This window comes from Clostridium sp. UBA5712, assembly GCF_002419845.1.
Taxonomy (GTDB): domain Bacteria; phylum Bacillota; class Clostridia; order Clostridiales; family Clostridiaceae; genus Clostridium_J; species Clostridium_J sulfidigenes.
In genome coordinates, this window is the sequence record NZ_DIGW01000007.1 from 244212 (window position 1) to 301675 (window position 57464).

The window sequence follows — 57464 nt, forward strand, 5'->3', positions numbered from 1 at the left end:
AAAAGAAGAAGAAAATATATTTTTTTCAGATGTAAGTTATAAAATAAGTAATATTTATTTTATTAAGTTAAATTCTTTATATCAAAATATATTAACTGAAGTACGTGAAAAATATGAAAAGTTATATAATATCATTATGAAATTTACTAAACTAGCTTATATTTTTTCATCGCTAGGTTCTACAATAAATAATTTAGCCAAAATAGCACTTATATTTATAGGTGGAGTAAGAATTATAAGTGATAATTTAACTATTGGAGAATTTACAATAATGAGCAGTTATTTTGCTATTTTTATTGGAGCAATAAATTACTTTTTAGAATTAGGAAAAACCTATCAAAGTGCTTTAATATGTCTTAATAGAATAGGAGAAGTTAGTACTTTAGAAAAGGAAATCAATGGAAGCAAACTAATAGGACACATTGATGAAATAGAGTTAAAAAATGTTTCTTTTAGCTATAATGGTAATGGAAATATTTTTAAGCCCATCAGTTATTTATTTGAAAAAGGAAATATATACTGTATTGTTGGAGAAAATGGAAGTGGAAAAAGTACTTTAATTAATGTCATATTAAATATATATAATAATTATCAGGGCGAAGTATTTATAAATAATAAAAGTATAAAAAATATAGATATGCTTTGTGCCAGAAGAGATTTATTTTCAGTTGCAGAACAAAATCCTGCTTTATTTGAAAGTAATTTGGAGGCAAACTTGAAATATTCAATAGATAATTGTGACCTTGAGCTTTTAAATTATTATGTAGAAGCGTTCAAATTATATAATGGAGAGTCTAGATCAAATTTGAGCGAAAAAAAAGTAAATAAAAAGAATGACACCATATCTGGTGGAGAAAAACAAAAAGTTTCATTAATTAGAGCACTTTTAAAAGATTCGCATTGTCTCATATTAGATGAACCATCAACATATTTAGATGAAGATGGAATGAATGCGTTAAAAAAGATTTTATATGAAGTTAAAGATAATAAGATAGTAATTATAGTTACACACGATGATAAGATAAGAGAAATCGCAGATTATGTTTTTTCTGTTAATAAGTAATATTTTTGAGATTTTTAGATATTAAACCATGACTACAAGTCTAATACTCCCATATTTTTTAAAATGAGAATAAAGAGTTGCTACGTCCGTGGTTAAGTATTTCACTAAGGGACAACAACCTATTAGTATGGAAATATTGATACTGAAAATTCTGTTAGTGAGTATCAAAAATACTGATATTAAGAACTCTGTTAGTAGATATCAATAATACTGATACTAAGATGTATATTAGCATGTATCACAATAGGATACTAAGAAATCTGTTTATGGTAATATAAATTTTTCACTTGCATTTAATTCAATAGAGTATTAAAATGATGTACTACGTAGAACATATTAAGTAATGTGTAGTACATCTTTTTATTATAGAAAAGTTTACTATAAAAGGATCTAAAGACAACAATAGATCAGTAATACTGGTTGTAGTTTTACTACAATAATACATAACAATAAGTTTAAAGGCAATAACGGAGTAATTAATATTTGGAATTGGAGGTTAATAATAAAAATTAAAGATGGAAGATAAGTATAAACCATTAACAGAATCAACCTATTATGTAATGATAGCATTTCTTTATGAAAAACATGGATATGCTATAAAAATGTTTTTAGAAGATAAAACTCATGGTAGAATTAGTTTAGGACCTGGTACTCTATATGGAATTATAAATAAACTGAATGAAAAGAATTATTTAACGCCTATAGAAGATGATGAGAATGACAAAAGAAACTCTTACGAGTTAACAGATGAGGGAAAAGAAGTACTTAAGAATGAATATGAAAGAATAAAAGAAATCTATACCTTTGGAGAAAGATTTATTGATAAGAAGTTATAAATTTAAAGGGAGGTAAAAAAGTGATTAAAAAATTTAGGCTTTTTTTAGACCCAATTGAAGGTCAGGAAAGGTGGTTAAACAATATTGCAAAACAAGGATACAAACTAAAAAGTGTATCTCAAAGGGGATGTTTATATACATTTTCAAAGGAAAAAGATAACCACTATATTTACACAGTGGAATTAGTTTCCAATCACAGTAATGAGTATATTGACAATTATATAAAAGAACTAAATGATTTTGGAATTAAATGTTTTATAAAGGGAAGTAACCTTGGACAGTATTCTTTTGGAAAGTTTAAACTTAGACCATTTATTAAAGAAAGTAAATCTAGAGTTGCAACTTCTAAAAATATAAATAGGGAATTATTAATTTTGGAAAAACCAAAGGAAAAGGATGAAGATAAATTTGAAATATATACAGATGTAGAGGATATTAATCAATATTACTCTAATATGGTTTCCTTATTTAGATATTTTACATTAATTCCATCATTATTTTTACTTTTAGTTTTATATGATCTTCTATGGAAAGGAAACTATAATACTTTAGAATTAAAGATAATTATTGCAATTGTTTTATTTATATTCACAGTTTTTTGTGGATATAAAAGTTTATATTATAAGAAAAAAGTCCAAAAGTAGAAACCTAATCAGTAAATAGATAAATAGATAAATAATTAAATGAAATAACAAGTAAAATATACAGAAAAAGTAAGGTTGGTATTGAAGGTGTACAAAAACAATGATATAATAATTATATTATAATACGAGTGACGTATTACAATATAATTATCAGACAGGAGGTATAGTTAAAATTTTAAGAATATTTGTTTTATTTTTAGGAGGTATATTTTGAAAAAGTTAGTATTATGTTTTTTTATCATTGCATTAACATTTATGTCATTGGTAGCTTGTAATAACTATAGTACAGAGAATTCAAGTTATAAGATTAATAGTGGAGACATAAGTAAAGATAATAATGGGATAAAAGGTTCTTATAAAGAATACAACGGATATTATGAATATAGTGTAAATTTTGAAACGGAAGAAGTGAAATTTCATATTGATTCAGAAACTTTAAATGGTGACATAAATATTAAATTGATAGACAAAGAAAAAAATGAAGTTTTTTCAGTAGAAAAACCAGATGATTTTAAAAAAGATGTGGAGATTAACAAAGATGAAAAATATACTATTGTCATAGAAGGAAAAAATCATGAAGGTGATTTTAATATTAAATGGGAATAGATTAATTAAAATAAATACTTAAAAGGGAGTAAAACTCCATTCCTTTTTTTGTAACGGGGTCTGACCCCGTTACTTTTTTTGGAATAATCCTTGAAACCCGCATGAACACAACAAATAGTTAACTAGTTAACTATTTATATAGTTTTATAGGTAAATAGGTAACTATAGAAATAGTCATATAGTTACCTATACAAATATTTCTATATTTACATATGATTTCATTGATATATTCATACAATTTTATATTTACATTCACTATATTAACTTCAATGAAATTATAAATGAAAATTTTTATTATATAAATAAAGGATTTTCATCCTAAAAAAAGAATAATAGATATTACATTTAAGAATAGAAAACTTGTATTCTATATGGGAAATAAGTTATATATTATATTTCTACGATTGTAAGGGAGAAATGGATTATGAAGAAAGTTTTGACAGTGGTATTAATAGCAATTTTATATTTATCCTATTTCGGAGCAACCGTTGTAAAATCGAATTTTTTTGGGAACATTTTATCTCCCATTGTAACTTTTATAGCAGCTTATTATGTTTTTAAAGGTTTTTATATGGAGGAGAAAAATAAGACATTAAAAACTTCAGGACTATTTTTGGCTCTAAGTATTTTAAACTGGGCTGTTTGTGATGTTATGTGGGCAGTGGAAGCTATAATTCTGAAAATTAATCCAGAACAAGTTAGTGCTATAGTAAGTGGGTATTTATTAACTAATGTACTGTTACTATGTTCCTTAATTATAGGTGGATATCATCAATTTAAAAAATGGAATGCAACCCAGGTTTTAATAGATACTGTTGCAATAACAATCTGTACTATGACTTTAGTTTGGGTTATATTTTTTAATACTGATATGCAAAATGCAATACTTATGAAAAGTGATTGGATTTTTATGATTTGTGTATTTGTAGACTTTTTAATATTTATATGGGTTGCTAGTTGGTTCTTGTCTATAAGAAAAGGGAAAATACCTTTATATTTAAGGGTTACAGCTGGTTCATATATACTTTATATAGTTTTTGATATTATTTATTATTATGAATATTTTTACAGCCTATATGAGCCGAATTCATTATTAGATGCTGCATATGTAATTGCTTTTGGAGTGGCAGCTATAGGGTCAATTATTAAAATTAAAACTCAACATAAGATAGAACGTACTGAATTCATGAATAGTGGTAGAAATAAAAAGGGGCTTTTATTATTAACTGCTCCAATAATTTTAATCCTATTTAAAGGAGTGCAGTTAGAATATTTATTATTAATGCTTATAGTTATTACCTTTTACTATATACATTCAAATCATGTTCAAACCAATATACTTAAAGAAGAATTATTAAAAAATGAAAAGCAATTAAACTTAAGGTTGGAAAGCAAGGTTCAGGAAAGAACAAAAGAGTTAAATGATTTGATAAATAAAGATGTAGTTACAGGATTACATAGTAGGAGATATTTTCTTCAGCAGATAGATAATAATATTAATAATCTGAAGAAAGATGAAAATATTATTCTTTTTTACATTGATTTAAATAAATATAAAATGCTAAAAACCATGTTTGGTAATTATATTGGGGAAGAAGTATTAGTGGAAATAGGAAAGAGACTTAAAGAGTATGTTTACAGAGAAGAAGATATTTTAGCTTCCTTTGGTGAAGATGTTTTTGTTTTTGCTAAGGAAGGTTCATATACCTATGAAGATGGATTAGAAATGGCTAAAAATCTTATACATGCCTGTAGCGACATATTTACCATTGAAGAGTATGATATACGAGTTACTTTAAATGTAGGAATATCTATATATCCCCTTGATGCAAAAAATAGAGATGAAATGATTAAACATGCAGATATAGCTATGCTACAAGCTAGGCTATTAGGATTTAATAGGGCAATGGTCTTTACCCAAAAACTAGGAGAATTAGCATTTGCTAAAAATGAAATTGAAATTATGCTTAAAAAAGCTGACTTTAATGAAGAATTTCAATTGTATTATCAACCACAAGTCTCCATTGAAGATGAAACAATTATAGGCTTTGAGGCACTTATGCGATGGCAAAGAAATGATGGAAAATTCATTTCTCCTGGTGAATTTATTCCCATTGCAGAGGAAACAGGATTTATAATTCCCATAGGATATTGGGTTATGGAAACTGCCATGGCACAGCTATCCCAGTGGAAGAAAAAAACTAATAAACACCTTAGAATGGCAATTAATGTTTCTGTAAGACAGTTAAAGGATAATAGTTTCATTATAAAATTAAAAGAAACCATGGAAAGATATCATATTGCACCTGAAGAAGTAGAAATTGAAATTACAGAGACTTTAGAATTGGAAGAAGATATAAAAGTTAAAGATACATTGTTAAAGATTAATGCAATGGGTATTTCAATAGCTGTTGATGACTTTGGCACTGGATATTCTTCTTTATATTATTTAAAGCAGTTACCAGTAGATAGGATAAAAATAGCCAAACCTTTAGTAGACCTAATAGATAAAGATAACTATGATTATGCAATCGTTAAGGCTGTAATTACCGTTGCTAAAGCAATAAGGGTTCCTGTAATAGCTGAAGGGGTTGAAAGAAAGGAACAATTGGAATGTCTAAGAAAATTACAATGTGATGAGATTCAGGGATATTACTTTGCAAAGCCAATGCCAGCAGAAGAAATATATATAAATTGGTTATAAAATTGAATTACAATTTATTACTTTGGCAATGATACTACAGGGTGATATTATGGATAAATCAATGGTTCAGATATGCTTGGCAGGGATTTTTGGATGTACTATATATTTTTTATATAGCTACATGGGAATTTTACCAGCTGTAGTTTTTATAGTAATTTATATACTTTTACTTAAAAAAGATTTTAAGAAACCCCTAGCTTTTATAGTTATGGGGTTTTCTATGTTGTTTTTTATAAACTGCATTATATATTTTTATTCCATGGACCTAGGGGAAAATATTAAGTGCAGAATTGTAGAGGAAGGGAAGGATTACTATATTGGTAGTCTTCAAAATAGAAGAATTAAAATTTTTCCTAAGAACAAGGATATTCAATTGGGAAGGCAGTACATATTAAAAGGAGAATTTCATAGGAAGGTAGATTATAGTAAAGGCATTGTAGGAGAGTATAACCTGATAGCTTCAAAGCCTTTAAAGGAAGATTTAATATATAAGGGATACTTGATAAAAAGTCATCTTTATAATAAGCTTTTAGCTGTTACAGATGAAGAAGGAGCTGCTATTATACTGGCAGTAAGTGGTGGCGATGATAGCTATATTGATTACGATAAAAGAGAAGAGTTTAATGCTTTAGGTATATCCCATATAATAAGTGTATCAGGACTTCATGTATCACTAATTTATGGAGTACTTCAAAGTATAATTGGATATAAACTAGCTTTAATAGTTCTTTTCTTTTATGTTATATTTACTGGAGGAAAAAGCTCTACCTTTAGAGCCTTTATAATGATATTTTTACTAGTATTAGGCCCTAAGGTGAAAAAGACCTATGAAGGTATATCAGCCTTAGCCTTTGCAGCATTTTTACTTCTGTTAATAAAACCTTACTACATATTAGATATAGGTTATGTACTTAGCTTTTTAGCCGTATTAGGAATCTTCACTTTAAATAATAAAATTAAAAGGAAATTTTATAAGCTCCCCAATTTTATAGCCGCCTCCCTTAGTTTAACCTTTAGCTCTATGATTTTTACTACACCCTATATAATAATGAGATTTAATGCTGTGAGTTTAGGTGGACTAATTTCTAATCTATTTCTGATTCCCTTTTACACCTTTCTATTAGTTTTAGGTAATCTTCTGCTTCTATTTATTAAGGTTCCAACGGTGTTTAATCTTTTGTCTCTCATTACTAACTCAGTGTTGCTTATAATTGATACCATGGAGGCTTTCTTAGTTAATCTTTTGCCATTACCCTTAGAATTTACTTACATAGAAGGGGTTATGATTCTCATATTATACATAAGTTATATCCTTATAAGAAGAGGGGTGAAATCTTTAAGATACTTACCTATATTACTATTTCTTTTAACTATAAAGCAGCAATATATAATTTACCCAGAAATAAATTTTATAGGGGGGAAAAAGGCTGATATTGTAGAAATAAACTATGGTACCAGAAAAGTAATGGTATGTAATCAAAAGGTGAAGTTGAAATATGTCTATGAAAATTATAAGGGGTTAGATAGAATCTATGATGAATCTGAAGAAGAGCTAACCTTAAAACTATCAAAGCATTGCATTATAGATGTAGAAGATAAGGATGGAGTTATCTATTTACAAATAAATCATAGGGGTAAAATTAGCAATATAATTATAGATAAGGAATATGAAAAAGAAGCCACTCAATGCTGTTATAAAAGCAATTTTTCATCAACAAGTCCAAACTGTGATATAATAAGGATTAACAGAAAAAGAGAAGGAATTATTCTAGGACATTATTATGAAAACTATAAACTCATAGGTGGAGAATTATATCATAATTATGTTCACTAGAATAAGTATTATGCTGAAATAAGTATTATACTGAATTAAAGAGTGGAGGAATTTTTCTTGATAACCTTAGAACAACTTGAAAAACACATAAAAGAAAATAAACTAAAAAATTGTTATATACTTTGTGGTTCTGATGAAGGACTTATAAAGACAGCTATAAAAAAAATAAGAAGTTTAAAGATAGATGAAAGTTTTGCTGATTTTAACTATACAAGAATTTCTGGAGATAAATTAGATGTAGATGCTTTAATAAATAATTGCGAAACTATACCCTTTATGAGCGAATATAGAATGGTAGAAATCTTTAGAGCTAACTTTTTAAGAGATAAGGGAGAAGATATAGATAGCCTTAGAAACTATCTTAAGGATATTCCTCCCTATACCTTTTTAATTATGTACTATGTATTTGAAGATGATAGAGAAAAACTTAGTAATAAGGTTAAGAAGCTTCAAAATGTATGTGAGGTTGTAAAAGTTGACAAACTAAAGGGCATGGGCCTTCAAAGTAAAGTAAAAGCCATCTTTGAAGAGAAGGGAAAGTCCATAGGGAAAAGTGAAGTTGGATACTTTTGCTCCATCATAGAAAATAACATGAACATAGTAGATAACGAGATAGAGAAGCTTATTTTATACACTGAAGGAAGGGCGATAACTAGAGAAGATATAATAAAGATGTGTCCCTATGAAAAGGAGAATGATATATTTAATTTAGTATCCTATCTTTCAGAAAGAAATATAAAGGCAGCCATAGATACTTTAAATCAATTGATATATAGGGGTGAAAAAACACCTAAAATATTATCTATGATAGAGCGTCAATTTAAGCTTTTATTTGCCATAAGAATAAAGGTTGGAAAAGGGATTAGAAAAGAAGACATAGTAAAGGAATATAACCTAAATCCCTATATTGCAGATAAGATGATAGTTCAAAGCAAAAAGTTTTCTCAGGAAGCTCTAAAGAAGAATATAGAAAATTGCATTGAAACGGAAAGTGAAATAAAAAGTAAATCTGTAGATCAAAAGAATGCCATTGAAATGCTTATGGTAAAGACCATGATGAATAAATAAAAAGTTTTAAACTAAATATATGCAAAAAAATAAATAACCGGTGAATACACCGGTTTATTTATTAAGCAGATAATCCATTTAACTTAGCTGCTAATCTAGATTTTTTCTTAGCTGCTTTATTCTTATGTATTATGCCTTTAGAAGCAGCCATATCAAGGGCTTTAACTACAGTTTTAAAGCTTTCTTGAGCAGCAGCAACGTCATTGCTAGCTAGAACAGCTTCAAATTTCTTTATAGTTGTCTTTAAAGAAGACTTTATCATAGTGTTTCTCATAGTCTTAGCTTGAGTAACTTTGATTCTTTTTTTAGCTGACTTAATGTTTGCCATTATTAATTCACCCCCTTGTATTTTTATCAATCTCTCAGCGGCAGCTTTGGGGAAGTCTGCTTACGAGTTTCATATAACAAAAGCTATTATAACATTAAATTTTGCGTACTTCAAGTAGAATTTACCTTTAACATATTAGTATATGAAAGAAACTTTGGGAAAAGATAAATATACATACTAATGTATATAGGAATAATATGAAAAATACCATAAATGAGGTGTGATAATTATGATGAAGAAAAACAAGTCTAAGGATAAAGAAGAAGTAGTTTACAGTGTAAGGACAGATTTAGCTTTAGAAGCTAAAGAGATTTATAGTGAAAATAATCCTGGAAAATTGTCAGGAGTAAAATCGGAGGAATACATAGATAATAACGTTAGAGTTACTGCAGTAAAAATATTAGATGAAGAAGGAGCTAAAAACATAGGAAAACCTATTGGTGAATATATAACCTTAGAATTTCCAGAATTCGTATACTATGATGGTGAGAGAATAATAGATGTAAGTGAAGTTATGGCTAAAGAGTTATCAAAGCTGATTAATCTAAATGAAGATATGGTAGCTTTAGTGGTAGGGTTAGGTAACTGGAATATCACCGCTGATGCCGTAGGACCAAAGGTAGTGTCAAAGATAATGATAAGTAGACACTTAAAAGAATATGTTCCAGATAGCATTGATGAGGGGGTAAGACCAGTGTGTGCTATATCCCCTGGTGTCTTAGGACTTACAGGTATGGAAACCAGCGAAATTATAAAGGGTATAGTAGATAAGGTAAAACCTAGTGTAATAATTTGTATAGATGCTCTTGCTTCTAGGAAGACACAGAGGGTAAATAGAACTATACAGCTAGGTAATACAGGTATATCTCCAGGAGCAGGAGTTGGAAATAGAAGATTAGAGCTCAGTGAAAAGACCCTAGGAGTCCCTGTAATAGCCATAGGAGTGCCTACAGTGGTAGATGCAGGAACTATAGCTAATGATACCATAGACTTAGTTTTAGAAAGCTTAATCAAGTCTTCAACTAAGGGTGGTGCCTTTTATAGCATGCTTAAGGAAGTTGACAGAGATGAAAGACAAACATTGATTAGAGAGGTTTTAGACCCAGAATTAGGGGGCATGGTAGTAACTCCTAAAGATATTGATAAAGTAATAGATAGTGTATCTAAAATAATTGCCAATGGCATAAACATAGCCCTTCAACCAGCTTTAACCTTAGATGATATAAATACCTATTTAAACTAAAGTAATAAAATTTATTCCCTCCTCATATAAATTATTAGAGTAATTAATTATACCTATGTATAACTCAAACAGGGGGGGATACGGTGAATAACAAAAGTAAGACAGATGCTGGAAAGTATTGTTCTAGAGCTATCCTTGCTATAATAGCAGTAGTCATGGTAATATCTATAGGTTTATCTAGGTCTACCCAAGCCTTAGATGATGATAACTTAGAAAGTATCAATAGAACTAACTTTTTTATGAAGCTCATAGGGCAAAGTGTCAGTACTTTAAAGCCAGCAGTAAATAAGGATGATACAAAATTTGTAGGTAATTTTACCTTGAATCCTTTGGATATAGTTAGAAAGGAAATAAGCTTTTTAGACGAAGAAAATTTAAGGGATAAAACTGCTCTTGAGAATGTGAAGGAACATGCTAAGGTAGTACAGAAAATTACAATAAATCCTTTCGAACTAAAAGATACAGACATAAATAAATTTCAAGAAGGGGTAGACGTAGTTGGTGATCCTAAAGATAATTCTAAAAAGAAGATATTGATATATCATACTCATACTAATGAAGCTTATGCAGAAGGAAACGGTGGATTATCTACCACCGTAGCAGGAGTTGGGGATGTTCTTACTTCTGAACTAGAGAAATTAGGCTTTACAGTTGTCCATGATAAAACAATACATGATAAGGCTGATTATAATAGAGCTTATCATGCGTCTAGAGAAACCATAAGTAAAAACATAAGTAGTTATGGAGAGTTTGATTTAATAATAGATCTTCATAGAGATGGTGGTCCTAGAAAAGAAGATGTTACTGGAAACATAAAGGGAGATGATGTTGCAAAGCTTACTTTAGTAACAACCATGCAGGACCCTAAATATCCTAAGCATATAGAAAATGTTAAATCCATATTTGCTATAGCAAATAAGCTTTATCCTGGGTTGTATAGAGAGAGGGGCATTATAGCCTATGACCATGGAGGTATTTTATTTTATAACCAAGATTTAAGTGATAATGCTATACTCATGGAGGTTGGAGCAGATACCAACAAATTACAAGAAGCTAAAAACTCAATGAAATATATGAGTATAGTTTTTGCACAATATTTAAATTCTAAGTAAGGCATCTGAAAATAAATAAATAGACGAGCATTCTGACTTATTTATTTTTTGAAGATGCCTAAGAAAGAATAAAAATATAAGAAAAAGTACATCATTAAATGTGAGGTACTTTTTTTATTTTGAGCACCTATAGGTAAAGGAGAATAGATAAGATGAATAGTAAGACACTAAGGACAGGATTATGCAAGTTTTTAATAATAATTTCAGTAGGATTTATGATATACGGAATTTTAGTGGTAAATATGAATTTACCTCAGGTGGTGAGACAAAGCTCTAGTTTTTATGTAAGCTCTAATGACAGGGATTCGAAGGTTAATATAAAAATAGGGGAATTTAATATAATCCTTAATGGTCAGCCTTTTAGGAATTTTATTAAAGGCACTAAGGTTATAGGAGATACTATTAAGGAACTAGCATTGCCATCTAATGAAACTTAAAAGTTAACATTATAAAGTATATTGACAAGGAACCTTTATTTTATGGTATAATTTACTTTGGTTTATTATCTAACTAAGTATAGTTGATAATTAGATTAGAAACAGTGACTTTAATAAAGAGTTAATATAAATTTACGGGGGTATTTGAGTAGATGCAAACTAACAGACAAAAACACATAAGAAATTTTTCTATAGTAGCACATATAGATCACGGCAAGTCTACTTTAGCAGATAGATTACTTGAAAAAACAGGTACTTTAACAGCTAGGGAAATGGAAGCCCAAGTACTAGATAACATGGAATTAGAAAGAGAAAGAGGAATTACAATCAAGGCTCAAGCAGCAAGACTTATACATAGAACAGAAGAGGGCGAAGAGTATATTTTAAATCTAATAGATACTCCAGGCCACGTAGACTTTAACTATGAGGTTTCTAGAAGTTTAGCAGCTTGTGAAGGAGCTGTATTAGTTGTGGATGCAACTCAAGGTATACAAGCACAGACCCTTGCAAACTGTTACTTAGCCTTAGATCATGACCTTGAAATTGCTCCAGTTATAAACAAAATAGATCTTCAAAGTGCAAGACCTGATGAGGTTAAGCAAGAAATTGAAGATGTTATTGGAATTCCAGCAGATGATGCACCATTAATATCTGCTAAAACAGGATTAAATATAGAGGATGTAATTAAAACGGTTATAGCTAAAGTACCAGCACCAGAAGGGGATGAAGAAGCTCCTCTTAAGGCCTTAATCTTTGACTCTTACTATGACTCATATAAAGGTGTAGTAACCTACATCAGAGTATTTGATGGGGTAGTAAAGCCAGGAACTAAAATCAAATTAATGAATACTAATAAAGTGTACGATGTAACTGAGGTAGGAGTATTTACTCCAGGTCCATTAAAGGTAGATGAACTTAGAGCTGGAGATGTTGGATACTTAAGTGCAGCTATTAGAAATGTAAAAGATGCTAGAGCTGGAGATACCATCACAGAAGCAGGAAGACCAGCAGCTAATCCGTTAGAAGGATATAGACCAGCTATACCTATGGTATTTAGTGGAATATACCCTGTAGATGGAGCTAAGTATGAAACCTTAAAGGAAGCTCTTGAAAAGCTACAGCTTAACGATGCAGCCCTATCCTTTGAACCAGAGACATCTATAGCTCTAGGTTTTGGATTTAGATGTGGATTTTTAGGATTACTTCACATGGAGATAATTCAAGAGAGAATAGAGAGAGAGTTTAATCTAGATATAATTACCACTGCACCTTCCGTTGTTTACAAGGTAGCTAAAACTGATGGGGAAATTATAGAGATTACAAACCCTACTAACCTACCAGAGCCAAGTGAAATATCTTATATGGAAGAACCAGAAGTTAAGGCTTCAATAATATCACCTTCAGATTATGTAGGAGCAATCATGGAGTTATGCCAGGAGAAGAGAGGAACCTTCATAGATATGCAATATATCGAAGAAACTAGAGTTGTAATTAACTATGATATTCCACTTAATGAAATAGTCTATGATTTCTTTGATGCTTTAAAATCTAGAACTAGAGGATATGCATCCTTTGACTATGAACTTAAAGGATATAAGAGAACTCAACTTGTTAAGCTTGACATACTTCTTAATGGAGATGTAGTGGATGCACTATCTATGATAGTTCCAGCAGATAGAGCTTACCACAGAGGAAGATCCATGGTAGAAAAGCTTAAGGAGATTATTCCAAGACAAATGTTTGAGATTCCAATTCAAGCAGCCATAGGAGCTAAAATAATAGCTAGAGAAACTGTAAAAGCTATGAGAAAAGACGTACTTGCTAAGTGTTACGGTGGAGATATCTCAAGAAAGAAAAAACTTCTTGAGAAACAAAAAGAAGGTAAGAAGCGAATGAGACAAGTAGGAAGCGTTGAAGTTCCACAAGAAGCATTCATGGCAGTACTTAAAGTTGACTAGTTAGTAGTACTTATAATTAATTTATTAATGTCATGAAAATTCTTCGCAATGACAATAGGTAATCGGCGTAGAAACAATCATAAATTTCTTAATCAAATTTAGTTTCCTAGCGATTAACCTTGTCATGGAGAAGAATTTTCAGAAGTTAATAAAGTGGATATTAAAGGAGAAGAAAAATGGATACAGTAGGATTAAATACAGTGGGATTATATATTCATATACCATTTTGTAAGATGAAATGTCATTACTGTGATTTTCCTTCCTATAGTGGTAAAGAAAGTTTAATGATGGATTATGCTAAGGCATTGAGTGAGGAAATTAAAGTTTCTTGCCAGGATAAAATTATAAGCACCATATTTATAGGTGGGGGAACTCCCACCTATTTGTGCATTGAAGGGTGGAAAATTATAGAAAAAGCCCTTAGGGGATTAAACAGGATAGAGGAAGGTTTTGAGTTTACTATAGAGGGAAATCCTAAGACTTTTAATGAGGAACAACTAAAAATTTTTAAAGCTATGGGAGTAAATAGAATTTCTATGGGACTTCAAGCTGTGCAACAGTGTCACCTTACTTCACTAGGAAGAATCCATTCCCTTGAGGATTTTAAACATAGCTATGAAATGTTAAGGAATTTTGGTTTCAATAATATAAATGTAGATTTAATGTTTGGACTTCCAGATCAAAGTTTAGCTCAGTGGAAGGAAACTTTAAGTCAGGTTGTAGAGTTAAAGCCAGAGCATATTTCTTGCTACAGCTTAATCATAGAAGAAGGAACTAAGTTTTATAATCTTTATGAAAAGAATAAATTGATTTTACCTGATGAAGATGTAGAAAGAGACATGTATTCTGAAGCAATTAATTTTTTAGAGATAAAAGGATATCACCAGTATGAGATTTCCAATTTTGCAAAGGATGGATTAGAGTGCAGGCATAATAAAATATATTGGAATTTAGAAAATTATATTGGTTGTGGCTCATCTTCCCATTCCTATGTTAATGGCATTAGGTATAGAAATGAAGAAAAAATAGAAACCTATATAATGTCTATGGAAAATAAAAGATCTGCAGTGGTAGAGAGTAATGAAAATTCCTTAAAGGATGATATAGAAGAGTTCATGTTCTTAGGATTAAGAAAAATAGAAGGTATAAGTATAGAAGAATTTAAGAGAAGGTTTAACATCTCCATTTTTGAAAAATATAAAGAAGTTATATATAAGTATGTAAAGTTGAATTTATTAAATTTAAAGGGGGATAGATTATACCTTACTAAAAGAGGTATAGAACTGAGTAATCAAGTGATGTCAGATTTAATTTTGTAAATAATTTATGAATCATATTGACATTGAATTTTATAAATGATATATATTAAATATAGTCATTAGCACTCGTGAGTAGTGAGTGCTAACAAAGAGGTGATAACATGGATATGGATGAAAGAAAGATTAAAATCTTACAGGCTATAATAAATGATTATATAACTTACGGAGAACCTGTAGGTTCAAGAACCATATCTAAAAAATACGATTTAGGAATAAGCTCAGCTACTATTAGAAATGAAATGGCTGATCTTGAAGAAATGGGATTTTTAGAACAACTCCATTCATCCTCTGGAAGACGACCTTCTGATAAGGGTTATAGACTTTATGTAGATAGACTTATGACCCCTAGCAGACTTACAGAAGAAGAGCATGAAACTATAAGACATGACCTGATAAAGGACACATCTATAAGTGAAATAGATAGTATAATTAAGGGTGCTATAGATGTACTTTCTAATATTACTAGACTAACTTCTGTAGTAAAAGTTGCTTCTGTTAAAAAGTCAAGTATTAAGTATATAAAGTTATTAGCAATAGAAAAGCACATAATTTTATCTACAATAATAACAGACAATGGTAATATAAAAAATAATACTATTAGAGTAACAAATCCAGTAGATGACAATAAGCTAGTAAAAGTGAATAATGCTCTTAATAGACTACTTGTAGGGATTAGCATAGAACAAATTACTCTAGATTTCCTTGTTAATTTAAAAAATGAATTAGTTGGTTACGAAGAGATATTTGACTGTATAATTCCTGTTCTTCATGAAACGCTAGTGTTGGGAGATTATGGTGAAATTTATACTAAGGGTGCTACAAATATATTTAACTATCCTGAATATAATAACATCGATAAGGCAAAGGCATTTTTAGGGTTAGTAAATAATGAAGAAAACCTAAATGAAATTCTTAGCAAAGGAAACAAGGAATCTTTATTTATTAGTATAGGAGAAGAAAACTTTGTGGAATGCGCTAAAGAGTGCAGTATAATCACTGCTAGCTATAGTTGTAATGGCCGTATTATGGGTACCATAGGAGTTATAGGACCTACAAGAATCCATTATGATAAAGTTATAGCTGTTCTTGATACTGTGGTTAATGAGATAAACGACAAGATCTCTAGCATATATGATCCAGATTAACTATGGGTTTATATATATTCAAAATTCAAAGTAAATGAGATAAGCATTTAGATTGGAGGAAAGAGCATTGGAAAATAATATGGAAGAAAACCAAGAGCTAGATAAAAAAGATATGGAAGATAATGCGGATGAAATTTTAGAAAATGACCCTTCTGAAAAAGAACAAAATGAAGAGGAAGGCACTTCCGGTGAAGAAACCTCAGAGGTTAAAGAGGAAGATGATAAGGAAGATGAGATGAAAAAATTCAGAAATCGCAAAGAAGAAATTAAAGAGCTTAAAGAAGAAAATGATTCTTTGAAAGATAAATTATTAAGAACTGTAGCTGAATATGATAACTTTAGAAAAAGAACTTCTAAGGAAAAGGAAAATATATATACAGAGGCTTGTGCTGATGTATTAAAGGAAATACTACCTGTATTAGACAATTTAGAAAGAGCTGTTGCAGTAGATGGTAGTGCAGAAGATCTTAAAAAAGGTATTGAATTAACTATAAATCAGTTTACAGCTTCTTTTGAAAAGCTAGGCGTTGAAGAAATCTCATCTGATGGAGAATTTGACCCTAACTTCCATGATGCAGTAATGCATATAGAAGATGAAAACTTAGGAAAAAATCAAGTAGCTGAAGTATTCCTAAAGGGATATAAAAAAGGCGATAAAGTATTAAGACATAGTATGGTTAAAGTAGCAAATTAATCTATGATTTATAAAGATTTTAATCTTTAATTAAAAATAAATGTATATAGTAAATTAGAAGAAAATAAGTGTATTAATTTATAGGAGGAAATTACAATGGCAAAAATTATAGGAATTGATTTAGGAACAACAAACTCTTGTGTATCAGTTATGGAAGGTGGAGATCCAGTTATAATACCAAACGCAGAAGGTGCTAGAACTACTCCATCAGTAGTATCTTTCTTACAAGATGGCGAAAGACTTGTTGGTCAAGTAGCAAAAAGACAATCAATAACAAACCCAGATAAAACTATAATCTCAATTAAAAGAGAAATGGGAACAAATCATAAAGTAAATATAGATGGAAAAGAATATACTCCACAAGAAATATCTGCAATGGTACTTCAAAAATTAAAAGCAGATGCTGAAGCATACCTTGGAGAAACAGTTACAGAAGCGGTTATCACAGTTCCAGCATACTTCAATGATAGCCAAAGACAAGCAACTAAAGACGCAGGAAGAATTGCAGGTCTTGATGTTAAGAGAATTATAAACGAGCCAACAGCTGCATCTCTTGCTTATGGTCTTGACAAAATGGATACAAACCAAAAGATATTTGTATATGACCTTGGTGGTGGTACTTTCGACGTATCTATCTTAGAACTTGGAGATGGAGTTTTCGAAGTTAAATCTACAAATGGAGATACTCGTCTTGGTGGAGATGACTTTGACCAAAAGGTTATGGATTATATAGCTGAAGATTTTAAAGCTTCTAATGGAATTGATTTAAGAAATGATAAAATGGCACTTCAAAGATTAAAAGAAGCTGCTGAAAAAGCAAAAATAGAATTATCATCTTCTACTCAAACAAACATCAATCTTCCATTTATCACAGCTGATGCTACAGGTCCAAAACATATAGATATGAACCTAACAAGAGCTAAATTCAATGAATTAACTCATGATTTAGTACAAAGAACTATTGAGCCAATGAGAAAAGCTCTTCAAGATGCTGATCTTTCAATAGGAGAAATTGACAAGGTTGTATTAGTTGGTGGATCTACAAGAATCCCAGCTGTTGTAGAAGCAGTTAAAAACTTTACAGGAAAAGAACCATCAAAAGGAGTTAACCCAGATGAATGTGTTGCAGCAGGTGCAGCTATTCAAGGTGGAGTTTTAACAGGAGATGTTAAAGATGTATTACTTCTTGACGTTTCACCATTAACATTAGGAATTGAAACTTTAGGAGGAGTTGCTACTCCATTAATCGAAAGAAATACAACAATTCCAACTAAGAAGAGCCAAGTATTCTCAACTGCAGCAGACGGTCAAACATCTGTTGAGATTCACGTAGTTCAAGGTGAAAGACAAATGGCAGCTGACAACAAAACTTTAGGAAGATTCACTCTTTCTGGAATTGCAGCAGCTCCAAGAGGAATTCCTCAAATCGAAGTAACTTTTGATATAGATGCTAACGGTATAGTTAAAGTTTCTGCTAAAGACAAAGGAACTGGAAAAGAAGCTAATATAACTATCACAGCTTCAACTAACTTAAGTGATGATGAAATCCAAAATGCAGTAAATGAAGCAGAAAGATTTGCAGAAGAAGATAAGAAGAGAAAAGAAGCTATAGAAGTTAAAAACACTGCAGATCAAATGGTTTACCAAACAGAAAAAACTTTAACTGACCTAGGAGATAAAGTTTCTGCTGATGATAAAGCTAAGGTAGAACAAAGAATCCAAGTATTAAAATCAGTTAAAGACGGAGAAGATATAGAAGCTATTAAAAAAGCTACAGAAGAGTTAACACAAGAATTCTACGCTGTATCTTCAAAGGTATACCAAGCTGAAGGCGGACAGCCAGGAGCAGAAGGTTTCGATCCAAACAACATGGGTGGAGCAGCAGGAGAAGGAGCAGGAGCTCAAGATGCACCACATGATGACAATGTTGTAGATGCAGATTTTAAAGTAGATGGAGAATAATATTCATTAAATCAGTTAAGGGATGATGAAACACTCATCCCTTAAAACTGATTTTAATGTTAAATTTTAATGTGAAAATTTAATGTTCCCATTAATACATGGTTGCAATTATACATAATATATCTTAATATATTATTCGAAGTAAAATAGGTGGTGAGTTTTAAATATGGCTAATAAAGATTATTATGAAGTACTCGGCTTAGATAAAAGTGCCAGTGATGATGAGATAAAAAAAGCTTTTAAAAAGGCTGCTTTAAAGTATCATCCAGATAGAAATCAAGGAAATGCTGAAGCAGAAGAAAAGTTTAAAGAAATAAATGAAGCATATCAAGTTTTATCAGATCCAGAGAAGAAACAGAGATATGATCAATTTGGTACTGCAGACTTTAACGGAGCCCAAGGTTTTGATGGATTTGATTTCGGTGGAGGCTTTGGCGGCTTTGGAGATATTTTTAGCGATATCTTTGGTGGAGGATTTTCCTCTTCATCTAATAAAAATGCTCCAAGAAAGGGTGCAGATTTAGAATTTAATTTAAATTTAACCTTTGAAGAGGCTGTATTTGGCTGTGAGAAGGAAATTAAAGTTACTAGAAGAGAAAAATGTGAAACTTGTGGAGGCACAGGAGCAAAAAAAGGTACTACTCCTAAAACTTGCTCTAAGTGTAGTGGTAGAGGGAAGATAAATGTTCAAAGAAGAACTCCATTAGGAGTTATTTCTACAACTACAACTTGTGATGCTTGTGGAGGTAAAGGTACTATAATAGAGGAAGCATGCTCAACTTGTAGAGGAACTGGTAAAGAAAGAAAAACTAGAAATTTAACAGTGAATGTTCCAGCAGGTGTTGATACAGGAAATGTAATGCCACTAAGAGGACAAGGTGAAGCAGGAGAAAATGGAGGGCCAGCAGGAGATCTTTATATAAATATAAGAGTTACATCTCATAATATATTTAAACGTAAAGGCTTTGATATCCATATGGAAACTCATATATCCTTTGCAAAGGCTGCTCTTGGTACAGACATAAAGGTTCCAACAGTGGATGGAGATGTTACTTATAAGGTTCCAGCAGGAACTCAACCTGGAACTGTATTTAGATTAAAAGCTAAAGGGGTTCCTAGAGTTAACTCTGTAGGTAGAGGAGATCACTATGTTAAGGTAATAGTAGATGTACCAAAATCTCTTAATGAGAAACAAACAGAAGCTCTGAGAATGTTTATGGAGGCTAGTGGAGAAGCTCCAGAAACTACTGTGGAAAAGAAAAAACACAAAAAAGGAATATTTGGAAAGTAATAAAGAGAATTAATATAATCTACAAATATTTTAAATATAGCTAAAGTCTTGTAATAGTTAATATAGGACTTTAGCTATTTTTAGTGCTTATATATTCTATCACTGTAATTTTCAACAGAGCCAATTTATATTAAAATCTTAAATTTCAGTATATTAATAGTAAAATTAATCATTAGCAAAATAGAGATAACAATATGAATATTTTTAAAATTTAATAATTGACTTTTTTAGACAAAATATTTATAATATTACTGTAGAATTTAATGATATTTTAGGGTTTATTGCGCTTTTATTACTAGTGGTGTAGAAGTTAAGTTTTTTAGCACATGTAAACCTTTTATTCATGTCTGAATTATGTTAATTTCTACAAAATCATAAGATATAACTTTAATAAAAAGGTTGGAGGCAATAACATGAAAATTGAAAAACAAAAGATCTATGACATTACCATTGATACCTTCTATGACATCATTGGTAGTATACTTTATGCTGCTGGTATTTATACCTTTGCATTATCAGCTAACTTTGCTCCTGGTGGAATTTCAGGTTTATCAATAATTATAAACTTTTTTACTAAAATACCAATAGGTATATGTAGTTTATTACTTAACATACCAATAATAATAATTAGTTATAAAGTACTTGGAAAATGGTTTTTAGTTAAATCTCTAAAAACCATGGTAATTTCAGCCTTCTTTATGGATGTAGTGTTTCCACTTATCCCAATATATTCAGGAAATCCTATACTGGCAGCTGTGTTTGCAGGAGTATTATCTGGAGCTGGACTAGCACTCATATATATAAGAAATTCATCTACTGGAGGAACAGACTTTTTAATTCTTTCTGTAAGAAAAAAAGCACCTCACCTATCTATTGGGCAGATTACAATTGCTATTGATGGTTGTGTTATCCTTCTAGGTGGATTAGTATTTGGAACTATTGATGCTGTATTATTAGGAATTATTATGACTATAGCTACATCAACAATAATAGATAAGATTATGTCTGGTTTTGAAGCAGGAAAAATGGCAATGGTAATAACTAATCATGGAAAGGAAATTGCAGATGTCATTGGAAAGGAAGTTGGACGAGGAGTAACTATAATGAATGTTACTGGTGCTTTTTCAGGAGAGAGTCGTCAAATGTTAATGTGTGCTTGCAGTAAATCTCAGGTATATAATTTGCGTAGAATTGTAAGTACCATAGACCCAACAGCTATGACTATGATTTCTTCCTTTGATGAAGCCTTTGGTCTTGGATTTAAAGATAACCTAATTGACTAAGCATCTATAGAACAGTAGAATATTAGGGGTCGATAAAAATTATAGAGCCAAATAAAACTCTTTCTTGCAATAGAAAAGATTCACTATTGCCAAGGAAGAGTTATTTTGTTATTTTGTAATATGTGATATATAATTACACAATAAAGATTATTTAGTGTATAATACCATAGACATCTTTTAAAATGATGGCAATAATATTAATTAAAACCTATTAACTATTGTTCATATAACTTAAGTATAATTTAATGTATAGATATGGAGGAAGTAGAAATGGATCAGGATTGGATTGAAGTAACGGTACTTACCAGCAGTGAGGCTACAGAAGCAGTGGCTGGTTTTCTTTATAACTGTGATGTAGAAGGAGTTTCCATAGAAGATGTGGCAGATGTGGAATTTAAGAAGGAAAACCTGGGCTTTGCAGATTTTATAAATGAGTCAGTTTTAACTATTGAAGAAGGAGCTATGGTTAAAGGGTACTTTAAGGATAGTGAAAACTTTATGAATACACTAAACTACATAAAGGAAAGTGTAGATAAGTTAGGTGAATTTGGCTTTGATAAAGGTGAAGGCATAGTAACTTATCATAAGGTAAATGAAGATGATTGGGCAAATAATTGGAAGCAGTACTATAAACCAGCTAAGGTTGGGGAGCACATTGTAGTAAAGCCTACCTGGGAAGATTATGAAGAAAAACCTGGAGAGGTTGTAGTAGAGCTAGACCCAGGAATGGCCTTTGGAACAGGAACCCACGAAACTACAAGAATGTGCATAAAAGCTCTAGAGAAAAAAGTTAAGGGAGATACCACTGTATTTGACATAGGTACTGGTTCAGGAATATTATCTATAGCTGCAGCTAAATTAGGAGCAAAACATGTAGTAGGAGTAGATTTAGACCCAGTAGCTGTAGAATCTGCAAAGAAAAATCTAGAGTTCAACAAAGTAAATAACATCGAAATTCTTTATGGAGATTTAATGGAAGTAGTAGAAGGTAAAGCTAATATAGTAGTAGCTAATATCTTAGCTGATATAATCATGTTTTTAAGTGAAGGTGTCAGAGCCTTTATAGAAGATGAGGGATACTTCATAGCTTCTGGTATCTTAAACACTCAAAGAGATAAAGTTGCTGACAAGTTAAAGACCCTAAACTTTATAATTGAAGAAGTCATGGAAGATGGAGAATGGATTTGTATTATTGCTAAAAAGTAAAATTGTGTGATGGGAGTATATTTAAAATGCATAAATTTTTTGTGGAAGATAATAGCATAAATGAATCTCTGTGCATCATTGAAGGCGATGATGTTAAGCATATATATAAGGTGCTTAGACTTAAAGAAGGGGATAAAGTAAATATCAATAACTGCAAGGGTGTTGAATATATAGGAGAAATTTTAGAGGTAAATAAAAAAGAAGTAAGAGTAAACCTAATTGAAAAGGTTGCTTTAAATAATGAAAGTCCTTTAAGAGTTCAGCTTTTTCAAGGATTACCAAAGGCAGCTAAAATGGATTTAATAGCTCAAAAGTGTACTGAGCTAGGAGTCAGTGAAATCACCCCTATAATTACAGAGAGAGTTGTAGTTAAGGGCAATGAGTCCTCAGAATTTAAAAAGGTAGATAGATGGAACAGAATTGCATTAGAAGCTTGCAAACAAAGCAAAAGAAGTATAATTCCAACTATAAACCAACCTATAGATTTTAATAACCTAAAGGAAGAGATAAAGAACTTTGATTTAGTCATAGTACCCTATGAAAATCAAGAAAATCAAGGAATAAAATATGTAAAAAACCAAGTATCAGATAAAAATATAGAAACAGCAGCCATTATCATAGGACCTGAGGGTGGCTTTGAAGAGGATGAAATTCAGGCATTAAAGGATGCTGGAGCATTTATAGTAACCTTAGGGCCTAGAATACTAAGAACGGAGACTGCTGGCTTTGTAGCTCTTAGCTTAATTATGTATGAGCTTGGTGACTTAGGAGGAAATTAAAATGAAAGTAGCACTATATACACTAGGATGTAGGGTTAACTCTTATGAATCAGAAGCCATGGCAGAAAAATTCATAAAAGAGGGATATGAAGTTGTAAGTTTTGATGAATTTTCAGATGTGTATGTTATAAATACCTGTACAGTAACTAACATGGGAGATAAAAAGTCAAGACAGATGATAGGAAGAGCAAGACGTCATAATCCAGAGGCTATAATAGCAGTAGTTGGATGCTATTCACAAATAGCTTCCGATGAAATAGCACAAATTGAAGGTGTAGATGTAGTCTTGGGAAGTAGAAATAAAGGAGACATTGTTTACTGGGTTAATAGAGCAAGAGAAGAAAGTAAGCAAGTAGTAGAAGTTAAAGATGTACTTAAAAACAATAAATTTGAACAGCTAGCTATCAATGAATATCAGGATAAAACTAGAGCCTTTTTAAAGATACAGGATGGATGTAATAGATTTTGTTCATACTGCCTAATTCCCTTTGCTAGAGGGGGAGTTTGTAGTAAAGAGCCTGAGGAAATATTAAAGGAAGTAAAAGAACTAAGTAAAAATGGGTTTAAAGAAATAATTTTATCTGGAGTTCACACTGCTTCCTATGGAGTAGATTTAGAAGGTAATTGGGATTTAGTTAAAATCCTAGAAGAGATAAATAAAATAGAAGGAATAGAGAGAATTAGAATAGGCTCTATAGATCCAACCTTCTTCACTGAAGGGGTAATAGAGAAAATCTGTAACCTAGAAAAGATGTGTCCACATTTTCACCTATCCCTTCAAAGTGGCTGTGATGCAACAATTAGAAGAATGAATAGAAAATATACAGCACAGGAATATAAGGATGTAGTAGAAAATCTTAGAAAGTATATGAAGGACGTGTCTATAACTACGGATATAATTGTAGGTTTTCCAGGGGAGTCTAATGTTGAATTTGAAGCTACCTATGAATTTTTAAAAGGTATAAAACTAAGTAAAATGCATATCTTTAAGTATAGTAAAAGAACAGGAACTAAGGCAGCGGAAATGCCTTTCCAAGTAGATGGTCTTATAAAGGAAGAAAGAAGTAAAAAGTTAATAGAACTAAATAATGCTTTAGAAGTAGAATTCATGGAGAAATTCATAGGAAGAGAAATGAGAGTACTTTATGAGGAAGCTATAAGTGGAAAAGAAAACACTTATGTAGGCTATACAGAGAACTATATAAAAGTAATAACAGAAAGTGATGAAAACCTAGAGGGTAAAATAGTGCCTACAAAACTAGCAGCTGTAAAACAAGAAAATATGATAGGAATCATAGAATAATACAAAATATAGATACACTAACATGGATTTTTAGAGTATAATATAAGATATGAGAAATCATATTATACATTATAGGAAACTATAAATGTAGGTTTTTACTACTGAGAATGGAGGTGAAAAAATGTCAGATTGTTTATTTTGTAAAATTGCAAAGGGTGAGATTCCTTCAAATAAGGTCTATGAAGATGATAAGATATTAGCATTTCATGACATAAGTCCTGAAGCACCTGTGCATATTCTTATAATCCCAAAGGAGCACATAAGCTGCGTTAATGATATAAATCATGAGAATAGTAGCATTATAGCTCATATTTTCGCCACCATACCAGAACTGGTAAAAAAACTAGGAATAGATAAAAGTGGATATAGAGTTGTAACTAACACTTTAGACCATGGAGGTCAGACTGTTCCACATTTACATTTTCATTTGTTAGGTGGAAGAAATTTAAAATGGCCACCAGGCTAAAAATAAGGACTAAAAATATGTAAATAAAACTAATGAAAATCTTGACATAAGTTAATGTGAATTGTATAATTGAAAATGTGCTATTTAGGCCTCGCATTGGCTACTTTTAATTAAAATTAAATTGAGCTAGCGGAGGGAGGGATATAAATGTCAGAGATAAAAGTTGGAGAAAACGAATCATTAGAGAATGCATTAAGAAGATTTAAAAAGAAATGTGCAAGATCAGGTGTGCTTTCAGAAGTTAGAAAGAGAGAACATTACGAAAAACCAAGCGTAAAGAGAAAGAAAAAATCAGAAGCTGCTAGAAAAAGAAAATTTAAGTAGAATTTGAAAGAAGGTTTATTAATGTCATCCATTAAGGAAACATTACAGGACGACTGGAAAAATGCTATTAAACAAAGAGATAAGTTTAAAGCAAATGTAATAAGCATGGCTAAAGCTGCTGTTTTAATGGTTGAAAAATCAGGGGCAGGAGAAGTAGATGATAGTAAAGTCATCGAAATTTTAGCAAAGGAAGTTAAACAAAGAAGAGATTCTTTGGTTGAGTTTGATAAAGGAAATAGACAAGATTTGGTTGATCAAACAAAAGCTGAAATCGAAATCTTATTACAATACCTTCCTCAGCAGTTAACGGAAGAAGAAATCCGAAAAATTGTTCTGGAGTCAGCCGAAAAACTTGGTACTAGTAGCATTAAAGATATGGGAAAACTTATGGCAGATGTTAGACCTAAGGTAAATGGTCGAGCAGATGGCAAAGTAGTTAGTCAAATAGTAAAAGAATATTTGAATAAATAAAGAACTCAGTTTACTGAGTTCTTTTTATTTTAAGTAATTTATCATGAAAAGAAATCATAAAATTTAAAAGAGAAACTTTGTAAGTAAAAATTATGATTTAGAGGTGATGAAGTTGAGTGATAAATTAGTGAGGGTAAAGGAAAAGGTCATTTATGGATTAGACTTACCAGTAGATGTAGCCCTTAGTTTACCTAAAATAATAGTGATAGCAAGAAAAGAGGTAACGGTAGAGAATCATAAAGGGATAATAAAATTTAGTGACAGTGAATTAGTTATAAATACAAGTATTGGACCTTTGAAAATTCTAGGTAAGGATTTTGAAATTATATTTGTAGGAGGTACCACCATAACTTTAAGTGGATATTTTAGCTCTATGGTGTATGAAAACTATGAAGAAGATTAATAATTTTAATAAAAGCTATATAACTGTTCAAGTAGATTCCCTTGAAGGAGAAAAAATTCTCAATTATCTTTGGAATAAAAATGTTAGTGTAAAAAATATAAAAAGAAATAATGCCTTTTCTATTACACTAGAAATATCAGTATCAGATTATCTTCATTTAAAAGAAGCTGTTAAAAAAGTAAAGGGAAAAGTAAAGATTTTGCATCGTAAAGGGATAAACTTTTTTTATCTTAGATTAAGTGCTAGAAAACTTTTAATTGCAGGTATTGCTGCATTTTTCTTTATTTTATACTATTTGAGTAGCTTTATTTGGAGTGTGGATATAAATACAGATAAATATCTAGCTCCCCTTGAAGTTAGAAATATACTGAAAAGCTATGGAATAATGGTTGGAAGTAAAAAGGGTTCAATAGATGTTCTAAAAGTTGAAGAAAAGTTAGTTGCTGATATAGATGAAATAATGTGGGTTAAAGTTAGAATTGAAGGCTCTATGCTCACTGTAGATATAGTGGAGAGGCAAGAACCACCAAAGATAAAAGAAAAGGAGTACACAGGAGATTTAGTAGCTAAAAAAAGTGGAGTTATAAATAGAATATATACTAGTGCTGGAACTCCTGTGAAACAACTTGGCACAGTAGTTGACAAAGGTGAGTTAATTGTAAAAGGTCAAGAAGGAAAAGAAGGCATGGAGTTCTCTGTAAAGGCTGAAGGAAAAATATATGCTACTACTTTTTACGAAGAATTTACAAAAGTACCTATATCTATTACCTCAAAAAGAAGAACGGGAAATAAGCAGGTACGATATGGAGTAAATGTAAACAATAATAAAATTTATATTAAGAAATCATTAAATAACTATACAACTTATGATAAAATAGAAGAAAACTGGGGCATCTTTATAAAAGAGACTTATTATGAAACAGAAGAGGTGGAAGAAGCTACTTACACTGACACTGTAATAAAGGAACTACAAAACAAAATTACATTAAATTTAGATAGAGGAGTTAAAATACTAGATATAACTCCAGAAGTTAAAAAGCAAGAGAAGGAATATGAAATTAGAGTATTAGTTACTGTAGAAGAAGATATAGCAGAAAGCCAAGTTGTAGTTACAGAAACAGAAAGAGAAAAGGAAGATGAATCCCCTGAGACTTAAAAAGAGGTGTAAATATGGGACATAAAAAAAGATTATCAAGGATAAGATTTCCAAGAATAAAACCCTATATTACTTTTATAATTACAACTTTAATAGTTTATTTGATTTTAAGCACTGTAGTAGTAAGTAAAAAATATAACCTTCAAGTAGGTGAAATAGCTAAATTTGATATTAAAGCACCAAGAGATGTGGAAGATAAGGTAGCAACTCAAAAGAGTATTGAAGAAGAGCTAAAACACGTACAAGAAACCTATACCTATGATGCTAATATAAGAAAGGGTGCTTTAGATAATATAAATAAACTTTTTGAATTAGTTAAAAAGATAAATTCTGAAAATCCTCCTTATAATCCTTCCAGTGAAGATGATAATGAAAAAATTAAGTCAGAACAGGAAAAAATCAATGGGATAAAGCTGAAAAAGTTAAAAGAGGAAAGTGTTATAAAAAATCTTTCTACTGAAAACTATGGATTACTTTTATCCTTAAATGAGACTGGATTAAATAGCCTAAATGAAGAGATAGTAGATTGTATGAATAATTTATATGATACTACCCCTATATACGAGAATAAACCTCAGGATATAGTTTCAGCACAAGGATATATAACTGCCTTCTTTAATAATACTAGCTATGCTAAAAATGTTAAGGATCTAGCCATGGCCATAGGTTATTCGCAAACTAAGGCTACCTATTTTGTAGATCATGAAAAGACAGAAGAAGCGAGACAAAACATAACTAAAAATGTAACACCTGTAATCTATAAAAAGGATCAAACTATAATAGCAGAAGGTCAACCTATTACTGAATCACAAATTGAGCTTCTAAATGACTTAGGCCTCTTAGGTAATGATAAATCTACGGGCATTTATATGAACCTAGTTTTACTTCTAGTTGTTGCAGGAGTATTAGGATTACAGTGGAGATATATAAAAGAAAAGCGCAGAGACATATATGAAGATAATAGTAAGGTTATCCTGATAAACCTACTGACAGTACTAACTGTAGTATTAGCTAGGATATCTATTCTCATATCTCCTTATGTTATACCCTTTGCTTGTATTTCAATTTTATTATCTGTACTAATTGATAGTAAAACATCTGTAACCATAGGAATATTAAATGTAATATTTATATCCTTTATTGTTAAATTTTCAGTAGATTTAACTCTTATAGCTATGGTCAATGCAGTAATAGTTCCAATGGTATTAAAAAGGGTTCAGCAAAGAAATGACATATTGTATTCTTCCTTGCTCATTGGAGCTATAAATGTAGTATTTACTGGTGCCATGGGATATTTCCTAAGCACTAATGTGACTAGTATAATCAATAAGGCTATGCTTACAGGAATATCTGCTATAGTATCAGGAATATTAGCCATAGGAATACTGCCAGTTTTAGAAAATATATTTGATGTATTAACTAATATTAAACTTCTAGAGTTAGCTAACCCTAATCATCCCTTAATGAGGAGATTGCTTTTAGAAGCACCAGGCACTTATCACCACTGTGTGTTAGTTGCAAACTTAGCAGAGATGGCTGCTGAAAGTGTGGGAGCCAATCCAATACTAGCTAGGGTAGCCTCCTATTATCATGATGTTGGAAAGCTAGAAAGGCCCTATTATTTTAAGGAAAATCAAATAGGTATAGTAAATCCTCATGATGATATGTCACCAGCTATGAGCTCTGCCATAATACTATCCCATGTGGAAGATGGGGTTAAATTAGCAGAAAAATATAACTTACCTGAAGGCATCACTGATGTTGTGAGAGAGCATCATGGAGATTCTCTCGCTAAGTATTTTTATATAACTATGAGAAATAAAAGTGAGAATCCCGATGAGGTAAATGAGGCAGATTATAGATATGGTGGACCACCACCAAGATCAAAGGAATCTACCATTATAATGTTAGCAGATGGGGTTGAAGCCTCTGTAAGGTCCATTAATAAGCCTAACAAAAAGAAGATAGAAGAAATGGTAAATAACATAATTAAGAGTAGAATTGATGAAAATCAGTTTGTCAACTCTGACCTAACCTTTAAAGATTTAGAGAAAATAAGAGAGAGTTTTCTAAAGGTTCTATCTGGAATTTACCATGAAAGAATTGAGTATCCTAAAGACAAGATTAATTTAACAAAAGAAAACAATGAAAAAAAACTTGAAGAAGATAAAGAAGTTGTATCAACTAAGGAAGAACAGTTTAAGTTAAAAGAGCCAGAAGCAGTTATACAAACTAAAGAAGTTGAAAAAGAAAAGCAGATATAGGATAAATAGGAGATAAAATATGATTTATATGGACGATAGGCAAAGTCTTATTTCCGTTGAAAAAGACTTAGAAGAAAATATTAAAGAAATTATAGATTATGCTTTAAAAGAGGAACAGGTTCTGATTCCCTATGAAGTAAGTCTAATTTTTGTAGATAATGAGGCCATAAGAGAAATAAACTCAGATACAAGAGGAATAGATAGGGCTACAGATGTACTATCCTTTCCCATGCTAGACTATGATGAGAAAAAAGTATTCAAGGAGTGCTATTTAGAACATGAATTTTCAATTATTGATTTAAATGAAGGAAATTTAGTCCTTGGAGATATTGTGTTATCCTTAGAGAGAGCAAAGGAGCAGAGTGAAGAGTTTGGACACTCATTTATAAGAGAAGTGTGCTACTTAGTAACTCACTCCATTCTTCACTTGCTTGGATATGATCACATGGAAGATGATGATAAGGTAATAATGAGAGCTAGAGAAGAAGAAATTCTAAGTAAGTTTAACATTGAAAGATAATAGATTATATATAGGTTATATCAGCTTTAATTAAGGTGGGGTTATTATGAAGGTAAAGAAGCTAGTGGATAGTTTTAACTATGCTATAGAGGGAATAATTTATTCAATACGAACTCAAAGAAATATGAGAATACATATGATAATAGCTATGTTAATACTAACAGCTTGTTTTTTCTTTGACATGACAAAGATGGAACTTTTGGTAATTGCAATTACAATAACAATGGTTGTGGTTGCAGAGATGATAAATACAGCAGTGGAATGTGCCATAGATGCCACCACCAACTTTTATCATCCCCTAGCAAAGATTGCGAAAAATGTAGCTGCAGGAGCAGTATTAGTCACTGCAATAAATGCGGTTTTAGTAGCCTATATAATTTTTGGTGATAAAGTTCTACCTTTTTCTATAATTATTCTTTTGAAAATTAAAAATTCTGACCCTCACATGATATTTTTAATGTTAGTAATAGTTAGTATTGCCACTGTAGTAGTAAAGGCTGTATATGATGAAGGTACACCTTTAAGAGGCGGAATGCCAAGTGGTCATAGTTCCATAGCCTTTGCTGTGGCAACCACCATTACACTATTAACCACAGAGCCACTAATAATGATATTGGCATTTTTATTAGCCTTCATAGTAGCCCAAAGCAGAGTAGATTCTAACGTACACTCCATCCTTGAAGTAGTCCTTGGAGGAGCCTTTGGATCACTACTGACCTTACTGTTATATCAGCTTATTGGGTAATTACTAAATGAATGAAGCTAAATAAAATATAAGCAATAAAAATAATGTGATAAAATTCGTATTCTATGGTAAACTAATATAACTAAGAAACTAAAAAAATGTGTGATTATTATAAACCATGGATAGATTTGAGTAATTAGGTTGGAGGAAGATAAAATGGATATAAAGGAATTGGTAAGACTTGCTATAGAGGCTAGAGAAAAAGCTTATGTGCCATATTCTAAGTTTAAAGTTGGAGCAGCAATTGAAATGGAAGATGGCAGTGTATTTACAGGCTGTAACATAGAAAATGCTTCTTATGGCGCTACTAACTGTGCTGAAAGAACGGCTATATTTAAGGCTGTATCTGAAGGACATACTATAATGAAAAAAATTGCCATAGTAGGAGATATGTTAGCATTTACAGCTCCATGTGGAATATGTAGACAGGTTATTGCTGAGTTTGCAGCTAAAGATATAGAAATAGTATTAATTAAAAATCAAGATGAGTATATAGTAAAAACTTTAGAAGAAATACTACCAGGAGCTTTTACTAAAGAGGACTTACTTAAATAAGGAGAGATATATGTTTAAATCAGGATTTATAACTATAATAGGAAGACCAAATGTGGGTAAATCAACCCTTTTAAATTATTTAATGGGAGAGAAATTATCTATAGTATCAAGTAGACCACAAACTACAAGAAACAATATACAAACAATACTTACAAGGGATAACTTTCAAATAGTATTTGTAGACACACCAGGTATGCATAAACCTAAACATAAGTTAGGTGAGTACATGGTGAAGATAGCTAAAGATTCCATGCAGGATGTGGATGTGGTGCTATTTTTAACAACACCAGAAGGGGAGATAAACAAGGCAGACCTTCATATTTTAGAACAACTAAAGCAGTGCAATACTAAAGTGTTTTTAGTAGTAAATAAAATAGATGAAAACCCTGCTGATAGAGTAGCTAAAACTCTAGAAGAATACACTAAAGTTTTAGATTTTAAAGAAATAATACCTATTTCAGCTATTAACGGAAAGAACACCGAAAAATTATTAGAATTAGTAGTTGATCAGTTACCAGAGGGACCAATGTATTACCCAGAAGACATGATAACAGATCAGCAAGAAAGATTTATAGTAATGGAGACTATAAGAGAAAAAGCCCTAAGACTTTTATCTCAAGAAGTACCTCATGGTATTGCTGTAGAAATTTTAACCATGAAGAAGAATGAAAATGGAAGTTATCTTATTGAGGCAAATATGCTATGTGAGAAGAACTCCCACAAGGGTATAATAATTGGTAAAAATGGAGCTATGATGAAGAAAATATCTACCTATGCAAGACAAGATATTGAAAAGTTCCTAGGCTGTAAAGTAAACCTAAAGATTTGGGTTAAGGTTAAATCAGAGTGGAGAGATAGTGCATTTGTACTCAAGGAACTTGGTTATAAGTAGAATTGCAGGTGTTATTCATTGAATACTATCAAGACTAGAGGGATAGTTTTAAAAACCCAAGAATACAAAGAAAATGATAAATTACTATGGATATTTACAGAGGAGTTTGGAAAGGTAACTGTCATTGCAAAGGGAGCTAGAAAAAGTAAAAATAAAAATTTTTCAAATACCCTACCTTTCTCCTTTGGTGAGTATGTACTATATAAAGGAAGAACTTTATATACCTTAAATGAAGGGAGAATTATAGATTCCTTTCAAGATATATTAAATGACTATGATACCTTAATATATGGTTCTTATTTTAATGAACTCATAGATATTGCCATAGAAGAAGGTGAGAGTCATCCCATATTTATAGATTTAGTGAAATGCTTTTATCTTATGAGAAACAAGGCTATAGACTTAGATCTTTTAGCAAGAGCCTTTGAAGTTAAGGTTTTAAAGGCTACAGGCTATGGTATATCGTTAGAAAACTGTGCCCTATGTGGAAATAAGATAAATACCACAGACTATATTTCTTTTCAGTTCTATGGTGGAATTTGTAACCAATGTGAAAAACAATATGGTACGAAAGTATCTGCTGCCACATATAATGGATTAAAGTTTCTAAGTAAAGTGGAGCTGGAGAAGGTAGGAAGACTTAATTTAGATATAAATACAAAGGAACAAATAGGAAAAATCCTAGAAACCTTTATAAGTCTAAATTATAGAAAAAAACCTAATAGCCTGTCCTTACTTAAAAAGTTTTAGTATATAAGTGATATAATATACTTAAGTATTAAATATTGCTAGGGAGGAAATATTTATGGATGAAGCTACATTAAAAAAGATAAATATATTAAAAGAAAGAGCTAATCTATCTGAAGAAGAAGCTAAGGAATTATTAGAAAGATTCAATGGGGACTTAATCGAAGCATTAATTCATTGTGAAAGAGAAAAACAAAAGGATAATAGAAATTTCAATGAGAAAATTTCTCAAAGTGAATTTGTAACCTATATAAAAGAGCTGATAAAGGCTGGTAATGTTTCTAGAATTATCATTAGAAAGGATGATTCTATCCTAGTGAATATTCCTGTAAATGCAGGAATTGTGGTGGGTATAGCATTATTATTGCAACCAGTTTTAATAGTTTTAGGAGCTGCAACTGCAGTATTTATTGATCTAGAAATAGATATAATTAAAGAAGATGGAACTGTAGAAGTAGTTAATAAAATTGTAAAGAGCACCATGGAAACAACTGCAAAGAAAGCTACAGAAGTAACCCATGATCTAAAAGAGATCTTCTCTGAAACCTCAGGAAAGATTAAAGAAAAAATTTCTGAAGCAAAGAATAATATGAAAAGATAACATAAATTTTATATATTTGGATATTAATTAAAGATGAGCATATACTCATCTTTTTTTATTTAGAATAAAATTTACCCAAGAATTAACGAAATATTTTAAAAATTTTTAGAGAAAGTTGCAAATTAAATAAATCTCTTATACAATATAATAGAAAATAACTTAAAAATAACACTTACTCACCCCAATGTGTGATATAATTAAAATTATAGAATTTGGAGTGAATAATAGAATTTTGAAAGGTGGCGAATTGTCATTAAACTCTCGCTTAGACAGGAACAAATAATAGAATTAGTTAAAGAAAATGAACCAATAACCAGTGAAGCTATCGCAAAAGAGTTAGGGCTTACGCGATCCGCCATAAGACCAGATTTATCTATATTGACTATGACCGGTATACTTCAAGCAAGACCTAAAGTTGGATATGTGTGTGTTAAAAATTCAAATAAAGGACCTAAAAACAGTGAAATTAGAAATATAAAGGTTAAGGATGTAATGTCTGAACCTGTTTTAGTAAAGGAAGACACACCAGTTTATGAGGCCATTCTAACACTTTTTTTAAATGACACAGGAACTTTATTCATTGAAAATGAAGGAGCACTATTAGGAGCTGTATCTAGAAAAGACTTTATAAAGATGGCTATGGGAACAGCTGATATGCATAGAGTACCCGTTGGAATTATCATGACTAGAATGCCGAATATTGTTAGTGTATCAGAGGAAGATTCAGCCTTTGATGCTGCAAAAAAAATAATTGAGCATCAGGTAGATTCCTTACCTGTTGTAAGGCTAGAACTTTTAAGGGGAAAAGAAGTTCCGAAAATTGTAGGAAAAATATCTAAGACAACAATTTCTATGATATTTGTAAAATTGGGTGAAAATGAATAATTTTATTCATTTGACTATATAACTATAATTTAAGAGTTAAGGGGTTGTATAACATGGAAAAGAAAAAATATGTGTACCTTTTTAATGAAGGCAACGGCGGCATGAAAAATTTACTAGGTGGAAAGGGTGCAAACCTTGCAGAAATGACAAGCATAGGAATTCCAGTGCCACAAGGCTTCACAGTAACAACTGAAGCTTGTAATAAATACTATGATGATGGAAAGAAAATCGCAGAAGAAATCGTTGACGAAATTCATGAAAAAATGACTGAACTTGAAAAACTTACAGGTAAAAAGTTTGGAAGTTTAGAAAATCCACTATTGGTTTCAGTAAGATCTGGTGCTAGAGCATCTATGCCTGGAATGATGGATACTATCCTTAATCTAGGATTAAACGATGAAACCGTTGAAGTAATGGCTAATAAAACAAACAATCCTAGATTCGCATACGATTCATACAGAAGATTCATTCAAATGTTTGCTGATGTAGTTATGGAAGTAGAAAAGAGAAACTTTGAAGATATCATGGATGAGATGAAGGCTGCTAGAGGCGTAAAACTTGATACAGAATTAAATGCAGAAGACTTAAAAGAATTAGTAGCTAAATTTAAAGCTTACTACAAAGAAGCTAAGGGAGAAGAATTCCCAAGCGACCCTACAGAACAATTAATAGCTTCTATCACTGCTGTATTTAGATCTTGGAACAATCCTAGAGCTATAGTATACAGAAGAATGAACGATATTCCTGGTAGTTGGGGAACTGCAGTAAACGTTCAAGAAATGGTATTTGGTAATAAAGGAAATACTTCTGGTACAGGGGTTGCATTCTCAAGAAACCCATCTACAGGAGAAAAGAAAATATTTGCTGAATACTTAATGAATGCTCAAGGAGAAGATGTTGTTGCTGGTATCAGAACACCTCAAAAAATAGAGCAATTAGAACAAGAAAATCCAGAAGTGTATAAACAATTTATGGATATTGTAAACACTTTAGAAAACCATTACAGAGATATGCAAGATATGGAGTTCACTATAGAAGAAGGTAAGCTTTACTTCCTACAAACAAGAAACGGTAAGAGAACAGCTCAAGCTGCATTAAAAATAGCTGTTGACCTTGTAGAAGAGAAAATGCTTACTAAGGAAGAAGCGATTCTTAAAGTTGAACCAAAACAATTAGATACATTATTACACCCTGCCTTTGATTCAGCATCACTTAAGGCTGCAGCAGTTATAGCTAAAGGACTTCCAGCATCTCCTGGTGCTGCTTGTGGTAAGGTTTACTTCACTGCAGAAGATGCAAAAGCTGCCCATGAAAATGGTGAAAAGGTAGTTTTAGTTAGACTTGAAACTTCACCAGAAGATATTGAAGGTATGATTGCTTCTGAAGGTATATTAACAGTAAGAGGTGGAATGACTTCTCACGCAGCTGTTGTTGCTAGAGGAATGGGAACATGTTGTGTTGCTGGTTGTGGTGACTTAACAGTAAATGAAGGAAATAAGACCTTTGCAGTAGGTGGAGTTACTTATAAAGAAGGAGACTACATCTCAATAGATGGAAGTACAGGAAATGTATATGCAGGACAAATTAAAACTGTAGATCCTGAAATAAGTGGATATTTTGGAACATTCATGGCATGGGCTGATGAACTAAGAACCTTGAAAGTAAGAACTAATGCTGATAATCCAAGAGATACAGCTCAAGCAGTTAAATTCGGAGCAGAAGGAATAGGACTTTGTAGAACAGAGCACATGTTCTTTGAAGGCGAGAGAATCATGGCTATAAGACAAATGATCGTTGCTAAGGATGAAGCTACAAGAAGAGCAGCTCTAGAAAAATTATTACCAATGCAAAAGGGTGACTTTATAGGAATCTACGAGGAGTTACAAGATAGACCAGCTACTATAAGATTCTTAGATCCACCACTACACGAGTTCCTTCCTCATGAAGATGATGAAATAGTAGAATTAGCTAAAGAACTTGGAATTACCTTTGAAGATCTAAAAAATACTGTTGAATCATTACATGAGTTCAACCCAATGATGGGTCACAGAGGTTGCAGACTTGCAGTTTCTTACCCAGAAATAGCTGAAATGCAAACAAGAGCAGTAATAGAAGCTGCTATAGATGTTAAAACTAGAAAAGGTTATGATATAGTACCTGAAATCATGATACCATTAGTTGGAGAAGTAAAAGAGCTTAAGTATGTTAAAAACATAGTTACAGAAACAGCTGATAAAATCATAAAAGAATCAGGCATAGATATGAAGTACATGGTAGGAACAATGATAGAAATTCCAAGAGCTGCTTTAACTGCTGATGAAATAGCTAAAGAAGCTGAGTTCTTCTCTTTTGGAACTAATGACTTAACACAAATGACCTTTGGATTCTCAAGAGATGACGCTGGAAACTTCTTAAAACACTACTATGACAAGAGCATATATGAATCTGATCCATTTGCAAGATTAGACCAAGTTGGAGTTGGAAAACTTGTTAAGATGGCTGCTGACCTAGGAAAATCTACTAGACCAGACATCAAACTTGGAATATGTGGAGAGCACGGTGGAGATCCATCTTCCGTTGAATTCTGCCACGAAGTAGGATTAAACTATGTATCATGCTCACCATTCAGAGTTCCAGTAGCAAGACTTGCAGCTGCTCAAGCTGAAGTTAAAAATCCAAGAAAAAAATGCTGCTGTGGATGCAAATAAAATAAAAAATAATAATTAACAAAGAGGCTATCTGAAAAGAATTAAAATATTTTCAGATAACCTCTTTATATATCTTTAAGAGTCTTATTTAAAGGAAATTTTAGTGCTAAATTTATTTTCAATATAATCCAGTAGTTTATAACTGAAATCAATATGGATATCATTGTGGATTACAGCTTTATTAAGAAGATTAATAAAGGCTTTTTTATTGCATTTTGATATATTTTTATAGTAATCCCTAGATAATTTCCAATATTTCTGTGGAAAGGCTAAGTAGGCAAGGATATATTTATAATCATCAAAGGTCAAAGGGTGACTGCTCTCATATTCCTGTAAAAAGTTTATGGCTAAATCTCCATTCCAGCAAGTGTTTTCTCTTCTCATAAGTCTCCTTAAACAATAAGAAATATCAAAAGCTGAATAGTCGTATCTACATTTATCAAAGTCTATAACGTAAATTTTACCCTGATTTACGATAAGATTTTTACTTACATAATCATTGTGACAAATGGATATGGATAAGTTGTCATAGTCTATAGTATTGGCTACGTTAGTTGATAAATTTGCTAGGCACATGCTATTAGTAAAACTAACTCTATATATTTTAGAAAAATAATCTTTATACTTTAATGCTAGCTTCTCATTTTTAACAAGTTGAAGAGTATGTTTATTTAAAGAGTCTGTAAGATTGGTGAAACCTTCCTTATGTTTACTACCTAAAATTGGGGAGAATCCTAAAGATGTCTCATGAATTTGTCCTAAATTTCTACTTGCCATATTTACATTATTTATATCATCAAAATCGCATTTGTCTCCTTTAACCCAATCTGTGAGAATAAATAACATATCATTATACCTTACATATCTTCCATGATTAGTAGTAGATAGTATTCTAGGTACATTTATATTATTGCGATATAACCATTCTATGGCTGAATAAATAAAAAGCAGTTCATCTACATCATAATATACTTTTTTCAAACAATACTCATGGGAATCACTTTCTATTTTATATACAGCTCTTTGCTTATCTGTATCCTTAAACTTCACCTGATATATACTGCAGTTACTAGATAAATTATAATAAGGTAATACATTTTTCTTAATATTACTTGGCGATAGTAAATTTGAACTAGAACTATCTGCTATTGCGTTACTCATTGTACTTCTCTCCTTAAAAATACTATAAGATAATACTAAATATCTCTACTATAATTATATTTATGAAAAATTTATGATAAATATATCAGTTCCTTGAAAAATTGAAAAAAATTTATGGTACATTAAAGGAATATTCATGGATAGTAAAGAAACTATATACATAATAAAGAAATTATATACATACATAATATAGTTATTAAATATAATTAGAAGGGATTAAATTTAATATTTTAAATATATAGAATACTTAAAGGTTGTAGAAATAAAACAATAGTTTATGTTATAATATAAAAGTTTTTATAAGCTAAATTTGAACATCTAAGCATAACTTTAAGTATTCAATAAGAAATAAAGGTAGGTGCAATGATGAATATTAGGGAAAATATAGAAAAGAGTGAAGAGTATAGTATAATACCACAAGGCTCAAAATCTAAAAACTCTATGGGGAGGGCTAGAAGCGAAGAATTAGATGAAGTTAGAACTGCCTATATGATTGACCGAGATAGAATAATACACTGTAAATCCTTCAGGAGGCTAAAGAGAAAGACTCAAGTATATATTAAAACCTGGAGCGACCACTATAGGACCAGGCTTACCCATACCTTGGAAGTGGCGCAAATTGCTAGAACTATAGGTAGAGGCATAGGACTAAATGAAGACTTAATAGAAGCCATAGCCCTAGGTCATGATATTGGACATGTTGCCTTTGCTCACAGTGGAGAAGAAGTGCTTAATGAATTACTTACCAATGGTTTTAGCCATAACCAAAATAGTGTTAGGGTATTAACATATATAGAGAATAATGGACAAGGGTTAAATTTATCAAAGGAGGTATTGGACGGAATACTATATCATAGTGGTTTTTCTAATAACAGTAGCAAGGCTTTTACCTTAGAAGGTCAAGTAGTAAAGTATAGCGATAAAATAGCTTATGTAAATCATGACATTGATGACTCCCTAAGAGCAGGAATTTTATCTATGGAGGATATACCAAAGGATATACTTGAGATTTTAGGGAATACTCATGGAGAGAGAGTAGATACCTTAGTTAAGGACTGTATCTATAGAACAAAAAGCAATATAAATTCCAATGATATTCAAGTGTCATTATCTAAAGATATAGATTATAACTTTAAAAAGCTTAGAGATTTTATGTTTAAAGAAGTCTATAATGGAGAGTTTCTAAAAGAAGAAAGGGATAAAGCTAGGTTTATTCTTATTCAGCTTTATAAATATTTTTATTTTCATGAAGAAAAGCTACCTGAATTTTACAAGTCCATAGCCAAGGAAGAAGGACTTAATCAAGGTGTTGCTGATTACATAGCAGGAATGAGTGATGAATACTGTATAGATCTGTTTAAGGACATATATATACCTAGTTAAGGATATTTATTTAAAGTAATGATTTTATCTATATAAATATTTAAATAAAGTAACTCTTTATGAAGGAAAACTATATCTTATAAAGAATATATATATAACAAACAATACAATTATATTACAAAAAACTTTTTTAAAAAAAAGGATTTAAGAGATATATGTCGAATTATAAGAGCTAGGAATTTGTACGTAAAGTTAAATTCTTTTAGACTTAATGAATAATATATTTAGTAGGTTTCTTTAAGTTTAGAATCACTTGAGAGTGAGGTGAGTTAATAATGTTTTCTGAAGAAATAATACAAAAAATAAAAGAGGAAAATGATATAGTGGATATCGTTTCAGAGGTAGTAACCTTAAAAAAAACGGGGAAAAATTATTTAGGAAGATGTCCATTTCACAATGAAAAAACACCTTCATTTACTGTATCAAGTGAAAAACAAATTTATAAATGCTTTGGATGCGGAGAGGCTGGTAATGTAATAAGTTTTGTTATGAAAACTAGGAACATGGCTTTTCCGGAAGCAGTAAAACTTCTTGGAGAAAAGGTAGGCATTGTAGTAGATGATGCAGATTCACCAGGTAAAAGTTCAGCAACTAATGAAAAATTTAAGCGAATGTATGATATAAACGTACAAGCGGCCAGATATTTTTATACTAATTTAAAAAGATTTAAAGCTCCTTATGAATACCTAAAGGGAAGAGGTATAACAGATGAAACTATTAAAAAGTTTGGTATTGGTTTTTCACTAGACAATTGGCAGGGAATACGTTCCTATTTAAAACAAAGAGGCTTTAGTGAAGAAGAAATATTAGAACTAGGACTTACTACAAAAAATGAAAAGGGGAATATATACGATAGATTTAGAAATAGAATTATATTTCCTGTATTTAATGTCAGTGGTAGGGTAATAGGCTTTGGTGGAAGGGTTTTAGATGATTCTAAACCCAAATATTTAAACTCTCCCGAAACCCCAATATTTCATAAAGGAACAAATCTTTATGGATTAAATTTAGCAATAAAGAATAATCCAGCTAGAACAGTTATCATGGTTGAAGGTTACATGGATGTAATCTCTCTTTCCCAACAAGGAGTAACAAATGTAGTTGCCACCCTAGGAACTGCATTAACAGAAGGTCAATGTAAATTATTAAAGAGATATATTGATACTGTAATAGTATCCTTTGATTCAGATGTAGCAGGTCAAAATGCTACTATAAGAGGCTTAGAAATATTACAAAAATCTGGATTTGACCTTAAAATTCTTCAAATCCCTAGTGGAAAAGACCCCGATGAATTTATTAGATCCTACGGCAGGGAAAAATTTCTAAATCTAATAGACGGGGCTCTACCAATTATAGATTTTAAACTAAGGATGGCAGAAAAGGGAATTGACTTTTCAAAACAAGAAATGGTGATTAAATATCTAAAGAGAGTAGTTAGCGTGCTAAAGGACCTTGATCCACTAGAAAAAGCTGTATATATTAAGCAGGTTTCAGAGAAGAGTGGCATAGGTGAAGAAGCTATAATGGAGTCCTTAGATAAAAATTCCAATAAATCTATAGAAAATAGCAAAAATCATAATATAAATAGGAAGTTTGGGCAAAAATTATATTTAGAGCCTGGGTTTGTTAGGGCTGAAAGAACGGTATTAAGCCTTGCCCTTGATAAAAGGCTAAGTGATAAAATATTTAGTAATGTAAGTGAAGATGACCTTATATTAAAGGCACATAAAGTAATTTATACAATCATTAAAGAAAATAATATGTGCTCTAAGGAAGAATTGATAAAGATTATTAACCTGCAAACTATGCAAGATAGTGAGTTCACAAAGGAATGGATAAAAATTCAGGAATATAAAGTTGATATAGATGAAGGATCCATAGACAAAATGGTAAGTGACTGCGTGAATAACATAAAAAAATACAAGTTAGAGGAGTCAAGAAAGAAAATTATGGATAAAATTAGAAAGTGTGAGTCTGAAGGGTTGGTTGACGAAACTTTGATGTTAGCTAGAGAGCTTATGGATATACAAAAGGAAATGGGAAAACTATAGAAGAGAGGAGGTAATGGAATGAAGGACAAAGCAGGAAAAGTTGCTATAGTAAAGAAATTAGTAGAAAAGGGTAAGAAAAAAGGGAATTTAACTTATAAAGAGATAATGGAAGAAGTAGAAGGTGTAGAACTAACTCCAGAGCAAATAGAAAAGATTTATGAAGTTCTAGAATCTATGGGCATAGACGTTATAGGTTTAGAGCCAGAAGTTGAGGAGGAAGAAGAAGTAGAAATAGAGGTTGACATAACAATTCCAGAAGGAATTGCCATAGATGATCCAGTTAGAATGTACCTTAAAGAAATTGGTAAGGTGCCTCTATTATCAGGTGAAGAAGAGATGAGACTTGCTAAGCTTATAGAAAATGGTGATGAATATGCTAAAAAGAAATTAGCAGAAGCAAACCTTAGATTAGTTGTAAGTATTGCTAAAAGATATGTTGGTCGTGGTATGTTATTTTTAGATTTGATTCAAGAAGGTAATTTAGGACTTATAAAAGCTGTAGAAAAGTTTGACTACAGTAAGGGATTTAAATTCAGTACCTATGCTACTTGGTGGATTAGACAGGCGATTACAAGAGCTATTGCAGACCAGGCTAGAACTATTAGAATACCAGTACACATGGTAGAAACTATTAATAAGTTAATTAGAGTATCAAGGCAGCTTCTTCAAGAATTAGGAAGAGAGCCATTACCAGAAGAAATTGCAAAACATATGGATATGAGCGTAGATAAAGTTAGAGAAATAATGAAAATTGCTCAAGAACCTGTATCTTTAGAAACACCTATAGGTGAAGAAGAAGATTCTCATCTTGGAGATTTTATTCCTGATGATGATGCCCTTGCTCCAGCAGAAGCAGCAGCTTTCACCATGTTAAAGGAACAATTAATAAGTCAACTTAGAACTTTAACTCCAAGGGAAGAAAAGGTGCTAAGACTTAGATTTGGTCTTGATGACGGAAGAGCTAGAACCCTTGAGGAAGTTGGAAAAGAGTTCAATGTAACAAGAGAAAGAATTAGACAGATTGAAGCGAAGGCGTTAAGAAAGTTAAGACATCCAAGTAGAAGTAAAAAGCTTAAGGATTATTTAGATTAGTGAGGGGCTGTCTTTTGGCAGCTCTTTTGTTATATATACAAAATTTGTAATAGACAAAATCCCTTAGTATAATATAAAATAAAAGTATACACAATTTATAAGGAGGTAATCCATGAATAGTTTCAATAGCAATAAGAAACTAGAAATAATTCCAACTATATTCACTTTTGTTATGTTTAATGTAATAGGGGTTTGGTCTGCCTATGTTCTAGATTCCTATCTTATGTTGAGTTTAATAAGAGTAATGTTGGTGATTTGTAATATATTCTACTTATATCATATTGGAGTATGGTTAACTGTAAAGTATGAAATAACAAATAGTGAAGTGAGAATAAGTGCACTGGGAGGACTTAAAAAAGTAATTTTACCCTTAAGTGATGTAGAATGCTACACTGTGGAAAAGGGAAAAATAAGAGGTATAAGCCTTTCAGGTATATCCTCTAATAAATTTGCAATAGGAAGAATTGCAGTAAAAAATTTAGGAACCGCTAGAATGTTTGTAACAAGCGGAAGTAGTGTTATATATTTAAAAACTCAAGACATAAGCTATGCTGTGTCACCTAAGAACTCTGAAAAATTCCTAGAAATTTTAGAAGGCCTGGGTATTGAAGAAAACACTTGGACAAAGAAATATAATAAGGTAAGTAGACTACATAAGGATAAAAAGTTTATGTATCCATTGATTTTAACTAGTACAATAATTTTATTTACAACTTTTTTTCCAATGGTTTTATATATACTAAATAAACTTCCAGATGTAATGCCATTAGTTATTAACGTGTCCAAAGAAGCGGGAGAAGTAGGTACAGACAAGCAATTTGCTTTTGCCCAGATGCTCTATGGTCTATTAAATATGGCAATGATGTTCTGTATGTATTATGCAGCTCACTTTTGTGCAAAATATGATAAAAAGTCTGCTTATAGGTATATCTATATTTCACTTTTAGTGGCAATAGTATTCCTATATATTCAAATTAGACTTATTATGTCTGTTATATAAATAAGGTGTTAGGTGAAAATATGATAATTAGCAAAAGATTAAAGTTAATAAGTGATTTAATCACAGGGGTTAAATCTATGGTAGATGTAGGAACAGACCATGGATATGTACCTATAGAACTTTTAAAAAGAAATAAAATAGACTTTGCCATAGCTAGTGATATTAATAAAGGTCCCGTGGAAAAGGCTAAAAAAAATGTTAGAGATAATAATTTGCAACATAAGATACAATGTAGACTTGGAGGAGGACTTACAACTGTAACTCCTAGAGAAGTAGAGGCAGCTGTAATTGCCGGTATGGGAGGAAACTTGATAAGAGATATCCTAGAGGAGAGTAAGGCTGTTTTTAAAGCGTTAGACTATGTTATAGTTCAGCCAGTACAAAATCCAGAAGTATTAAGGGAATATCTTTATACCTCAGGGTGTAACATCCTAGATGAGTGGATTATATATGATGAAGAAAAATACTATGAAATTATGAAAATATCCTGGGGAGATAAGCCTAAAGTTATTGAGCCTATTTTTTATGAAATAAGTAAGCTGCTTTTAGGTAAGAAAGATAATACCTATAGGGAATATTTAAATTATAAGTTAGAAAAGTATTTAAGAATCCATGAAGAACTTAAGGGTGACACAGAAAATTCAAGAAAAAGAAAGCTGGAGTTATGGGATAAAATTCAAAGGATAAAGGGCTTTTTGCTTGAGTAAATGGGCGGAGGTATATTTTTATGGTAAAAATAAATGAAATCATTAATATAATGGAGGGCCTTGCGCCATTAAACTTAAAAGAAAGCTACGATAACGTTGGGTTTATGGTTGGAGATAGAGAAAGGGAAGTAACAAAGGTCCTAGTTGCTCTAGATTGCACCATAAAGGTCATAGAGGAAGCAAAGGAACTAGGAGCTCAACTTATTTTAACTCATCATCCATTGCTGTTTATAAAGCCTAAAACCATAACCACAGATAGTCTCCAAGGTAAAAAGCTAATGAAGTTAATAGAAAATGGTATAGCCCTATATTCTAGTCATACTAATTGGGATACTGTAAAGGGTGGCTTAAATGATGAATTTGTAAAGATTCTTGGCTTTCAAGAAAGTAAAATCATTGAAATTTCTCCATCAGATCCTACAGCAGGAGTGGGAAGAATAGTTCAGCTGAAGGAAGAGACTACCTTAGAGGAAATAATAAAGGGCATTAAAGATAGATTTAAAATACAAAATTTAAGATACTCTGGAGAGTTAAATAAAAAAGTAAGAACTATAGCTTTAGTCAATGGAAGTGGAGAAGATTACTTGCAGCAAGCCTATGACCTAGGTGCTGAACTATTAATCACAGGGGATACTACCTATCACTTTGTATCTGACTATGAAGAGATGGGACTCTCTGTAATAGATATAGGACATTTTAATTCAGAATGGCCCATTGTAATTAGTTTATCAGAAAAGATTAAAAAAGTATTAGAGCCTAGGGGTGTGGAGATTATTATGTCAAACGCTACTAGGGATCCCTATAATTTTATTTAATTAATACTAGCTCTAATACTCCTATAAAAACAGCCTGAATAGAGGGGAAAACGCTGAAACCCGCACTATGCCAACAACTAGTTAACTATTTAAATAGTTAACTAGTTTAAATTTTATATATTTAACTAGGTATATAGTTAAAATTTTCTATAGTTTCATAGGTAAATAGGTTTATATTTATCTATTAATCTAGTTAAATAGTTTCATATATGGGTATTATAACTAAAAATAGAAAATTTAAAGGCGTTGCAATGATAAAAGATTTATGTTAATATTAATTTTGCGAGTAAGCCAGACAATCGCTGCTGAGAAATCAGGAGAGGAAAGTCCGAGCTCCATAGGGCAGGGTGCTGGGTAACTCCCAGTGAAGGCGACTTTAAGGAAAGTGCAACAGAGATATACCGCCTTAATGACTTTTTTAGAGGAATACATTCTAACAAGTTAGAATGCATAAATTCCACTAACCAAATCGTAGATTTGGAGTGTCATTTAGGGTAAGGGTGGAAAGGCGAGGTAAGAGCTCACCAGCGCAATGGTGACTTTGCGGCTATGTAAACCCCATCTGGAGCAAGATCGAAAGTGGAACATTATGGGGCTGCCCGTCCCGTTCCCGGGTGTATCGCTTGAGCCCATTAGTAATAATGGGCCTAGATAGATGATTGTCTAACACAGAACTCGGCTTATAGACTTACTCGATCCATTAAAAACACTAAGGTATGAACTTAGTGTTTTTATTTTAGCATTTTTGAACAAATCGTGAATAATTTACTTTTTAAAATCTTATTCTTTCAATTAGAAAGAATAAGATTTTTATTTTTCATCAGAATTGAGTATTAACCTTATGGAGGAAAAATATATTCTTACAAAATGAAACTTAATATAAAATAAAATGTATCATACAATAAAAATAATTAGTGGAAATGTTTAAAATGGTTACAAAAATATAGGAATATATAGGAAAATAAGGTTATTTTACATAAATAGCCTTAAATGAACTAAAATGAAGTTTCCTAATTTTTAAATATGTTATATTATACTAATATAAAGAAAATTTAGTAAATTGCATGAAAATGAAACAATTAACTTCAAATTTGGTTTCGAAATAGTTACATAGCTTTACAAAATGAAAAAAACTTAATTGAAATTAAAGATTTTAATCTTTAATAATATTATTTAAGGGGAGGTTATAATAATGAAAAAGAAAAGTCTATTAAGTATATTCTTACTAGCTATTTTTCTTTTCTCAATGACAACGGTAGCTTTTGCGGAAAATTGGTATTATGTAGGAGTGCCAGTTATAAGGCAACAAAAAACACAATGGTGCTGGGCAGCATCAGGAGAAATGGCAGGAAAAGCTGTGAATCCAAGCTCTACTAGAACTCAAGCAGACGGAGTTTATTATGTTACAGGAGGATATGAAAATTATCCCAACACATCTAATGCTGCAGCATCCGTAGCTACCTATGTATCAAAGAACCAAAAGAGGTTTTATGTAGACAGAGGTACATGGACCATTAATTCTATTCGTTCAGAGATAATGGACAAGCAGAGCCCTCTAATAACTCTAGGCGGATATTATGATTACTATGGAAATAGAAATGGTGGTCACTTTGTAGTAATTGATGCAGTATATGAATATAGTAACACTCTTCGTTATGTAGATCCATGGGATGCAACTACCCATTGGTGTTCATATCAAGCATTTAAAGATGGAAGTTACAATAGTAGAAAATATGAAGAAACTGTTTATGGAAGATAGAGTTTACTAAAAACTCAAAGGAAAGGGATATTTTATGAAGGGTATAGGTATAAAATTTTTAAACTTATCATTAATAATTGTTCTGTTATTTTCATCAATAACAGTTTTTGCCGTAGATGGGGATAGAGATGTATCTACAATATTAAGTGAAGAATCATTGCAGGTATCTTCCGATAGAGATAGCATAGAGGGTATTTTAGATGAAGCTTCAGAAGAGATAAAAGATATATTAAAGATAGAGAAGGCACCATATTTTCGAGTGGAAAGCTTTATAAAAATATATAACCTTCAGGATAGTGATATTGTAAAACACTATAAAGAAAACAAGGAGTTTAAAAAGAATATTTTAGATGAGTATAGGTGGGTTGCACCAGCTTTTCAAGAGGATAATAAAACTCTTTTAGTTAACTTTATAAAAAAGAATGAAGGTGAAGGTTGGTCCATGGCTGGTTTTTCAGATGGACTAGCTACAGAGGGATATTCTTTCTTATTGGATAAAGAAAAGATAATAGAGCTTCTTGAGGATAATGGAATAAAAAACATAGATGAAATGAAATTTGTCAGAACAGATTTATATGTTACTAATATTATTTACATAAATATGGATAATAAGGAGTTTGCAATTCCTTTTAGTAACAATGCGGAAGTGTTAGGTTTTGAAAATGGTAAACTATACAATATAGATAAATTGATGAACCAAATTGCAGAGAAATATACCCCTTATGACGTAGAGGCTTTATCAAAGGATGTAGCTATGGAAGAAGGTAGTGATAAAGATAAGGTTATAATAGCTTCCATAAAAATAATATTTGTGGGAATAGCAATAGTATCTATAGGTTTATTAATAATAGTAAATAAAAAATCCCTAAAATCTAATAAACAATAAGCATTTCCTACAAGCACTAAATATATGCCTCGTAGTGTTTGTATATACCATAAAAAGACTAGGATTTCCCCCAATCCTAGTCTTTTGCTTTATGAAAAAATAATTTTAACTATAAAAAATCTTCAAAAAAATTTAAAAAAATTTATTAAAACAATGGTAGAATTAAGATATATTTTTATAAAGAAAAGAGTATCTCCTAGGAGCTTAAATCATAGTACTATCAAGGGTTTAAACAAGGAAGGACATAAAATATAAAAAGTTAAGAATGTTAAAACATAGGAATATAGTATTGTTTTGAATATATTAAAGTTTATATAAAATATTTAATTAAAGGATATATTTGGATATAACCCCGTGGGTAAACAGTAAAATATATGGCAAATTATTATAAATTGTGATATAATTTTTTGAGTAACGACAGAAATAAAATGTTCTTGTTAACGGAAGCTAGTAATTGTGTAGGTTAACAAAGATTCGAGGAGTCTAAAAATTAGACAAGCTTATTAGTTGTACATAAATAAAATATAGAAAATAAAACTCATTACAGAAGATGAAATGAAATATATGGTGTTATAGGTAATATGTCTCTTTTAATATCGTATATTATATAAGGGAAGTTTAGTATTATTTTGTTTGGAGGTAAGAACTATGGAAAAGGCAAGCTTGCATAGTGAAGAAATTAATGTAAATTATAAAGAAAATTTAGATTATACCGAAAAGAAATCAAGTTTATTTATTTATAATCTATTAAAAAGAGGGTTTGATATTGTATTTAGCATAATAGTAATTATAGTTACTAGTCCAATACTTATAATATCAATGCTCATAGTATTTTTCCAAGATTTTAAAAGCCCTATATTTGCTCAAAAGAGAGTTGGGATTAATAATGAGGAATTTACTATGTATAAAATTAGATCTATGGTTTACAATGCAGAATCTGAAGGATTTAAGTGGGCAAGCAAGGATGATTGTCGAATAACTACCTTTGGTAAATTTATAAGAAAAACTAGGATTGATGAATTACCACAATTGCTAAATGTTTTAAAAGGCGATATGAGTGTAGTAGGGCCAAGACCAGAGTTGGAATTTTTCTATAGAAAGTTTGAAAAGACTATACCAAACTTTAGAGATAGACTAGCTGTAAAACCTGGTTTAACAGGATGGGCACAGGTAAATGGTGGCTACGATTTATTGCCAGAAGAAAAGCTTAAATATGATATAGAATATATAGAAATAAGAAGCATTATTATAGATATTAAAGTTTTGTTTAGGACTATTGCAGTAGTTTTTACAGGAGATGGAGCTAGATAGTATGAAAAATGTTTTATTTGTAGCGCATTTACAAAGTCATATTGTGAATTTTCATATGCCTTATATTGAGTATTTTAAAGAAAGAGGATATACAGTATTTATTGCAACAAAATTAAATAGAGATAGATATGATTATATAAAAGAAGATAAGAATATTAAATGGGTGGATGTTGATATTCCAAGAACTCCTTACTCATACAAGGCTTTTAGTGCGTTAAAAGAGTTGAAAACACTTATGAAAGAAGTGAATTTTAATCTTATTCATGTCCATACTCCAGTAGGTGGATTTTTAGGTAGATTGGCAGCTAAAATAAGTGGTTCGGGTCCAGTACTATACACAGCTCATGGATTTCATTTTTACAAAGGTGCTCCATTAAGTTATTGGTTAACATATTATATTGCTGAGAGAATAGCTTCAAGGTGGACAGATGGATTGATAACTATTAATAAAGAGGATTATGTAGCTGCTAAAAGTAAATTAAAGGTTAGGAATAATAGTGTATTCAAGGTTAATGGTGTAGGAGTAGAATTTAATAATTTTGATGAAGAGAAAGATGTTAGGAAAGAACTAGAGTTAGGAAATAGTGATTTTGTTATTACGATGATAGGGGAATTAAATAAAAACAAAAATCAAATGCAATTAGTAAAATCTCTTCCAGAAATTATTTGTAATCATAGTAATGTTAAAGTTATATTTGCAGGAGAAGGGGAAGAGATTAGTAACTTAAAAGAAGAAGCAGAAAAGCTGGGAATCAGTAATAATATAATGTTTTTAGGGTGGAGAAATGATATATACAACATAATAGAAGCATCTGATATTATATGTTCATTTTCACAAAGAGAAGGATTGCCTAAAAATATAATGGAAGCTATGATATTGGGAAAACCAGTCATTGCAACAGATGTTAGAGGTAATAAAGACTTAATAAAGCATGGTTTTAATGGGTATTTGGTTGGCTTAAATGATTTTTGTGATACTAGAAGGTATTTAATAGATTTAATAGAAAATAAAGAAAAAATAGATTTTTTAAGAAAAAATACTTTGGATGAAGTAGAAAAATATAAGCTAAAAAGTGTTATGGAAGAGATGAATAAGATTTATCAGATGTATCTTAGAGAATAATGTTATTGGGATATGGCATGGGGATTTGTTACAAAATACATATCGAAGATGAAAATGGAGTTAAATATGAAAAAAAAACAATTAAATATTAAATTAATAATATCATTTACATTTTTATATATTGCTTATAATTCTAATGTGATTTCAGCTGTTACTGAAAGAAAAGTGATTTCTCATGTATTTCTTTTAATAGGGTTGACTATGTATCTAATTTGTTTAATTCTATTTAAACAATTAGAAATAAATAAAAAAGATTTATTGAAGTTCATTTATGTTATTGGGATATTTATAGTTTACTTATTAATAAATTTATTTCTTAAATCTTTTAGTAATTATGAAGGTTGGATTAAAAGTATTGAATTTATATTAGTGTGTATAACAATTTTATTGATTCTAATGTCTAATTTAAATTCTAAAAATATAATAATTTTTGCAAGAGTTTTTTTTACTCTTAATATTATAATATTTACTATTCTGATTATAAGGTATTATGATGAGTGGATTTACAGAATGTTGGTGGGATGGAGAATTTCTACTAAATCTATTACATCTATATGGTTAGGTCGTTTCTTTGCTGAAATAGCAGTTTTATCATTAATGTGTTTTAATAACAAGATAGTTAAAACAATAGTTAATATTATTATGTTTTTATTAATAATAGGTACGGGATCTAAAGGCGTAATTATTGGACTGAGTCTAGTTTATTTAATATTGATGGTGAAAAAAATTAAGAGTTTATTAAAAAATAAGAATAGCATTGAAATGAAAAGCATAATTAAAAATTCAATAATATTGACTTTAATTATATTAAGTGTGACCCTTTTTATTTTGATAAAGTATGTGCCAGTTGAATTTATTAAAGAAAGACTATTGTCAGAGAGTTCTTATGGTGGAGCAGGTAGAGTTTCTCTTTACTCTAAAGCTATAGAATTATTTATGCAGAATGTTTTTTTAGGATGTGGAATAGGTAATTATTTTTATCAATACGCAGAATTTACTTTTACATATCCACATAATATAATATTGGAATTCATGTGTGAATTGGGTATTATTGGATTTATGTTCTTTGCACTTTTCATTTATTATGTTATTAAAAATATATTGGAAAAGTATAAGAATAGTAATATTTCAATTTTAATTATGTTATTTATAATGTATTTATTAAATGCTATGCTTTCAGGAAACAATGTGTTAGATAATTTTCAGTTTTACATATTAGGAACTATGATAATAAAGTATAGTGCAATCGGATGTGAGCAGGAGCATATGTAAAAGACTTAATCTTAATTTGGCATTTTAACGTATATAAATAATTCTACGCAGTAACTTAAGTTACAATAGGGAGGAAGAACATGAAGGGATTATACATTGCTTCTATAACAAAAAACAGACCAAGAGATTTGGGTGTGCTTAATAAAATATATGGACAATTAGATGGATTTAAAAGTGAAGAAGTTGATATGGATTTTATTTTTATGAAAGATAATTATATTTATAGAAATAATGAAAAAATAAAAATGGTAAGGAAAAATAATTCATTATATTTTTTTAAAAGATTATGTGAATTTTTTAAGGGAAATTGTGATGAGTATAAGTTTGTTTACATTAGATATTCAGTTGCTAACATATTTCTATTAAAATTATGTAAGATATTTTACAAATTAAATATAAAGGTGATTTTGGAATTGCCTACATATCCATATAAAAAAGAATTAAACATATATTCACCTGTTTTAAAATTTTTAATGAATATTGCAGATAATTACGTTAGTAAGAATATTCATAAATATGTAGAGAATATTATTTGTTTTACAAATGATGAAGAAATATATGGTATAAAGACTATAAGTATAGAAAATGGTATAGATTTGGAAAAAATTGAATTTACAGGATATGTTAAACAGAAAGAACTTAATTTAATTGCAGTAGCAAATGTAACTTTTGCACATGGATATGATAGATTGATAAATGGTTTATCAGAATACTATAAAAATGATTGGGAAAGAGATGTATATTTTCATATTGTAGGTGAAAGTTTAGAAGCAAATAAATTAAAACAATTAGTTAATAACTTAGGATTGAATGAAAAGGTAATATTTTATGGTAGTAAACATGGTGAAGAATTAACTGATGTATATAAAAAGTGTCAAATGGGTGTAGCATCTTTGGGGATATATAGAATAGGACTTAATCAAGTTTCTATATTAAAAGCAAGAGAGTATACTGCTAGAGGAATACCATTTATACTAGGATATTATGATAACTCATTTATAAATTCTAACTATGTTATAAAGGTACCTAATAATGATGAACATATTAATATAAAAGATATTTTGGAATTTTACGATTCATGTAATATACTAGATACTGAAATAAGAAATGATGCTGAAAGATTAACATGGCATAGTCAAATAAAGAAAATTATGTATGCTATTAATTTTAAATAGATAAAGTAAATAAGTATTTATAGATAGATGAGGTTACTTAATCAGGAGGTTACATAGCATTATGGATATAACTAAGAAAAAGGTAATAAAAGATTTAATGTTAAATATGATAGGTTATTTTGTTTTAACGGCTATACTGCAATTAATAATATATCCAATATTATCATCGGGTATGCCAATAACTCAATTTGGAAGTTTGCTAACACTAATGGGAATTGCTAATGCTATTACTGGCATATTTGGTAATTCATTAAATAATATAAAATTAATAAACCAAGATTATTATAAACAGAATAATTTTAAGGATTTTGCTATAATAATAAATAAAGTTGTAGTTATTACTGTTGTGTCTATGGTAATAGTTACAATTACTTTTCATAAACAATTGAATAATTTAGAAACAGTATTTTTGATAGTGACTACAGTCTTTTTAATGCTAAGAAGTTATATGAATGTATATTATAGAATACAATTGGACTATTTTAAAATAATTAAGCATTTGGCTGTAACTGCATTAGGATATATGCTAGGACTAATTATATTTAGATACATAAAAATATGGCCTCTAGTTTTTTGTTTAGGAGAAGTTTTTGCATTTATATATGCATATAGAACAACTGATTTTAAACTAGAAAAAAAAGTTAAATCTGATAAGTTTGATAAAATTCAAAAGGAATATATACAATTAGCTACTTCTAATTGCATATCTAATTTACTTTTATATTTAGATAGATTACTAATAAATCCTATTTTGGGAGCATCTAATGTAGCTTTATATTATATTGCTTCTGTAGTTGGTAAAACCATTGGTATAGTAATGAATCCAATAACATCAATATTATTAACATACTTAGCTAAAATAAAAAGCAAAAATTCTAAAAAAATATTTTATATATTATCTTTAACATCTATTATTATGGGTATAAGTATTTATTTAATATCAATACCTTTAACACCTATTATTGTAAGGATACTTTATTCTGGGGATTATTTATTAGCTAAACCTTATTTTAATTTTGCAAATTTATCAGTAATTATAATGATATGTGGTACTATAATTAATCCTTTATTATTAAAAAATGCTCCTATGTGGTGGCAAAATGTTATACAGATTGTGTATTGTATAATATACCTAGGATGTAGTATATTATTAATGATTAAATGGGGAGTTTATGGATTTTGTATTGCAGGAATCATAGCAAATAGTATTAAATTTATTATGATGGAAATAGTTGCGTATCATTATATAAAGAATTAAAATGCATTTAATGAAATAAGATTTTATAAGATATTGATTAGATTTTAAGAATTTATAAATCTACATAATAAATCTCAATTTAATCCCCACATCAATATTATTAATAAAATTATCATAATCTTAGAGAAAAAAACTGATAATATATTAATAGATGATATAAAGCCTAATTTGTGGTATATTTGTTAAGTATAAAATTTTATTAAACATAAGAAAAAAATATTTTACTTTTTTATAAATTGGTGTACAATTGTATGTGTAAAAATAGGAGGAAGAAGAATGAAGATCAATTTTTATGAATCACAAAGAGAATATAAAGAAAAAAAACATGAGTTTGATGGAGCTATAAAAAATATAATAGATAGTGGAGCTTTTATATTAGGAAATGAAGTTAAAATCTTTGAGGAAGAAATAAAAGATTTTACTGGAGCTAAACATGCCATAGGAGTGGCATCAGGAACGGATGCTTTAGTTATAGCATCAGATATCCTTGGTTTTAGTGATAATAAGGAAATAGTAACCACACCTTTTACTTTTTTAGCTTCGACATCTTGTCTTGCAAAGCATGGTGGTAAACCTGTATTTGTTGATATAGATGAAGAGTCCTGTGGTATGGATGTAGCTCAATTAGAGGCTGCTATTAATGATAATACCGTAGGAGTACTTCCAATACATTTATTCAATCAAATGTGTGATATGGATAAGATAATGGAAATTGCTAAGAAACATGATTTAAAGGTGCTAGAAGATGCTGCTGAAGCCTTTGGAATGAGATGGCAGATGCAAGGTGAAGAAAGGTATAGACACGCAGGAACCATTGGAGATATGGGTGTGTTTTCATTTTTCCCTACTAAAACCTTAGGTGGATATGGTGACGGTGGAATGATAGTTACTAATAGTGATGAACTAGCAGATATGTGCCGTATGTTTAGAGTTCATGGAGCATCAAAGAAATATCACTATGACTATGTAGGCTATAACTCAAGATTAGATGCTATGCAAGCAGCTGTTTTAAGGGTTAAACTTAAATATATAAACAATGCCATAGAAAATAGAGGAAGAGTTGCTAAGCTCTACACTGAAGGATTAAAAAATGTAGAAGGTGTAAAAGTTCAAGGTATTAAGGCTGCAAACCAAAAGAATGTTTATTATGTATTTAATATCTTTGCTGAAAACAGAGATGGTCTTGCTGAATTCTTGAAATCTAAAGGTGTGGCAACTAGTATATACTATCCAAAGCCATTACACCTACAAAAGTGTTTTGAATACCTAGGATACAAAGAAGGTCAGTTCCCAGTAACTGAAAAGATGTGTAAGCAAATTCTTGCATTACCTATATATCCAGAGCTTACTAATGAAGAAGTTGAATATATATGTGAATGTATAAAAGAATTTTATAATTAATAAAGGCTTTGTTTATCCAACAACAACCAGGTTGTTGGATAAACCTAATTAATTGTTAAAAAAGTATCAATATTTATTAAAATAGTAATTGCTAATTTGAACAGTAGGAGACGATATAATGAAAGATTTAAAAATATCCTTAGTAGGACTTGGCTATGTAGGAATGCCTTTAGCAGTAGCTTTTGCTAAAAAGGTTCCTGTAGTTGGATTTGATGTAAACAAGGAAAAGATAAATAAGTACTTAAGCGGAGTAGATGTGACTAATGAAGTTGGCGATGAGGCTATTAAAGCATCTACTGTAGATTTTACAAGTGATGAAACAAAACTAAGAGGATGTAACTTCCATATAGTTGCAGTACCAACTCCAACTAATGAAGATAAAACTCCAGATCTAAGACCAGTTATAGGTGCTAGTGAAATTTTAGGAAGAAACTTAACTAAAGGTTCTATAGTAGTATATGAATCTACAGTATATCCAGGGGTAACAGAGGAAATCTGTGTACCAATACTAGAAAGACAATCTGGACTTATCTGTGGACAAGATTTTAAAATAGGATATTCTCCAGAGAGAATAAACCCAGGTGATAAGGTTCATAGATTAGAAAACATAATGAAGATAGTATCTGGTATGGATGAAGAAACTCTAGATACAGTTGCTAAAGCTTATGAACTAGTTATAGAAGCTGGAGTATATAGAGCTGAAAGCATAAAGGTTGCAGAAGCAGCTAAATTAATAGAAAACTGTCAAAGAGATGTTAATATAGCCTTCGTTAATGAACTTGCTATGATCTTTGATAGAATGGGTATAGATACTAAAGCTGTAATAGATGCTGCAGGTAGTAAGTGGAACTTTATAAAGCTAAACCCAGGTTTAGTAGGAGGACACTGTATTGGAGTAGATCCATATTACCTAATCCACAGAGCTAAAGAGGTTGGTGTTGAATCAAAGGTTATAGCTGCTGGAAGAAACATAAATGATGGAATGGCTAAGTATATCGCAGAGAACACAGTGAAAAGTTTAATAAAAGCTAATAAGAGAGTTAAAAATGCAAAGGTAGCAGTTCTTGGACTTACATTTAAGGAAGATTGTCCAGATACAAGAAATACAAAGGTAGTGGATATCATAGATGAACTTAAAGACTATGGAGTTAATGTATTAGCCACAGATCCTGTAGCAAGTAAAGAAGAAATTAAACATGAGTATGGAATAGATATGGTTTCTATGGAAGATATTAAAGAGGTAGATGCTATTATACTTGCTGTATCTCATCATAATTACAGAGAAATGACCATTAAAGACTTTGCTCCACTATATAGAAGCGAAGCCTTAGATGAAGTAGCAGCAGCTAAGGATGAAGTAGAAAAAGATGTGTTCATAGATGTAAAAGGCATCATTGATAGACATAGTGTAGATACAGATTCTGTGGTTTACTGGAGATTGTAATATAAAAAATAAACAACATAAATAAAACACCGAATATCTTAGATATTCGGTGTTTTTACTAGTGCGCCCAGCAT

Annotated in this window: 51 protein-coding genes and 1 other RNA gene (1 of these 52 only partly in view); 50 read left to right on the forward strand and 2 right to left on the reverse strand. The window is 30.6% G+C overall.

The window, feature by feature from the left end:
- The 7 genes from B3B03_RS03590 to holA all read left to right on the forward strand — a co-directional run.
- A protein-coding gene (locus B3B03_RS03590; protein WP_346876493.1) for an ABC transporter ATP-binding protein crosses the window boundary here: on the forward strand, positions 1-1063 show its 3' portion. The gene continues 560 nt to the left of window position 1, outside the view; 1063 of the gene's 1623 nt are visible here — the last part of the coding sequence; its start codon lies off the left edge, out of view; the stop codon is at positions 1061-1063.
- 515 nt (positions 1064-1578) lie between these two features.
- On the forward strand, positions 1579-1899 hold the full coding sequence (locus B3B03_RS03595) for a PadR family transcriptional regulator (RefSeq protein ID WP_346848407.1): 321 nt from the start codon (positions 1579-1581) through the stop codon (positions 1897-1899).
- 20 nt (positions 1900-1919) lie between these two features.
- Positions 1920-2543: a DUF2812 domain-containing protein gene (locus B3B03_RS03600; RefSeq protein WP_346876494.1), complete on the forward strand. Its 624-nt coding sequence runs from the start codon at positions 1920-1922 to the stop codon at positions 2541-2543.
- A gap of 210 nt (positions 2544-2753) precedes the next feature.
- Positions 2754-3149, forward strand: a complete 396-nt coding sequence (locus B3B03_RS03605) for a hypothetical protein (RefSeq protein WP_346876495.1) — start codon at positions 2754-2756, stop codon at positions 3147-3149.
- 424 nt (positions 3150-3573) lie between these two features.
- Positions 3574-5853, forward strand: coding sequence for a bifunctional diguanylate cyclase/phosphodiesterase (locus B3B03_RS03610; RefSeq protein WP_346876496.1), 2280 nt, complete (start codon positions 3574-3576; stop codon positions 5851-5853).
- Between the two features lie 49 nt (positions 5854-5902).
- Positions 5903-7687 (forward strand): ComEC/Rec2 family competence protein, encoded by a 1785-nt coding sequence (locus tag B3B03_RS03615; protein WP_346876497.1) that lies wholly within the window; start codon positions 5903-5905, stop codon positions 7685-7687.
- A gap of 57 nt (positions 7688-7744) precedes the next feature.
- The gene (gene holA / locus B3B03_RS03620; RefSeq protein WP_346876498.1) at positions 7745-8755 is read left to right on the forward strand and encodes a DNA polymerase III subunit delta; all 1011 of its coding nucleotides are present in this window, start codon (positions 7745-7747) and stop codon (positions 8753-8755) included.
- 61 nt (positions 8756-8816) lie between these two features.
- Here the strand turns inward: holA and rpsT are convergent, their stop codons facing one another.
- Complete coding sequence (gene rpsT / locus B3B03_RS03625; RefSeq protein ID WP_035128853.1) at positions 8817-9083, reverse strand: 30S ribosomal protein S20; 267 nt, start codon at positions 9081-9083, stop codon at positions 8817-8819.
- Between the two features lie 229 nt (positions 9084-9312).
- On the opposite strand from rpsT, the gene gpr reads away from it, so the two are divergent.
- From gpr to ppdK, 27 genes are all read left to right on the forward strand, one after another.
- A complete protein-coding gene (gene gpr, locus B3B03_RS03630) occupies positions 9313-10326 on the forward strand; it encodes a GPR endopeptidase (RefSeq protein ID WP_346848414.1) in 1014 nt (337 codons plus the stop codon).
- A gap of 83 nt (positions 10327-10409) precedes the next feature.
- The gene (locus B3B03_RS03635) at positions 10410-11438 is read left to right on the forward strand and encodes a stage II sporulation protein P (RefSeq protein ID WP_346848415.1); all 1029 of its coding nucleotides are present in this window, start codon (positions 10410-10412) and stop codon (positions 11436-11438) included.
- A gap of 152 nt (positions 11439-11590) precedes the next feature.
- Complete coding sequence (locus tag B3B03_RS03640) at positions 11591-11875, forward strand: hypothetical protein (protein ID WP_346848416.1); 285 nt, start codon at positions 11591-11593, stop codon at positions 11873-11875.
- A gap of 152 nt (positions 11876-12027) precedes the next feature.
- Positions 12028-13833 (forward strand): translation elongation factor 4, encoded by a 1806-nt coding sequence (gene lepA, locus B3B03_RS03645; protein WP_346848417.1) that lies wholly within the window; start codon positions 12028-12030, stop codon positions 13831-13833.
- 176 nt (positions 13834-14009) lie between these two features.
- Positions 14010-15152 (forward strand): radical SAM family heme chaperone HemW, encoded by a 1143-nt coding sequence (gene hemW, locus B3B03_RS03650; RefSeq protein ID WP_346876499.1) that lies wholly within the window; start codon positions 14010-14012, stop codon positions 15150-15152.
- Positions 15153-15259: 107 nt separating this feature from the next.
- Positions 15260-16297, forward strand: coding sequence for a heat-inducible transcriptional repressor HrcA (gene hrcA, locus B3B03_RS03655; protein WP_346848510.1), 1038 nt, complete (start codon positions 15260-15262; stop codon positions 16295-16297).
- Between the two features lie 67 nt (positions 16298-16364).
- A complete protein-coding gene (grpE, locus tag B3B03_RS03660) occupies positions 16365-16991 on the forward strand; it encodes a nucleotide exchange factor GrpE (protein WP_278245209.1) in 627 nt (208 codons plus the stop codon).
- 96 nt (positions 16992-17087) lie between these two features.
- Positions 17088-18953: a molecular chaperone DnaK gene (gene dnaK, locus B3B03_RS03665; RefSeq protein ID WP_346848419.1), complete on the forward strand. Its 1866-nt coding sequence runs from the start codon at positions 17088-17090 to the stop codon at positions 18951-18953.
- Between the two features lie 166 nt (positions 18954-19119).
- The gene (gene dnaJ, locus B3B03_RS03670) at positions 19120-20244 is read left to right on the forward strand and encodes a molecular chaperone DnaJ (protein ID WP_346848420.1); all 1125 of its coding nucleotides are present in this window, start codon (positions 19120-19122) and stop codon (positions 20242-20244) included.
- Positions 20245-20657: 413 nt separating this feature from the next.
- Positions 20658-21527, forward strand: coding sequence for a YitT family protein (locus tag B3B03_RS03675; RefSeq protein WP_346876500.1), 870 nt, complete (start codon positions 20658-20660; stop codon positions 21525-21527).
- Positions 21528-21797: 270 nt separating this feature from the next.
- Positions 21798-22733: a 50S ribosomal protein L11 methyltransferase gene (gene prmA, locus B3B03_RS03680; protein WP_346848422.1), complete on the forward strand. Its 936-nt coding sequence runs from the start codon at positions 21798-21800 to the stop codon at positions 22731-22733.
- A gap of 26 nt (positions 22734-22759) precedes the next feature.
- Positions 22760-23512: a 16S rRNA (uracil(1498)-N(3))-methyltransferase gene (locus B3B03_RS03685; RefSeq protein ID WP_035128879.1), complete on the forward strand. Its 753-nt coding sequence runs from the start codon at positions 22760-22762 to the stop codon at positions 23510-23512.
- A 1-nt stretch (position 23513) separates the two neighbouring features.
- Complete coding sequence (gene mtaB, locus B3B03_RS03690; RefSeq protein WP_346848423.1) at positions 23514-24815, forward strand: tRNA (N(6)-L-threonylcarbamoyladenosine(37)-C(2))-methylthiotransferase MtaB; 1302 nt, start codon at positions 23514-23516, stop codon at positions 24813-24815.
- Between the two features lie 121 nt (positions 24816-24936).
- Positions 24937-25281 carry a histidine triad nucleotide-binding protein gene (locus tag B3B03_RS03695; protein WP_035128885.1) on the forward strand — a complete coding sequence of 115 codons (345 nt, stop codon included), beginning with the start codon at positions 24937-24939 and terminating at the stop codon, positions 25279-25281.
- 147 nt (positions 25282-25428) lie between these two features.
- A complete protein-coding gene (rpsU, locus tag B3B03_RS03700; protein ID WP_035128888.1) occupies positions 25429-25605 on the forward strand; it encodes a 30S ribosomal protein S21 in 177 nt (58 codons plus the stop codon).
- 21 nt (positions 25606-25626) lie between these two features.
- Entirely contained in the window at positions 25627-26076 is a 450-nt protein-coding gene (locus tag B3B03_RS03705; RefSeq protein ID WP_035128891.1) for a GatB/YqeY domain-containing protein, read from the forward strand.
- A 112-nt stretch (positions 26077-26188) separates the two neighbouring features.
- A complete protein-coding gene (gene yqfC, locus B3B03_RS03710; protein ID WP_346848424.1) occupies positions 26189-26479 on the forward strand; it encodes a sporulation protein YqfC in 291 nt (96 codons plus the stop codon).
- The gene (yqfD, locus tag B3B03_RS03715; RefSeq protein ID WP_346876501.1) at positions 26466-27635 is read left to right on the forward strand and encodes a sporulation protein YqfD; all 1170 of its coding nucleotides are present in this window, start codon (positions 26466-26468) and stop codon (positions 27633-27635) included. The genes yqfC and yqfD overlap by 14 nt, the downstream gene beginning before the upstream one ends.
- A 14-nt stretch (positions 27636-27649) precedes the next feature.
- Positions 27650-29899, forward strand: a complete 2250-nt coding sequence (locus B3B03_RS03720) for an HDIG domain-containing metalloprotein (protein ID WP_346876502.1) — start codon at positions 27650-27652, stop codon at positions 29897-29899.
- Positions 29900-29918: 19 nt separating this feature from the next.
- On the forward strand, positions 29919-30419 hold the full coding sequence (gene ybeY / locus B3B03_RS03725) for an rRNA maturation RNase YbeY (protein WP_346848427.1): 501 nt from the start codon (positions 29919-29921) through the stop codon (positions 30417-30419).
- A gap of 46 nt (positions 30420-30465) precedes the next feature.
- Positions 30466-31164: a diacylglycerol kinase gene (locus B3B03_RS03730; RefSeq protein WP_035128900.1), complete on the forward strand. Its 699-nt coding sequence runs from the start codon at positions 30466-30468 to the stop codon at positions 31162-31164.
- Between the two features lie 156 nt (positions 31165-31320).
- Positions 31321-31719 (forward strand): cytidine deaminase, encoded by a 399-nt coding sequence (locus B3B03_RS03735; RefSeq protein ID WP_346848428.1) that lies wholly within the window; start codon positions 31321-31323, stop codon positions 31717-31719.
- Between the two features lie 10 nt (positions 31720-31729).
- The gene (gene era, locus B3B03_RS03740) at positions 31730-32611 is read left to right on the forward strand and encodes a GTPase Era (protein ID WP_035128906.1); all 882 of its coding nucleotides are present in this window, start codon (positions 31730-31732) and stop codon (positions 32609-32611) included.
- An 18-nt stretch (positions 32612-32629) separates the two neighbouring features.
- Positions 32630-33361, forward strand: a complete 732-nt coding sequence (gene recO, locus B3B03_RS03745) for a DNA repair protein RecO (RefSeq protein ID WP_346848429.1) — start codon at positions 32630-32632, stop codon at positions 33359-33361.
- Between the two features lie 55 nt (positions 33362-33416).
- On the forward strand, positions 33417-33959 hold the full coding sequence (locus B3B03_RS03750) for a DUF4342 domain-containing protein (RefSeq protein ID WP_346848430.1): 543 nt from the start codon (positions 33417-33419) through the stop codon (positions 33957-33959).
- Between the two features lie 252 nt (positions 33960-34211).
- Positions 34212-34844 (forward strand): helix-turn-helix transcriptional regulator, encoded by a 633-nt coding sequence (locus B3B03_RS03755; RefSeq protein ID WP_346848511.1) that lies wholly within the window; start codon positions 34212-34214, stop codon positions 34842-34844.
- Positions 34845-34897: 53 nt separating this feature from the next.
- A complete protein-coding gene (ppdK, locus tag B3B03_RS03760; RefSeq protein ID WP_346848431.1) occupies positions 34898-37552 on the forward strand; it encodes a pyruvate, phosphate dikinase in 2655 nt (884 codons plus the stop codon).
- Between the two features lie 84 nt (positions 37553-37636).
- Here the strand turns inward: ppdK and B3B03_RS03765 are convergent, their stop codons facing one another.
- Complete coding sequence (locus tag B3B03_RS03765) at positions 37637-38713, reverse strand: CotS family spore coat protein (protein WP_346848432.1); 1077 nt, start codon at positions 38711-38713, stop codon at positions 37637-37639.
- Positions 38714-39079: 366 nt separating this feature from the next.
- On the opposite strand from B3B03_RS03765, the gene B3B03_RS03770 reads away from it, so the two are divergent.
- The 16 genes from B3B03_RS03770 to B3B03_RS03845 all read left to right on the forward strand — a co-directional run bounded on the left by B3B03_RS03770 (position 39080) and on the right by B3B03_RS03845 (position 57390).
- Positions 39080-40096, forward strand: a complete 1017-nt coding sequence (locus B3B03_RS03770; RefSeq protein WP_346848512.1) for a deoxyguanosinetriphosphate triphosphohydrolase — start codon at positions 39080-39082, stop codon at positions 40094-40096.
- Positions 40097-40371: 275 nt separating this feature from the next.
- Positions 40372-42147: a DNA primase gene (gene dnaG / locus B3B03_RS03775; protein ID WP_346876503.1), complete on the forward strand. Its 1776-nt coding sequence runs from the start codon at positions 40372-40374 to the stop codon at positions 42145-42147.
- An 18-nt stretch (positions 42148-42165) separates the two neighbouring features.
- Positions 42166-43239, forward strand: coding sequence for an RNA polymerase sigma factor RpoD (gene rpoD, locus B3B03_RS03780; RefSeq protein ID WP_346848434.1), 1074 nt, complete (start codon positions 42166-42168; stop codon positions 43237-43239).
- A 112-nt stretch (positions 43240-43351) separates the two neighbouring features.
- The gene (locus B3B03_RS03785) at positions 43352-44239 is read left to right on the forward strand and encodes a PH domain-containing protein (RefSeq protein WP_346848435.1); all 888 of its coding nucleotides are present in this window, start codon (positions 43352-43354) and stop codon (positions 44237-44239) included.
- Between the two features lie 20 nt (positions 44240-44259).
- Positions 44260-44946, forward strand: a complete 687-nt coding sequence (locus B3B03_RS03790; protein WP_346848436.1) for a class I SAM-dependent methyltransferase — start codon at positions 44260-44262, stop codon at positions 44944-44946.
- A 20-nt stretch (positions 44947-44966) separates the two neighbouring features.
- Positions 44967-45761, forward strand: coding sequence for a Nif3-like dinuclear metal center hexameric protein (locus B3B03_RS03795; RefSeq protein WP_346876504.1), 795 nt, complete (start codon positions 44967-44969; stop codon positions 45759-45761).
- Positions 45762-46044: 283 nt separating this feature from the next.
- Positions 46045-46460: RNase P RNA component class A (gene rnpB / locus B3B03_RS03800), an RNA gene on the forward strand.
- A gap of 493 nt (positions 46461-46953) precedes the next feature.
- The gene (locus B3B03_RS03805; protein ID WP_346848488.1) at positions 46954-47520 is read left to right on the forward strand and encodes a papain-like cysteine protease family protein; all 567 of its coding nucleotides are present in this window, start codon (positions 46954-46956) and stop codon (positions 47518-47520) included.
- Positions 47521-47554: 34 nt separating this feature from the next.
- The gene (locus tag B3B03_RS03810) at positions 47555-48406 is read left to right on the forward strand and encodes a hypothetical protein (RefSeq protein ID WP_346876505.1); all 852 of its coding nucleotides are present in this window, start codon (positions 47555-47557) and stop codon (positions 48404-48406) included.
- Between the two features lie 648 nt (positions 48407-49054).
- The gene (locus tag B3B03_RS03815) at positions 49055-49717 is read left to right on the forward strand and encodes a sugar transferase (RefSeq protein ID WP_346876506.1); all 663 of its coding nucleotides are present in this window, start codon (positions 49055-49057) and stop codon (positions 49715-49717) included.
- A gap of 1 nt (position 49718) precedes the next feature.
- Entirely contained in the window at positions 49719-50840 is a 1122-nt protein-coding gene (locus tag B3B03_RS03820) for a glycosyltransferase family 4 protein (protein ID WP_346876507.1), read from the forward strand.
- Positions 50841-50906: 66 nt separating this feature from the next.
- On the forward strand, positions 50907-52112 hold the full coding sequence (locus tag B3B03_RS03825) for an O-antigen ligase family protein (RefSeq protein ID WP_346876508.1): 1206 nt from the start codon (positions 50907-50909) through the stop codon (positions 52110-52112).
- A gap of 80 nt (positions 52113-52192) precedes the next feature.
- Positions 52193-53287: a glycosyltransferase gene (locus tag B3B03_RS03830; RefSeq protein WP_346876509.1), complete on the forward strand. Its 1095-nt coding sequence runs from the start codon at positions 52193-52195 to the stop codon at positions 53285-53287.
- Between the two features lie 61 nt (positions 53288-53348).
- On the forward strand, positions 53349-54545 hold the full coding sequence (locus B3B03_RS03835) for a hypothetical protein (protein ID WP_346876510.1): 1197 nt from the start codon (positions 53349-53351) through the stop codon (positions 54543-54545).
- Positions 54546-54821: 276 nt separating this feature from the next.
- Positions 54822-55946 (forward strand): DegT/DnrJ/EryC1/StrS family aminotransferase, encoded by a 1125-nt coding sequence (locus tag B3B03_RS03840; protein ID WP_346876511.1) that lies wholly within the window; start codon positions 54822-54824, stop codon positions 55944-55946.
- 118 nt (positions 55947-56064) lie between these two features.
- The gene (locus B3B03_RS03845; RefSeq protein WP_346876512.1) at positions 56065-57390 is read left to right on the forward strand and encodes a nucleotide sugar dehydrogenase; all 1326 of its coding nucleotides are present in this window, start codon (positions 56065-56067) and stop codon (positions 57388-57390) included.
- Positions 57391-57464: the final 74 nt, after the last annotated feature.

Bases quoted from the DNA above. Each gene is read 5' to 3' on its own strand.
- B3B03_RS03730 (WP_035128900.1), top strand. From the start codon at position 30,466: ATGAAGGTAAAGAAGCTAGTGGATAGTTTTAACTATGCTATAGAGGGA.
- B3B03_RS03705 (WP_035128891.1), top strand. From the start codon at position 25,627: ATGTCATCCATTAAGGAAACATTACAGGACGACTGGAAAAATGCTATT.
- gpr (WP_346848414.1), top strand. From the start codon at position 9,313: ATGATGAAGAAAAACAAGTCTAAGGATAAAGAAGAAGTAGTTTACAGT.
- B3B03_RS03765 (WP_346848432.1), bottom strand. From the start codon at position 38,713: ATGAGTAACGCAATAGCAGATAGTTCTAGTTCAAATTTACTATCGCCA.
- rpsU (WP_035128888.1), top strand. From the start codon at position 25,429: ATGTCAGAGATAAAAGTTGGAGAAAACGAATCATTAGAGAATGCATTA.
- hemW (WP_346876499.1), top strand. From the start codon at position 14,010: ATGGATACAGTAGGATTAAATACAGTGGGATTATATATTCATATACCA.
- B3B03_RS03685 (WP_035128879.1), top strand. From the start codon at position 22,760: ATGCATAAATTTTTTGTGGAAGATAATAGCATAAATGAATCTCTGTGC.
- B3B03_RS03675 (WP_346876500.1), top strand. From the start codon at position 20,658: ATGAAAATTGAAAAACAAAAGATCTATGACATTACCATTGATACCTTC.
- mtaB (WP_346848423.1), top strand. From the start codon at position 23,514: ATGAAAGTAGCACTATATACACTAGGATGTAGGGTTAACTCTTATGAA.
- B3B03_RS03770 (WP_346848512.1), top strand. From the start codon at position 39,080: ATGAATATTAGGGAAAATATAGAAAAGAGTGAAGAGTATAGTATAATA.
- rpsT (WP_035128853.1), bottom strand. From the start codon at position 9,083: ATGGCAAACATTAAGTCAGCTAAAAAAAGAATCAAAGTTACTCAAGCT.
- B3B03_RS03840 (WP_346876511.1), top strand. From the start codon at position 54,822: ATGAAGATCAATTTTTATGAATCACAAAGAGAATATAAAGAAAAAAAA.
- lepA (WP_346848417.1), top strand. From the start codon at position 12,028: ATGCAAACTAACAGACAAAAACACATAAGAAATTTTTCTATAGTAGCA.
- dnaK (WP_346848419.1), top strand. From the start codon at position 17,088: ATGGCAAAAATTATAGGAATTGATTTAGGAACAACAAACTCTTGTGTA.
- B3B03_RS03795 (WP_346876504.1), top strand. From the start codon at position 44,967: ATGGTAAAAATAAATGAAATCATTAATATAATGGAGGGCCTTGCGCCA.
- B3B03_RS03735 (WP_346848428.1), top strand. From the start codon at position 31,321: ATGGATATAAAGGAATTGGTAAGACTTGCTATAGAGGCTAGAGAAAAA.
- B3B03_RS03825 (WP_346876508.1), top strand. From the start codon at position 50,907: ATGAAAAAAAAACAATTAAATATTAAATTAATAATATCATTTACATTT.
- dnaJ (WP_346848420.1), top strand. From the start codon at position 19,120: ATGGCTAATAAAGATTATTATGAAGTACTCGGCTTAGATAAAAGTGCC.
- B3B03_RS03595 (WP_346848407.1), top strand. From the start codon at position 1,579: ATGGAAGATAAGTATAAACCATTAACAGAATCAACCTATTATGTAATG.
- B3B03_RS03835 (WP_346876510.1), top strand. From the start codon at position 53,349: ATGGATATAACTAAGAAAAAGGTAATAAAAGATTTAATGTTAAATATG.
- yqfD (WP_346876501.1), top strand. From the start codon at position 26,466: ATGAAGAAGATTAATAATTTTAATAAAAGCTATATAACTGTTCAAGTA.
- B3B03_RS03785 (WP_346848435.1), top strand. From the start codon at position 43,352: ATGAATAGTTTCAATAGCAATAAGAAACTAGAAATAATTCCAACTATA.
- B3B03_RS03820 (WP_346876507.1), top strand. From the start codon at position 49,719: ATGAAAAATGTTTTATTTGTAGCGCATTTACAAAGTCATATTGTGAAT.
- B3B03_RS03790 (WP_346848436.1), top strand. From the start codon at position 44,260: ATGATAATTAGCAAAAGATTAAAGTTAATAAGTGATTTAATCACAGGG.
- B3B03_RS03720 (WP_346876502.1), top strand. From the start codon at position 27,650: ATGGGACATAAAAAAAGATTATCAAGGATAAGATTTCCAAGAATAAAA.
- B3B03_RS03815 (WP_346876506.1), top strand. From the start codon at position 49,055: ATGGAAAAGGCAAGCTTGCATAGTGAAGAAATTAATGTAAATTATAAA.
- rpoD (WP_346848434.1), top strand. From the start codon at position 42,166: ATGAAGGACAAAGCAGGAAAAGTTGCTATAGTAAAGAAATTAGTAGAA.
- B3B03_RS03830 (WP_346876509.1), top strand. From the start codon at position 52,193: ATGAAGGGATTATACATTGCTTCTATAACAAAAAACAGACCAAGAGAT.
- B3B03_RS03695 (WP_035128885.1), top strand. From the start codon at position 24,937: ATGTCAGATTGTTTATTTTGTAAAATTGCAAAGGGTGAGATTCCTTCA.
- B3B03_RS03610 (WP_346876496.1), top strand. From the start codon at position 3,574: ATGAAGAAAGTTTTGACAGTGGTATTAATAGCAATTTTATATTTATCC.
- dnaG (WP_346876503.1), top strand. From the start codon at position 40,372: ATGTTTTCTGAAGAAATAATACAAAAAATAAAAGAGGAAAATGATATA.
- B3B03_RS03810 (WP_346876505.1), top strand. From the start codon at position 47,555: ATGAAGGGTATAGGTATAAAATTTTTAAACTTATCATTAATAATTGTT.
- prmA (WP_346848422.1), top strand. From the start codon at position 21,798: ATGGATCAGGATTGGATTGAAGTAACGGTACTTACCAGCAGTGAGGCT.
- hrcA (WP_346848510.1), top strand. From the start codon at position 15,260: ATGGATGAAAGAAAGATTAAAATCTTACAGGCTATAATAAATGATTAT.
- B3B03_RS03805 (WP_346848488.1), top strand. From the start codon at position 46,954: ATGAAAAAGAAAAGTCTATTAAGTATATTCTTACTAGCTATTTTTCTT.
- B3B03_RS03640 (WP_346848416.1), top strand. From the start codon at position 11,591: ATGAATAGTAAGACACTAAGGACAGGATTATGCAAGTTTTTAATAATA.
- era (WP_035128906.1), top strand. From the start codon at position 31,730: ATGTTTAAATCAGGATTTATAACTATAATAGGAAGACCAAATGTGGGT.
- B3B03_RS03615 (WP_346876497.1), top strand. From the start codon at position 5,903: ATGGATAAATCAATGGTTCAGATATGCTTGGCAGGGATTTTTGGATGT.
- B3B03_RS03750 (WP_346848430.1), top strand. From the start codon at position 33,417: ATGGATGAAGCTACATTAAAAAAGATAAATATATTAAAAGAAAGAGCT.
- ppdK (WP_346848431.1), top strand. From the start codon at position 34,898: ATGGAAAAGAAAAAATATGTGTACCTTTTTAATGAAGGCAACGGCGGC.
- B3B03_RS03845 (WP_346876512.1), top strand. From the start codon at position 56,065: ATGAAAGATTTAAAAATATCCTTAGTAGGACTTGGCTATGTAGGAATG.
- ybeY (WP_346848427.1), top strand. From the start codon at position 29,919: ATGATTTATATGGACGATAGGCAAAGTCTTATTTCCGTTGAAAAAGAC.